General features: G+C 70.3%; 54 protein-coding genes and 1 CRISPR repeat array (2 of these 55 cut by a window edge). Of the genes, 26 read left to right on the forward strand and 28 right to left on the reverse strand.

Annotated features, from left to right (window positions below; genetic code table 11):
* From KIK06_RS24420 to KIK06_RS24430, 3 genes are all read left to right on the forward strand, one after another.
* On the forward strand, positions 1–314 hold the final stretch of the coding sequence (locus KIK06_RS24420) for an NAD(P)H-dependent oxidoreductase (RefSeq protein WP_268645257.1). The gene continues 466 nt to the left of window position 1, outside the view; 314 of the gene's 780 nt are visible here — the last part of the coding sequence; its start codon lies beyond the left edge, outside the window; it ends in the stop codon at positions 312–314.
* 649 nt (positions 315–963) lie between these two features.
* Entirely contained in the window at positions 964–1,632 is a 669-nt protein-coding gene (locus KIK06_RS24425) for a response regulator transcription factor (protein ID WP_268645258.1), read from the forward strand.
* Positions 1,633–1,636: 4 nt separating this feature from the next.
* Positions 1,637–3,043, forward strand: coding sequence for a sensor histidine kinase (locus KIK06_RS24430; protein WP_268645259.1), 1,407 nt, complete (start codon positions 1,637–1,639; stop codon positions 3,041–3,043).
* A 41-nt stretch (positions 3,044–3,084) separates the two neighbouring features.
* On the opposite strand, the gene KIK06_RS24435 is transcribed toward KIK06_RS24430, so the two are convergent.
* A complete protein-coding gene (locus KIK06_RS24435) occupies positions 3,085–4,029 on the reverse strand; it encodes a TAXI family TRAP transporter solute-binding subunit (RefSeq protein WP_268645260.1) in 945 nt (314 codons plus the stop codon).
* A 282-nt stretch (positions 4,030–4,311) separates the two neighbouring features.
* On the opposite strand from KIK06_RS24435, the gene KIK06_RS24440 reads away from it, so the two are divergent.
* Together KIK06_RS24440 and KIK06_RS24445 are read left to right on the forward strand one after the other, a co-directional pair.
* Positions 4,312–5,913, forward strand: coding sequence for an SLC13 family permease (locus tag KIK06_RS24440; RefSeq protein ID WP_268645261.1), 1,602 nt, complete (start codon positions 4,312–4,314; stop codon positions 5,911–5,913).
* A gap of 301 nt (positions 5,914–6,214) precedes the next feature.
* Positions 6,215–6,979, forward strand: coding sequence for a hypothetical protein (locus tag KIK06_RS24445; RefSeq protein ID WP_268645262.1), 765 nt, complete (start codon positions 6,215–6,217; stop codon positions 6,977–6,979).
* A 40-nt stretch (positions 6,980–7,019) separates the two neighbouring features.
* On the opposite strand, the gene KIK06_RS24450 is transcribed toward KIK06_RS24445, so the two are convergent.
* Positions 7,020–7,262 (reverse strand): hypothetical protein, encoded by a 243-nt coding sequence (locus tag KIK06_RS24450; protein ID WP_268645263.1) that lies wholly within the window; start codon positions 7,260–7,262, stop codon positions 7,020–7,022.
* Positions 7,263–7,359: 97 nt separating this feature from the next.
* A CRISPR array of direct repeats spans positions 7,360–7,754; the repeat unit is 29 nt; unit sequence CTGCTCCCCGCGCACGCGGGGATGGTCCC.
* Between the two features lie 231 nt (positions 7,755–7,985).
* Here KIK06_RS24450 and KIK06_RS24455 point away from each other — a divergent pair.
* Genes KIK06_RS24455 through atzF form a run of 3 tightly spaced genes read left to right on the forward strand, consistent with a single transcriptional unit; the run spans position 7,986 to position 14,165 of the window.
* Positions 7,986–8,711 (forward strand): GntR family transcriptional regulator, encoded by a 726-nt coding sequence (locus KIK06_RS24455; RefSeq protein WP_026127931.1) that lies wholly within the window; start codon positions 7,986–7,988, stop codon positions 8,709–8,711.
* Positions 8,712–8,763: 52 nt separating this feature from the next.
* Positions 8,764–12,468, forward strand: a complete 3,705-nt coding sequence (uca, locus tag KIK06_RS24460) for an urea carboxylase (protein WP_268645264.1) — start codon at positions 8,764–8,766, stop codon at positions 12,466–12,468.
* Positions 12,468–14,165: an allophanate hydrolase gene (gene atzF / locus KIK06_RS24465; RefSeq protein WP_268645265.1), complete on the forward strand. Its 1,698-nt coding sequence runs from the start codon at positions 12,468–12,470 to the stop codon at positions 14,163–14,165. The genes uca and atzF overlap by 1 nt, the downstream gene beginning before the upstream one ends.
* Positions 14,166–14,207: 42 nt before the next feature.
* Here atzF and KIK06_RS24470 read toward each other — a convergent pair whose 3' ends face one another.
* Positions 14,208–14,468: a Txe/YoeB family addiction module toxin gene (locus KIK06_RS24470; protein WP_268645266.1), complete on the reverse strand. Its 261-nt coding sequence runs from the start codon at positions 14,466–14,468 to the stop codon at positions 14,208–14,210.
* On the reverse strand, positions 14,465–14,716 hold the full coding sequence (locus KIK06_RS24475) for a type II toxin-antitoxin system Phd/YefM family antitoxin (protein ID WP_268645267.1): 252 nt from the start codon (positions 14,714–14,716) through the stop codon (positions 14,465–14,467). Before KIK06_RS24475 ends, KIK06_RS24470 begins: the two co-directional genes overlap by 4 nt.
* 512 nt (positions 14,717–15,228) lie before the next feature.
* On the opposite strand from KIK06_RS24475, the gene KIK06_RS24480 reads away from it, so the two are divergent.
* The 3 genes from KIK06_RS24480 to KIK06_RS24490 all read left to right on the forward strand — a co-directional run bounded on the left by KIK06_RS24480 (position 15,229) and on the right by KIK06_RS24490 (position 17,639).
* Positions 15,229–15,639, forward strand: a complete 411-nt coding sequence (locus tag KIK06_RS24480) for a hypothetical protein (RefSeq protein ID WP_268645268.1) — start codon at positions 15,229–15,231, stop codon at positions 15,637–15,639.
* A complete protein-coding gene (locus KIK06_RS24485; RefSeq protein WP_268645269.1) occupies positions 15,636–16,079 on the forward strand; it encodes an ATP-binding protein in 444 nt (147 codons plus the stop codon). Before KIK06_RS24480 ends, KIK06_RS24485 begins: the two co-directional genes overlap by 4 nt.
* An 84-nt stretch (positions 16,080–16,163) precedes the next feature.
* Positions 16,164–17,639 (forward strand): AAA family ATPase, encoded by a 1,476-nt coding sequence (locus KIK06_RS24490; RefSeq protein WP_268645270.1) that lies wholly within the window; start codon positions 16,164–16,166, stop codon positions 17,637–17,639.
* A 64-nt stretch (positions 17,640–17,703) separates the two neighbouring features.
* Here the strand turns inward: KIK06_RS24490 and KIK06_RS24495 are convergent, their stop codons facing one another.
* Positions 17,704–17,865: a DUF397 domain-containing protein gene (locus KIK06_RS24495; protein WP_268645271.1), complete on the reverse strand. Its 162-nt coding sequence runs from the start codon at positions 17,863–17,865 to the stop codon at positions 17,704–17,706.
* Positions 17,866–17,867: 2 nt separating this feature from the next.
* Positions 17,868–18,638 carry a Scr1 family TA system antitoxin-like transcriptional regulator gene (locus KIK06_RS24500; protein ID WP_268645272.1) on the reverse strand — a complete coding sequence of 257 codons (771 nt, stop codon included), beginning with the start codon at positions 18,636–18,638 and terminating at the stop codon, positions 17,868–17,870.
* A gap of 77 nt (positions 18,639–18,715) precedes the next feature.
* Between KIK06_RS24500 and KIK06_RS24505 the strand changes: the two genes are divergently transcribed.
* The 5 genes from KIK06_RS24505 (at position 18,716) to tgmC (ending at position 21,888) form a co-directional block, all read left to right on the forward strand.
* Positions 18,716–18,928, forward strand: coding sequence for a hypothetical protein (locus KIK06_RS24505; RefSeq protein WP_268645273.1), 213 nt, complete (start codon positions 18,716–18,718; stop codon positions 18,926–18,928).
* Entirely contained in the window at positions 18,925–19,131 is a 207-nt protein-coding gene (locus KIK06_RS24510) for a hypothetical protein (protein WP_268645275.1), read from the forward strand. Before KIK06_RS24505 ends, KIK06_RS24510 begins: the two co-directional genes overlap by 4 nt.
* Positions 19,132–19,382: 251 nt before the next feature.
* A complete protein-coding gene (tgmA, locus tag KIK06_RS24515; RefSeq protein ID WP_268645276.1) occupies positions 19,383–19,745 on the forward strand; it encodes a putative ATP-grasp-modified RiPP in 363 nt (120 codons plus the stop codon).
* Positions 19,745–20,725 carry an ATP-grasp ribosomal peptide maturase gene (gene tgmB, locus KIK06_RS24520; protein ID WP_268645277.1) on the forward strand — a complete coding sequence of 327 codons (981 nt, stop codon included), beginning with the start codon at positions 19,745–19,747 and terminating at the stop codon, positions 20,723–20,725. The genes tgmA and tgmB overlap by 1 nt, the downstream gene beginning before the upstream one ends.
* On the forward strand, positions 20,722–21,888 hold the full coding sequence (tgmC, locus tag KIK06_RS24525; RefSeq protein WP_268645278.1) for an ATP-grasp peptide maturase system methyltransferase: 1,167 nt from the start codon (positions 20,722–20,724) through the stop codon (positions 21,886–21,888). The genes tgmB and tgmC overlap by 4 nt, the downstream gene beginning before the upstream one ends.
* An 88-nt stretch (positions 21,889–21,976) precedes the next feature.
* Here the strand turns inward: tgmC and KIK06_RS24530 are convergent, their stop codons facing one another.
* Positions 21,977–22,576 (reverse strand): TetR/AcrR family transcriptional regulator, encoded by a 600-nt coding sequence (locus KIK06_RS24530; RefSeq protein ID WP_268645279.1) that lies wholly within the window; start codon positions 22,574–22,576, stop codon positions 21,977–21,979.
* A 50-nt stretch (positions 22,577–22,626) separates the two neighbouring features.
* On the opposite strand from KIK06_RS24530, the gene KIK06_RS24535 reads away from it, so the two are divergent.
* Entirely contained in the window at positions 22,627–23,178 is a 552-nt protein-coding gene (locus KIK06_RS24535) for a GNAT family N-acetyltransferase (RefSeq protein WP_268645281.1), read from the forward strand.
* A 178-nt stretch (positions 23,179–23,356) separates the two neighbouring features.
* Here KIK06_RS24535 and nhaA read toward each other — a convergent pair whose 3' ends face one another.
* Positions 23,357–24,634 carry a Na+/H+ antiporter NhaA gene (nhaA, locus tag KIK06_RS24540; RefSeq protein WP_017600437.1) on the reverse strand — a complete coding sequence of 426 codons (1,278 nt, stop codon included), beginning with the start codon at positions 24,632–24,634 and terminating at the stop codon, positions 23,357–23,359.
* A gap of 742 nt (positions 24,635–25,376) precedes the next feature.
* Here nhaA and KIK06_RS24545 point away from each other — a divergent pair.
* Positions 25,377–26,255, forward strand: coding sequence for an alpha/beta fold hydrolase (locus tag KIK06_RS24545; protein ID WP_268645283.1), 879 nt, complete (start codon positions 25,377–25,379; stop codon positions 26,253–26,255).
* A gap of 172 nt (positions 26,256–26,427) precedes the next feature.
* Here the strand turns inward: KIK06_RS24545 and KIK06_RS24550 are convergent, their stop codons facing one another.
* Positions 26,428–27,003, reverse strand: a complete 576-nt coding sequence (locus KIK06_RS24550; RefSeq protein WP_268645284.1) for a PadR family transcriptional regulator — start codon at positions 27,001–27,003, stop codon at positions 26,428–26,430.
* Between the two features lie 105 nt (positions 27,004–27,108).
* On the opposite strand from KIK06_RS24550, the gene KIK06_RS24555 reads away from it, so the two are divergent.
* Positions 27,109–28,332 (forward strand): FAD-dependent monooxygenase, encoded by a 1,224-nt coding sequence (locus tag KIK06_RS24555; RefSeq protein WP_268645285.1) that lies wholly within the window; start codon positions 27,109–27,111, stop codon positions 28,330–28,332.
* A 22-nt stretch (positions 28,333–28,354) separates the two neighbouring features.
* Here KIK06_RS24555 and KIK06_RS24560 read toward each other — a convergent pair whose 3' ends face one another.
* Positions 28,355–28,696 (reverse strand): DUF5713 family protein, encoded by a 342-nt coding sequence (locus KIK06_RS24560; RefSeq protein WP_268645287.1) that lies wholly within the window; start codon positions 28,694–28,696, stop codon positions 28,355–28,357.
* Positions 28,697–28,831: 135 nt separating this feature from the next.
* On the opposite strand from KIK06_RS24560, the gene KIK06_RS24565 reads away from it, so the two are divergent.
* Entirely contained in the window at positions 28,832–30,211 is a 1,380-nt protein-coding gene (locus tag KIK06_RS24565; protein ID WP_268645288.1) for a DUF6177 family protein, read from the forward strand.
* 6 nt (positions 30,212–30,217) lie between these two features.
* Here KIK06_RS24565 and KIK06_RS24570 read toward each other — a convergent pair whose 3' ends face one another.
* From KIK06_RS24570 to KIK06_RS24620, 11 genes are all read right to left on the reverse strand, one after another.
* Positions 30,218–30,679, reverse strand: a complete 462-nt coding sequence (locus KIK06_RS24570) for an immunity protein YezG family protein (protein WP_268645289.1) — start codon at positions 30,677–30,679, stop codon at positions 30,218–30,220.
* 12 nt (positions 30,680–30,691) lie between these two features.
* Entirely contained in the window at positions 30,692–33,514 is a 2,823-nt protein-coding gene (locus KIK06_RS24575) for a DNA/RNA non-specific endonuclease (protein ID WP_268645290.1), read from the reverse strand.
* A gap of 34 nt (positions 33,515–33,548) precedes the next feature.
* Positions 33,549–33,899: a DUF6507 family protein gene (locus KIK06_RS24580; protein ID WP_017600429.1), complete on the reverse strand. Its 351-nt coding sequence runs from the start codon at positions 33,897–33,899 to the stop codon at positions 33,549–33,551.
* A 477-nt stretch (positions 33,900–34,376) separates the two neighbouring features.
* Positions 34,377–35,486, reverse strand: coding sequence for an ABC transporter substrate-binding protein (locus KIK06_RS24585; RefSeq protein ID WP_268645291.1), 1,110 nt, complete (start codon positions 35,484–35,486; stop codon positions 34,377–34,379).
* A 519-nt stretch (positions 35,487–36,005) separates the two neighbouring features.
* The gene (locus tag KIK06_RS24590; protein ID WP_268645292.1) at positions 36,006–37,103 is read right to left on the reverse strand and encodes an LLM class flavin-dependent oxidoreductase; all 1,098 of its coding nucleotides are present in this window, start codon (positions 37,101–37,103) and stop codon (positions 36,006–36,008) included.
* 31 nt (positions 37,104–37,134) lie between these two features.
* Entirely contained in the window at positions 37,135–38,253 is a 1,119-nt protein-coding gene (locus KIK06_RS24595; RefSeq protein ID WP_026127925.1) for an ABC transporter substrate-binding protein, read from the reverse strand.
* Between the two features lie 14 nt (positions 38,254–38,267).
* Positions 38,268–39,113 carry an ABC transporter permease gene (locus tag KIK06_RS24600; protein WP_442789834.1) on the reverse strand — a complete coding sequence of 282 codons (846 nt, stop codon included), beginning with the start codon at positions 39,111–39,113 and terminating at the stop codon, positions 38,268–38,270.
* 41 nt (positions 39,114–39,154) lie between these two features.
* Positions 39,155–39,955 (reverse strand): ABC transporter ATP-binding protein, encoded by an 801-nt coding sequence (locus KIK06_RS24605; RefSeq protein ID WP_017600423.1) that lies wholly within the window; start codon positions 39,953–39,955, stop codon positions 39,155–39,157.
* Positions 39,952–40,464 carry a flavin reductase family protein gene (locus tag KIK06_RS24610; RefSeq protein WP_268645294.1) on the reverse strand — a complete coding sequence of 171 codons (513 nt, stop codon included), beginning with the start codon at positions 40,462–40,464 and terminating at the stop codon, positions 39,952–39,954. The genes KIK06_RS24605 and KIK06_RS24610 overlap by 4 nt, the downstream gene beginning before the upstream one ends.
* 88 nt (positions 40,465–40,552) lie before the next feature.
* On the reverse strand, positions 40,553–41,071 hold the full coding sequence (locus KIK06_RS24615) for an NADPH-dependent FMN reductase (RefSeq protein ID WP_206538958.1): 519 nt from the start codon (positions 41,069–41,071) through the stop codon (positions 40,553–40,555).
* A gap of 165 nt (positions 41,072–41,236) precedes the next feature.
* Positions 41,237–41,638, reverse strand: coding sequence for a hypothetical protein (locus tag KIK06_RS24620; protein ID WP_017600419.1), 402 nt, complete (start codon positions 41,636–41,638; stop codon positions 41,237–41,239).
* A 237-nt stretch (positions 41,639–41,875) separates the two neighbouring features.
* On the opposite strand from KIK06_RS24620, the gene KIK06_RS24625 reads away from it, so the two are divergent.
* The gene (locus tag KIK06_RS24625) at positions 41,876–43,570 is read left to right on the forward strand and encodes an MFS transporter (RefSeq protein ID WP_268645295.1); all 1,695 of its coding nucleotides are present in this window, start codon (positions 41,876–41,878) and stop codon (positions 43,568–43,570) included.
* Between the two features lie 28 nt (positions 43,571–43,598).
* Here the strand turns inward: KIK06_RS24625 and KIK06_RS24630 are convergent, their stop codons facing one another.
* Complete coding sequence (locus tag KIK06_RS24630) at positions 43,599–45,176, reverse strand: FAD-binding oxidoreductase (protein WP_327084663.1); 1,578 nt, start codon at positions 45,174–45,176, stop codon at positions 43,599–43,601.
* A gap of 228 nt (positions 45,177–45,404) precedes the next feature.
* On the opposite strand from KIK06_RS24630, the gene KIK06_RS24635 reads away from it, so the two are divergent.
* On the forward strand, positions 45,405–46,430 hold the full coding sequence (locus tag KIK06_RS24635; RefSeq protein WP_268645297.1) for a hypothetical protein: 1,026 nt from the start codon (positions 45,405–45,407) through the stop codon (positions 46,428–46,430).
* Positions 46,431–46,466: 36 nt separating this feature from the next.
* Here the strand turns inward: KIK06_RS24635 and KIK06_RS24640 are convergent, their stop codons facing one another.
* Positions 46,467–48,125: a serine/threonine-protein kinase gene (locus tag KIK06_RS24640; protein WP_442789798.1), complete on the reverse strand. Its 1,659-nt coding sequence runs from the start codon at positions 48,123–48,125 to the stop codon at positions 46,467–46,469.
* 289 nt (positions 48,126–48,414) lie between these two features.
* Entirely contained in the window at positions 48,415–48,669 is a 255-nt protein-coding gene (locus KIK06_RS24645; protein WP_017600413.1) for a PspC domain-containing protein, read from the reverse strand.
* A gap of 324 nt (positions 48,670–48,993) precedes the next feature.
* Between KIK06_RS24645 and KIK06_RS24650 the strand changes: the two genes are divergently transcribed.
* Positions 48,994–49,368, forward strand: coding sequence for a hypothetical protein (locus tag KIK06_RS24650; RefSeq protein ID WP_152486384.1), 375 nt, complete (start codon positions 48,994–48,996; stop codon positions 49,366–49,368).
* Positions 49,369–49,433: 65 nt separating this feature from the next.
* On the opposite strand, the gene ctaD is transcribed toward KIK06_RS24650, so the two are convergent.
* Complete coding sequence (gene ctaD / locus KIK06_RS24655; protein ID WP_268645298.1) at positions 49,434–51,074, reverse strand: aa3-type cytochrome oxidase subunit I; 1,641 nt, start codon at positions 51,072–51,074, stop codon at positions 49,434–49,436.
* A 163-nt stretch (positions 51,075–51,237) separates the two neighbouring features.
* Here ctaD and KIK06_RS24660 point away from each other — a divergent pair, with 163 nt between their 5' ends.
* Positions 51,238–51,711 carry a MarR family winged helix-turn-helix transcriptional regulator gene (locus KIK06_RS24660; protein ID WP_017602193.1) on the forward strand — a complete coding sequence of 158 codons (474 nt, stop codon included), beginning with the start codon at positions 51,238–51,240 and terminating at the stop codon, positions 51,709–51,711.
* Positions 51,712–51,849: 138 nt separating this feature from the next.
* Here the strand turns inward: KIK06_RS24660 and KIK06_RS24665 are convergent, their stop codons facing one another.
* From KIK06_RS24665 to KIK06_RS24675, 3 genes are all read right to left on the reverse strand, one after another.
* Entirely contained in the window at positions 51,850–53,421 is a 1,572-nt protein-coding gene (locus KIK06_RS24665) for an MDR family MFS transporter (protein ID WP_017602192.1), read from the reverse strand.
* Between the two features lie 59 nt (positions 53,422–53,480).
* Entirely contained in the window at positions 53,481–54,089 is a 609-nt protein-coding gene (locus KIK06_RS24670) for a TetR/AcrR family transcriptional regulator (RefSeq protein ID WP_026128260.1), read from the reverse strand.
* Between the two features lie 125 nt (positions 54,090–54,214).
* On the reverse strand, positions 54,215–54,607 hold the full coding sequence (locus KIK06_RS24675; protein ID WP_017602190.1) for a PPOX class F420-dependent oxidoreductase: 393 nt from the start codon (positions 54,605–54,607) through the stop codon (positions 54,215–54,217).
* Between the two features lie 589 nt (positions 54,608–55,196).
* Here KIK06_RS24675 and KIK06_RS24680 point away from each other — a divergent pair.
* Together KIK06_RS24680 and KIK06_RS24685 are read left to right on the forward strand one after the other, a co-directional pair.
* Positions 55,197–55,664: a hypothetical protein gene (locus KIK06_RS24680; protein WP_268645299.1), complete on the forward strand. Its 468-nt coding sequence runs from the start codon at positions 55,197–55,199 to the stop codon at positions 55,662–55,664.
* A gap of 59 nt (positions 55,665–55,723) precedes the next feature.
* Positions 55,724–56,458, forward strand: the 5' portion of a protein-coding gene (locus KIK06_RS24685) for a DUF7779 domain-containing protein (protein WP_268645300.1). 963 nt of this gene lie beyond the right edge of the window; the window shows 735 of its 1,698 coding nt (coding positions 1–735); the start codon lies at positions 55,724–55,726; the stop codon falls past the right edge of the window.

The following is a 56,458-nucleotide window of genomic DNA, read 5'->3' on the forward strand; positions in this document are numbered from 1 at the left end:
AGTCGCACTACTCCGCTCGCGGGATCAACGGCCCCATCGATGACCTGCTGTTCCCGTTCCAGCACGGCATCCTCCACTACCCGGGCCTCGAGGTGCTGCCGCCGTTCGTGCTGTACGGCACCGATCGGATGACCGCCGAGGAGTACCCGGACGTCGTCAAGGCCTGGGAGCAGCGCCTGCTCACCCTGGAGTCGACCGAGCCGATCGCGTTCCGGCGGCAGAACTTCGGTGACTACGAGATCCCCTCGCTGTGCCTGAAGGAGGGGCTGGAGCCCGAGGGCCGCACCGGTTTCGGGCTGCACGTGCGTGGTTAGTGCCGTGACGACAGGCGGTCTGTGACGCAGACGCGCGCCGAACTCTGGCCAGGGGTGGGAGGGGGTTCCCTCGCCATGCGCGAACCATGGCATGGCGTGTCGCGTCTACGCCACGGTCATGCCACATGTCGCCGCCGAAGCTCCACATCTACGCCGAATCACGTGGCATGACCGGTCGTGGCGGTGCGTGGCGTTCATGCTTCTGGCAGGAGTTCCGATCGAAAGCACCGGTGGAACAGTCGTACCGGTTCGATCCCCTCAAAATCTGATGCGCGGTGATTTCTGCGTATGGGTAGAAGCCCGAAAGTGGGACACAAGGGAGCACGGTGAGCACCGAGGCCCGGCACGTGAGTGATGACCGATCGCAGTATCGCGCCGCCGAGCGACTCCACGCGCGGCGCCACCGGTCGTGGAGGGTCGTGTGGGGTCCCGGAGCGCGTCGGTACTTCGCCTTCCACCAGGGCGACGCCGACGTCGAACCCCTCCAGGCCGCCACACCCGGGGGCTGGACCGGCGGATCCGCCGTGCCCGGTCGGCCGTCTCATCCGCACCCTCCAGGCGCGGCCGGGCCCGTTCGCGAGCCCTTCGGGACACCACGACGCCCCGGGCGTCGGACACCGCGACGCCACCACCGCCTAACATCCAGGACATGCGCATACTCGTGGTGGAGGACGACGACCGGGTCGCGCGCGGACTGGTCACCGCGTTGCGATCGGCCTCCTTCGACGTCCAGCGCGTCGCCACGGCCGAACGCGCCCTGGCCGCCCCGCCCGCCGACGTCGTCCTGCTCGACCTCGGCCTGCCCGACCTCGACGGCATCGACCTCCTGCGCCATCTCCGCGAACGCCCGCAGACGGCGATCATCGCCGTCACCGCCCGGGGCGAGGAGCGCGACCGCGTCCGCGGCCTGCGCGCGGGCGCCGACGACTACGTGGTCAAACCCTTCGGCGTCGCCGAGCTCCTCGCCCGCATCGACGCCGTCCTCCGCCGTACCCGGGCCGCCCGAGCCGAGGCCGACGACACCGAACCGAGGGTGACCGTCGGCCCGCTCACCCTGGATCCCGGCGCCCGCGAAGCCCGTGTGGGGGACCACCCCCTCCAGCTCACCCGCAAGGAGTTCGACCTCCTCGCCCTCCTGGCGGCGCGCTCCCCGTCGGTGGTCGCCCGGGACCAGATCCTCGACCAGGTGTGGGGCGCGGCGTGGGAGGCGTCGTCACGCACCCTCGACACGCACATCGCCTCCCTGCGGGCCAAACTCGGCTCGTCGGTGCGCATCCGCACCGTGCGCGGCGTCGGCTACCTGCTCGACCAGGCGTGACGCCGTGCTCCGCCGCCTGCTCACCATCCTGCTTCCGGCCGCGTTCGTCCTGGTCGCGGCGGTCGCGGTACCGATCGGCGGGGTGGTCGCCCAGCAACGCACCCAGGACGTGTACGTCGACCTCCTCGCCGACGCGGGCAGGTTCGCCGCCCTGGCGCGGACGGCGTTGGAGACCGACCGGACCGACGCCCTCACCCGGGAGATGGCCCGCTACGAGGACCTGTACGGGGTCCCCGCCGCGATCGTCGCCCCTGACGGTCAGGTGGTCGGCGGGTCGGGGAGTACCGAACGGCTGACGGACGTGGTCGCGGGCGTCACCACGCGGTCGGGGATCACCGCCGCCATGGCGGGAGCGCGTCCCGAACCGCCCGCCGCCGTCTGGCCGTGGACCCGTGAACCGCTGGTCATAGCCGAACCCGTCGGCCGCGACAGCGAGGTCGTCGGCGTGGTCGTCCTGGTCGCCCCGACGGATCGGCTGGCCTCTGACGTGCTCACCGCGTGGGGCTGGCTCGCCCTGGCCAGTGTGGTGCCGCTGGCCCTGCTGGTCGCCGCCGCGCTGCCGCTGTCCCGCTGGGTACTGCGTCCGATCCGTCGCCTCGACGCGGCCACCACCGCCGTGGCCTCCGGTGACCTGGAGGTCCACGTGGACGCCGAACGCGGCCCGCCCGAGCTGCGGCGGTTCACCGAGTCGTTCAACACGATGGTGGAGGTCGTGCGGCGGGCCCTGGACCGGCAGCGCACGTTCGTCTCGGAGGCCTCCCACCAGCTGCGCAACCCCCTGGCCAGTCTGCGTCTGGCGGTGGAGAACCTGGCGCCGCACCTCAGCGGTCCCGAGGCGCGGGAGGCGCACGAGATCGCCATCGACGAGGCCACCCACATGCACCGCATGCTGAACTCCCTGCTCGCCGCCACCCGGTTGGAGAGCATCACGGGCACGGAGCCGGTCGAGCTGGCGGAGGTGCTGGGCACGCGCGTCGACCGGTGGCGGGCGCTGTGCGAGGCGCGCGGGTTCGTCCTGGACACGGATGTGCCCGAGGGGCTGTGGGCGCAGGCCCCGGCGGGCGGTCTCGGCAGCATCCTCGACGAGCTGGTCAGCAACGCGTTCCGCCTGTCCGGTGGGACGCGCATCGAGGTGCGCGCGGAGCCGGTCGCGGGCGCCGACCGGGTCCGGATCGGGGTGTTCGACGACGGCGTCGGGTTGCCGGAGGAGGAACGCGGGTCCGCGGTGGACCGGTTCTGGCGCTCGTCCCGGCACCAGAACGTGGAGGGCACCGGGATGGGGCTGGCGATCATCGCCGACCTGGCCCGTGAGTCGGGCGGGCAGCTCCTGCTGGAGGAGGGGCTGCCGGTGGGGGACCGGCCCGGATTCGGAGCGGTGCTGGTGCTTCCCGCGGCCCTGCCCCCGGAGTAGGGCCGCGCGGGGCCGCCCCCGGACTCCCCGCGCTCCCTCCCTCAGATCGGTTTGTTGTCCCGGTACCACCGCACGGCGCCCGGGTGGAGGGGGACGTCCCCGGTGGAGATCCCCGTCCGCACGTTGATCTGGGCCGCCTCCGGCCGGGTGGCCGCCAGCTGGGAGGCGCGGGTGAAGAGGGTGTCGGTGACCAGGTAGGCCAGGTCGTCGTCGAGGTCGTTCCGGCATAGCAGCAGGTTCGGGATGGACAGGGTCCGGGTCGTCGGCACGCCCTCGTAGGTGGTGGCCGGGATGGACGCCGGGAAGTACGTCTCGGGATGGGTCTCGGCCAGGACGTCGGCGGCGTCGCCGAGGTCGATCAGGCGCACGGTCCGGCGCAGCGCCAGGCTCGCGATGGCCGGGGTGGGGATCCCGGTGAGGGAGAGCATGGCGTCGATCTCGCCGCGGCTCAGCAGGTCGGCGGAGTCGGCCTGGTTGAGCAGGACGGTGTCCATGGTCAGCCCGTAGGCGTTGGCGAGCCGCGTGGTCGTGAACTCGGTGCCGGAGTCGGGCGCGCCGAGCGACACGCGCAACCCCTCCAGGTCGGCGAGTTCCCGCACCGGCGAGTCGGCCATGACCAGCAGGTGCAGGAAGCTGTCGTAGACGCGGCCGATCGCGGACAGGTCCTCGTCCTCGGTGACCTCGGCCGCCGTCACCGAATCCAGACTGGCCAGGCCGAGCTGCACCTTCCCGGACGCCAGCAACCGCAGGTTCTCCAGGGACGCGCCGCTCTCCACGGCCCTGACGTCGGTCTCCGGCATCCGCCGACCCAGGACCTCCGCCAGCTCCGCGCCGATCTCCCGGTAGACCGCGCCGGGCGGACCGGTCGCGATCACCAGCTCCGGCAGGTCCGGCACACCGCCGCGTCCACACGCGGTGAGCCCGCCGACCACGGCGGCCGCCGCGCCGAGCAGTACGCTCCGCCGGTCCGGTTCCCTCGCTCGCATATCCGCAGCCTAAACCGAGCGGGAACCGCCCGGAGAGGTCGCGCGCCACGGCCGCTGTCGCCCTGTGTCCACAGAAAGTGACCCGGAGTGGCGCAATGTCAGAGGAATCCCAACTCTTCCCCCCGTGGATTGCCGGTCACATACCAGCGTGAGCACCATCACTACATCAACGTCCGCTTCATATCGGGGAAACCTCCGGGCAACAGCGTCGTCGTCCCTGGTTTCGCCCGGCGGGTGCGCAGCACCGACAGCCACTCCCCCCACCCGCGCAGGAGGAACATCATGGCCACCGACGATCCCGCCGTCAACGCACCCGACAGTGCGTCCGTTCCCCGACAGCCCGTTCCCCAGGACAAGGACCGCGCCAGCGGCAACCGCGAGACCAACCCGCTCCCGCGCAGGATCGGACTGGTCCTCGGACCGGTGCTCGGCCTGTTGGTCTACTTCCTGCTCCCGGACATGCCGCTGCCGCTGCCCGACGGTGAGGGCATGGGCGACCTCGCGGTCAACGGCCGAGCCGTCGCGGGCATCACCGTGTTCATCGCGACGTGGTGGGCGACCGAGGCCATCCCGATCCCCGTCACCTCGCTGGTTCCCCTGGTGGCCTTCCCGATCCTGGTCGACGGGGTGGCCGTGGGCGACGTCGCGCCGTCCTACGGATCGCCGACCATCTTCCTGTTCATGGGCGGCTTCATGCTGGCCCTCGCCATGCAGCGGTGGAACCTGCACAAGCGCATCGCGCTGACCATCGTGTCCAAGGTCGGGTCCAACACCGTCGGCCTCATCGGCGGGTTCATGGTGGCGACCGCGTTCATCTCCATGTGGGTGTCGAACACGGCCACGACCGTGATGATGCTGCCCGTCGGCCTGTCGGTCGTCGCGCTGATCACCCAGTTCCGGGGCGGGCGCACCGACGCCAACTTCGCGACCGCGCTCATGCTCGGCATCGCCTACGCCGCCTCGATCGGCTCCGTGGCCACGCTCATCGGCACCCCGCCCAACGTGCTGATGGTTGCCTACCTGTCCGAGTTCCACGACATCACCATCGGGTTCGGCCAGTGGATGATGGTCGGCCTTCCGATCGCCGTCGCCTTCCTCTTCCTCGCCTGGGTCGTGCTCGCCCGGCTGCTCTTCCGGCCCGGCATCAAGCGGGTGGAGGGCGCCCAGGAGCTGATCCGCGACGAGCTGCGGGAGATGGGGCCGATCTCGCGCCCGGAGAAGCTGGTCCTGGCCGTGTTCGTCACGGCCGCGCTGTCCTGGATCTTCGTGCCGATGCTGGCCGATTCGCAGACCATCGGCGGCGCGCTGCCGTGGCTGGGCGGCATCAGCGATCCCGTCATCGCCATGGCCGTCGCCGTCGCGCTCTTCCTCATCCCGGCCGAGCGCGGCACCGGTACCCGCCTGCTGGACTGGGACACCGCGGTCAAGCTGCCGTGGGGCATCCTGCTGCTGTTCGGCGGCGGTATCGCGATCTCCGGCCAGTTCACCGCCTCCGGCCTGAGCGTCTGGATCGGTGGTCAGGTCTCCGTGCTCGGCGGGGTGCCGATCTGGGTGCTCGTGCTGTGCGTCACCGCGGTCGTGCTGCTGCTCACCGAGCTCACCAGCAACACCGCCACCACGTCCACCTTCCTGCCGGTGCTCGGCGGCGTGGCCACCGGACTCGACGTCGACGTCCTCGTCCTGGTGGTCCCGGCGGTCCTGGCCGCGACGATGGCCTTCATGCTGCCGGTCGCCACGCCGCCCAACGCCATCGCCTTCGGGTCGGGCTACGTCACCATCAACCAGATGATGCGGGGCGGCGTGCTCCTCAACCTCGCGGCGCTGTTCGTCGTCCTGCTCGGGATGTACGCGCTCGCCGGGTGGGCACTCGGGATCCCGCTCTAGACGGGGTCGGGTGCGCGTCCCGCGGTGGCCCGCCCCACCGGACCACCGAGGTCCGCCGGGACGGCCCGACCCGCAGGGCGGACCGGTCCGACGGTGCTCCCGACTCCCTCTCCCGGGCCGTTCGGACCGCCCGCCCCATCCCCCGGGGCCGTGCACGGCGACCACCGTGCACGGCCCCTTCGCGTGCGGCGGCCGTGTGGGCGCGATCACCCGGGGGTCGTGCAACGCGGACGTACGGGATCGCGTCCGAGTGGGAGCCGGGCGGCCCTCCGCCAAGGTTCGCCAATAGGACAATACGGACATGACTCACAGGCTCCTGCGCAACGGTCCCACGACATTCCTCACCCTGGTGGTCGGCCTCTGCGTCGCCACGTTCCCCCTCCTCGCGGTCGTGGCGATCGCGCCGGACGGGACCGCGGACCTGGAGGCCTACCAGGCGGCGGAGCCCTGCCCGGCCGCTCCGGCCGAGCCCTCCGACTGCCTGTGGACGCAGGAGTTCACCGTGTCCGACGTCCACCTGGTGGACCGCGGGCAGAGGCACCAGTCGCATCGCACCACCCTGACGGACGCGGACGGGGGCACGTGGGAGTCGACCTACGGTGAGCGGGGCTCCGTCCTGCACCGACTCGACGGGGGCGACCGGGTCACCGGTACCGTCTGGCGCGGTCAGCTGACCGAGATCGCGTTCGGGGGCGAGGTCCAGGAAACCGACTCCGTCCCGGCCGACGCGCGTACCCGGGTCCTCGTCGGCGCGCTGGTCCTCGTCCCGCCCGGCCTCATCACGGTGGCCGTGTGCTTCTGGCGGCTGGCCCGCCTCCCCGCCCCGGAGCCGACCGACGGGATGGGCGCCACCCTGAGCTTCGCCGTCACGCTGCTCTTCATCGGATTCCTCGCCCCGGTCCTGGTCAGCGGCCTGGGGGAGAAGCTCTGGCCGACGGTGGCCGTCTGGCTGCCGCTGGGCGCGCTCGCGGCCTTCGGGTTCCGGGTGTCCGTGACCCACAAGCGCGCCCAGGCCGCCGCAACCGAGGAGGGAGCCGGTCCGACCGGGGAGTCCAGGGCGGACTGACCGCGGTCAGGAGTCCCAGACGACGAGCGGCCCTCCCGGGTCAGTGCGCCTGGCCCCGGGGCGGTGTGTCGCGCAGCGCGGCCTCCGGGCGGACGACGAGGTCGCGGGCGAAGGCGTCCGTGTCCTGTCGGCGGAAGACGTACAGCCAGACGAACACCGGACCCATGATCAGCGAGTGGGTGAGGGCGACGTCCGGTGAAGCGTCGAGTTCACCTCGCGCGACGTGAGGAGCGGGCGGTTCTCGCTGCCCCGGTGTAGCCTCGCCGCAAGCTGGCTCCGTCACCGCGTGAGGGGAACGGGGAAGGACGCGTGTGGTGTCCGGTTCTCGACAACGTGCGGATTCGAGGGGATCGCACGAGTAAAAGGGCAGGTCAAGAAGCCTGCTCCCCGCGCACGCGGGGATGGTCCGACTTGGGGGACCCGGACACACGCCGCGCCGTCCTGCTCCCCGCGCACGCGGGGATGGTCCCCCAGCGCGCTACCGGGGACTGCCGGGGCATCCCTGCTCCCCGCGCACGCGGGGATGGTCCCAGTCAGCGACAGGTGATGCCAGTACCGTAGATCTGCTCCCCGCGCACGCGGGGATGGTCCCGAGGTGCCATCATCCTCCGATCCACGCCCATCCTGCTCCCCGCGCACGCGGGGATGGTCCCGCCTGGCCGCGGCCGATGCGCACCCCGGCACCCTGCTCCCCGCGCACGAGGGGATGGTCCCCCGGCGATGTACTCCGTAGCCCAGAGGACCCACTGCTCCCCACATGCGCGGGGATGGTCCCACCGAAGTCCTGCACTGGATGGACAGCCCTGGCTGCTCCCCGCGTACAGCGGGGATGATCCGTCGACCGCGGCGCCCACATACGCCCGGGGGCGTACTCACCAACCCCCGGGCGGACCCATGACCGCGCCACTCACGCCCACCAGGCGCGAAACACGCCGTAACACGGGGAAACGCAGGTTTCACGGAGTGACAGGGCCGACGAAACACGCCCTTCCTACCGTCGGGCCCCATGGACACATCGCTGTATACACGGCCCGGCAGGGGGGCTGAGGGCACAGCCACGTCGCGCCGGGACCAGGTCTACGCCCTCATGCGCGAGGAGGTGCTGAGCGGCCGGATCTCCCCCCACACCCGTCTGGGCGAGGTCCGCCTCGCCGAGCACTTCGGCGTCTCGCGGACCCCCGTCCGGGAGGCCCTCGCCCGCCTGCACTCCGACGGCCTCGTCGAGCGGCGCGAGAACGGTTTCTACGTCACCGTCCCCAACCTCGCCGAGCTCCGCGACCTCTACGAACTCCGGGTCACCCTCGAACTGCGCGGCATCGCCCGTGCCATCGAGGACCCCGCGATCACGCACGACCCCGGGATCCTCGCCGACGAACGCGAGCGCTGGGAGAAGCTGCGCGCCGAACCCCCCGAGCCCGACCCCTCCTTCGTCCTGCTCGACGAGGAGTACCACGCGGCCCTGTCCCGCGCCTCCGGCAACCGCGCCCTCACCGAGTCCCTCGTCTCCGTCAACCAGCGCATCCGCCGCGTGCGCATGTACGACTTCCTCACCGAGGACCGGATCACCTCCACCATCACCGAGCACCTCCAGATCGTCGAGCACCTCACGGCCCGCGAACTGGACTCCGCCTACCGCGCCATGCACGACCACGTGGGCGCCTCCATGGAGGTCGTCCTCGAACGCGCCCAGCGCGCCCTGACCCAGATGGCGCTCCACTCCGACGTTCTGTGACCGCGACCCTCCGCCCGGCGCTCTGAACTGGGAAGACAAGGGAGAAACCAGCGTGTTCGACTCCGTGCTCGTCGCCAACCGCGGCGAGATCGCCTGCCGCATCATCCGCTCCGCCCGCGAGCTCGGCCTGCGCACGGTCGCCGTCTACTCCGACGCCGACGCGGGCGCCCCGCACACCCGGCTCGCCGACGAGGCCGTCCGTCTCGGCCCCGCACCCGCCGCCGAGAGCTACCTCGACATCGACCGCGTCCTGGCCGCCGCCACCGCGACCGGGGCCGGAGCCGTCCACCCCGGCTACGGCTTCCTCTCCGAGAGCGCCGCCTTCGCCCGCGCCGTCGAGGACGCGGGGCTCGTCTTCGTCGGCCCCGAGGCGCGCCACCTGGAGGAGTTCGGCGACAAGCACACCGCCCGCAAGGCCGCCGCCGCGGCCGGTCTGCCCATGGTCGCGGGCAGCGACACCCTTCCCGACGCCGACGAGGCGGTCGCCGCCGCCGAGCGGATCGGCTACCCCGTCATCCTCAAGTCGACCTCCGGCGGTGGCGGGATCGGACTGCGCCCCTGCTTCGAGGAGGCCGAGCTGCGTGCCGCCTTCGACCAGGTCAGCCGGATGGCGCAGACCCACTTCGGCGGGGGAGGGGTGTTCGTCGAACGCTTCGTCTCCCGCGCCCGCCACATCGAGGTGCAGGTCTTCGGTGACGGCCACGGCCGCGTCGTCACCCTCGGGGACCGGGACTGCTCCCTCCAGCGCCGCAACCAGAAGGTCGTCGAGGAGGCGCCCGCCCCCGGCCTGTCCGACGCCCTGCGCGCCGAGCTCCACCGCACCGCCCGCGCCCTGTGCGCCGGTGTGTCCTACCGCAGCGCGGGCACGGTGGAGTTCGTCTACGACGTCGAGCGCGGCGAGGCCTCCTTCCTGGAGGTCAACACCCGCCTCCAGGTCGAGCACCCGGTCACCGAGGAGGTCACCGGCGTCGACCTGGTCGCCTGGATGCTGCGCCTGGCCCGGGGCGAGGACGTCCTCGCCGACGTTCCCGCCGAGGGTCCCGCCCGCACCGGCCACGCCGTCGAGGCCCGCGTGTACGCCGAGGACCCCGCGCACGACTTCCGACCCAGCTCCGGCCTGCTCACCCGGGTCGAGTTCCCCGCCGGGACGCGGGTCGACGGCTGGGTGGAGACCGGCCAGCGCGTCACCAGCGACTACGACCCCATGCTCGCCAAGGTCATCGTCCGGGGCGAGGACCGCGCCGACGCCCTCGACCGCCTCGGCCGCGCCCTCGCGCAGGTGCGGATCGACGGCCTCCAGACCAACCTCGGGCTCCTGCGAGCCCTCACCGACCACCCGGACGTCCGCGCCGTCGACCACACCACCGCCACCTGCGGCGGCGTCGGCGACCCGGAGCCGCGCATCGAGGTCGAGCGCGCCGGGACCCTCACCACCGTCCAGGACTGGCCCGGCCGCACCGGGTACTGGCAGGTGGGCGTACCCCCGTCCGGAGCGATGGACGACCTGTCCCTGCGCTCGGGCAACACCGCCCTGGGCAACCCCGAGGGGGCGCCCGGCCTGGAGTGCACGATCGAGGGCCCGGCCCTCCGCTTCAGCGCCGCCGCGACCGTCTGCGTCACCGGAGCCCCCGCCGAGGTCACCGTCGACGGCACGCCCGTTCCGCAGTGGGAGCCGGTGGAGGTCCCGGCGGGCGGCCTGCTCGACGTCGGCGCCGCGCGCGGCCCCGGCATGCGCACGTACGTGCTGGTCCGCGGCGGTCTGGACGTGCCCGGCTACCTTGGCAGCGCGTCCACCTTCACCGCCGGTGAGTACGGCGGCCACAGCGGACGCGCGCTGCGGCTCGGCGACGTGCTCCGGCCGACGGCTCCGGCCGACGATCGCCCCGAGAGCGCGCCGAGCGGGCCCGCCACCACCGAGGCCCCGTCGACTCCCGCACCCGCCTCCACCACTTCGGCCACCCGGTTCGCCGCGCCGCGTCCCGTACCGGAGGAGGACCGCCCCGACTTCGACGCTCCGGCCGAAGCCGGGGAGGGCACCTCCGCCCACTGGGACATCGAGGTCTCCGAGGGGCCGCACGCCGCTCCCGAGTTCCTCACCCGCGAGGGCTTGGCCGACTTCTACGCCACCGCCTGGAAGGTGCACCCCCAGTCCGCCCGCAACGGCGTCCGCCTTTCCGGCCCCAAGCAGACCTGGGCCCGTCCCGACGGCGGCCAGGCCGGCCTGCACCCCTCCAACGTGCACGACACCGCCTACTCGATCGGCGCGGTCAACCTGTCCGGCGACACCCCGGTCCTCCTCGGCCCCGACGGGCCGAGCCTGGGCGGGTTCGTCTGCCCGGTCACCGTGGTCACCGGCTCCCGCTGGAAGGTCGGCCAGCTCCGCCCCGGCGACACCGTCCGCTTCCACCCGGTGACCGAGTCCGCCGCCGAGAAGCTGCACACCGTCCCGACGGCGGCCCCGCTCCTGCGCGCGACGGGCTCCGACGGCGACGACGGCGTGCTCGCCCGACTGCCCGCCACCGACGGCGCCCCCGAGGTGACCTACCGCCGCGGCGGCCACGACAACCTCCTCGTCGAGTACGGGCCGATGGTGCTCGACCTGGGCCTGCGCATGCGCGTCCACGCCCTGATGGCCGCGCTCGACGAGGCCGCCCCGCGCGGGATCGTCGACACCACGCCCGGCGTGCGCTCCCTGCACCTGCACACCGACCCCGAGACGCTGCCGCTGCGCACCCTGCTCGACCTCCTCCAGGAGATCGAGGGCCAACTGCCGCCCACCTCCCGCCTGCGGGTGCCGAGCCGGACCCTGCACCTGCCGATGTCCTTCGACGACCCGTCCATCCACGAGGCGATCAGCCGCTACCAGACCGGTGTGCGCGACGACGCGCCCTGGAATCCCGACAACATCGAGTTCATCCGCCGCATCAACGGCCTCGACTCGGTCGACGACGTCCGCGACACCGTCTTCGACGCCTCCTACCTGGTCCTGGGCCTGGGTGACGTCTACCTCGGCGCGCCCGCCGCCACCCCGCTCGACCCGCGCCACCGGCTGGTCACCACCAAGTACAGCCCGGCGCGCACCTGGACCCCGGAGGCCGGGGTCGGTATCGGCGGCGCCTACCTGTGCGTGTACGGGATGGAGAGTCCCGGCGGCTACCAGCTCATCGGCCGTACGGTGCCGATCTGGTCGGGACTGCGCCAGTACGGCCCGTTCGAGCCCGGCACCCCCTGGCTGCTGCGGTTCTTCGACCGGGTCAGCTGGTACCCGGTCGGCCACGAGGAACTGCTCGACATCCGCGCCGACCTCCTCGCCGGACGGCACGAGCTGGAGATCGCCGACGGGGAGTTCGTCCTCGCCGACCACGAGCGCTTCCTCGCCGACCACGCCGACTCCATCGCCGCCTTCCGCGACCGCCAGGCCGCCGCCTTCGAGGCCGAACGCCAGCGCTGGGAGGCCGCGGGCGAGTTCGACGACCGGCCCGAACCCGAACCCGCCGCCGACCCCGGCCGCACCGAACTTCCGCCCGGCGCGGCCCTGGTCGAGTCCCCGCTGTCCGCCTCCGTCTGGAAGGTCGACGTCCGCCCCGGCGACACCGTCGAGGAGGGGCAGCCCGTCGTCCGGCTGGAGGCGATGAAGCTGGAGGTCGTGGTCCGCGCGCCCCGCGCGGGTACGGTCTCCGACATCCTGGTCGCGCCCGGGCAGCACCTGGACCCCGGCCGCGCCATGGCCGTCATCACGCAAGGAGGAGCCTCCTGATGCCCACTCCCACCGACCGCGTCCACGACGCCTACCGGAGGATCGCCGAGGCCGACCGACCCGAGGTCTGGATCACCCTCCGGCCCGAGCAGGACCTGCTGGTGGAGGCGAAGGCGGTCGAGGATCGGCTCGCGGCGGGGGAGGACCTGCCGCTGGCGGGGACGCTCGTCGCGGTCAAGGACAACATCGACGTGGCCGGGCTGCCCACCACGGCGGCCTGCCCGGAGTTCGCCCACACCCCCGACACCGACGCGACCGCCGTCCGGAGGCTGCTCGACGCGGGCGCGCTCGTGCTCGGCAAGACCAACCTCGACCAGTTCGCCACCGGTCTGGTCGGCACCCGCAGCCCGTACGGGGCGGTCCGCAACGCGTTCGACCCGGAGCGGGTCTCCGGCGGCTCCAGCTCGGGGTCGGCGGTGGCGGTGGCGCTGGAGATCGCGGACGTCTCCCTCGGCACCGACACGGCCGGGTCCGGCCGGGTTCCCGCCGCGCTGCACGGGATCGTCGGGCTCAAGCCGACGGTCGGCCTCGTCCCCGCGACCGGCGTCGTTCCGGCGGCCCAGCCCTACGACTGCGTGACCGTGTTCGCCCGCGACCTGGCCACCGGGACGGCCGCGCTGCGGGTGATGACCGGCCCCGACGCGGGCGACCCCTACAGCCGCGACTGGCCCGCCGACGTGCGTCTCGCGCCACGCGACCCCGCGCGTGTGGCCGTGCCGACCGCCGACGGGCTCGCGGTCCTCAGCGACGACGAACGCGCCGCCTTCCACGCCGCCGCCGACGCCCTGCGCGCGGCCGGGGTCGGGATCGAGGCCGTGGACGTGGCGCCCCTGTTGGAGGCGGCCAGGCTGCTCTACGACGGCGCGCTGGTCGCCGAACGCTACGCCGCCGTGGGCGACTTCCTGTCCGGCGGGCCGGAGTCGGCCGACCCCACGGTGTCCGGGATCATCCTGGCCGCCGCCGACCTGCCCGCGCACGCACTCGCCGCCGACCAGCACCGGCTGGCCGCCTACAGATCGACCGCCCGGGAGCTGCTCGCCGGGTTCGACGCGCTGCTGCTGCCCACGACCGTCGGCCACCCGACGCTGGCGGAGGTCGCGGCCGATCCGGTCGGGGAGAACTCGCGCCTGGGGACGTACACGAACTTCGTCAACCTGCTCGACATGGCGGCGGTCGCCGTGCCCGCCGGGGTCGCGGACGGGCACCGGTTCGGGGTGAGCCTGATCAGCGACGCCTTCGACGACCAGGTGGGCCTGGACCTGGCCGCGCTGCTCATCGGTGACGACCCCGGCGAAGCGTACCCGGAGCCGGGGGCGGAGCTGGCGGTGTTCGGCGCGCACCTGCGCGGGCAGCCGCTCAACCACCAGCTCACCGACCTGGGAGCGCGGTTCGTCGAGGCGACCGAGACCAGTGCGGACTACCGGATGTACGCGCTGGCCACGACCCCGCCCAAGCCGGGGCTCCAGCGGGTGAGCGAGTCGGGGGTCGCGGTGCGCTGCGAGGTCTGGCGGATCTCCCCGGCCGGACTCGGAGCGTTCCTGGCCGCGCTGCCCGCGCCGATGACGCTGGGGTCGGTGACCCTCGCTGACGGCCGGTCGGTGGTGGGGTTCGGCTGCGATCCGTCCGCCGTCGAGGGTGCGGAGGACATCAGTCACCACGGCGGATGGCTGGCCTACCGGGAGTCGCTGGAGGGCTGAGCCGGGCCGTGCGCCCCCGTTCGTCGCGCGACGAACGGGGGCTCATTTCCCGTAGTGATACCTGCACGCGGCGATGCGGATCTCGTCCTCGAGCAGTTTGTACACGAGCCTGTGTTCGTCGGTGATACGGCGTGACCAGTAGCCCTGGAAGCCGTGACGGAGAGGTTCCGGTTTCCCCATGCCCTCATTGCCGTTGCGGGCGATGTCCTTGATCAGAGTGTTGATGCGCTTGAGGATCTTCCGGTCCTGGTTCTGCCACCAGACGTAGTCCTCCCAGGCGCTCTCCGCCCAGACCAGCCTCACTCGCCCAACTCCCTCTCGATCCCGTGGCCGGACTCCAGTTCCTCGATCGCGGTCACGAGGCGTCGGGCGTTCTCCGGGCTGCGGAGGAGGTAGGCGGTTTCTCTGAGCGTCTCGTACTCGGAGAGCGCCACCATGACCACGGGCTCTCGCCCGGCTCTGGTGATGACGACCTCCTCGCGGTCGTCGACCACGGAGTCGAGCGTGGCGGCGTAGTTGGCGCGGGACTCGGAATAGGTCATGGTCTTCATGTCTCAGCCCTTCGCAGCACACCTGAACTCAGGGTCATTGTACAAGAAGTTGTACGTATGGGCTTGGGGTGCTGGAGTGTTGGGTTGCTCTGCGATCCGTCCGCCGTCGAGGGCGCGGAGGACATCAGCCGTCACGGCGGGTGGCTGGCCTACCGGGAGTCGCTGGAGGGCTGAGTCGGGCCGTGCGCCTCCGTTCGTCGCGCGACGAACGGGGGCTTTTCGCTGCACGTCGGGGATATCTCATCAAAGCTATTCATTTCGGGCGAACGGGATTGTTCTGACGAGGTTAGGGTGGGGGTATCGACCTTAATTAACGCCTCCTGAGCTGCGGAGATGCACTCCCGTTCGAACTTTCTCCGAAGAACTTCACACAAAAGTGCGCCACCACTCCTCCCGCCCCTCTATTCTGCTATCGAACGCCCAACTCCATACACGGAAGACCCCGCGACGATTGAACACCGCCCGGGGTCGTGGCCAGCAACTCGAAACCTTTAAAGCAAAGGATTGCCAGCATGCGCGATTATAGCGCGGCCTTCTTCGCCCTGCTCGGGATGTACCTGAAGGCGCTGTTCACCCCCGCGCGCGGCCGTCACGCGGCCCCCGCCGCCCGCCGTCGCCGTTCCAGCCGGGTCCGCCCCTACGCGCCCGCTCCGGTCGAGGCCGCTCCGCCTCCCGTTCCCGCTCCGCGCCGCACGCCACAGCGCACGGCCATCCCCGCCGACCCCGCCCGTGTCCAGTCCGAGGCCACCGCCCGCCTGCACGGCTGGATCCCGAGGCAGGCCGCGCCCGTTCCCCCGGGTGACCTGCTTGCCGCGCCCCTGGAGCCGACACCGGGGGAGTTCGACGAACTCGCCGCCCTGGTCCGCGTCTGGCAACGGCAGCGGGCCGAGCAGGACCAGCGGCGTGTGGCGGTGATGGCGTGAGCACCTTCGACATCACCGTGCCGGGCCTCTACTGGCCCTACCGCTCCTACCCCGACGGGCTGTCCGACCTCGCCCGCGTGCGCACCGACCTCGCCCGCGACCTGGTCGGGTTCGAGCCGGATCTGGTGGACGCCGTCCAACTCGTCACCAGCGAACTCGTGGCCAATTCCGCCAAGTACGCCCGCCCCGGTGGCGAGATCATCCGCACGATGTGCCTGCTGGACGGCCGGACCCTGCGCGTGGCCGTCAGTGACCCGGGCGGACCCACCCGGCCGCGCATCCCCACCGAGCGCACCGCCGACGAGTGGGACCTCGCCGAGGGGCAGCGCGGGCTGCTGTTGGTTCAGAACCTGGCGACCAGTTGGGGCTTCCACGCCTTCCCCGAGTGGTCGGGCTACGCCACCCAGGTCTGGGCGGCGTTCGACCTCGACCCCACCTGACCCCGGACACACCGGTGCCCCGTGGACGGACGTCCGTCCACGGGGCACCGGGGCGTCAGCGAGATACCGACGAGTGGGGTGGCGATGCGCAAGCCCGATGAGATGTTCGAACGCGACCACGAGTGGTCGGCACTGACCCGCTTCATCACCGACGAGCAACCCGGGGCCACTCTCGGTGTCGTCTACGGGCGTCTTCGCCAAGGCAAGACCTTCCTGCTGGACGCCGCCTGCCGGGCTGCCGGGGGCTTCTACTTCGGCGCGACCGAGGCGACGGACGCCGAGTCGCTGCGCCGGATCGGTGCGGCGCTCACGGAGCATGTCCAGCCCGCCGCCCCCTACCACTTCGCGGACTGGTCCGAGGCCGTCGACGTGCTCCTGTCGCTCGGTGCCGAGCGACCGGTACCCGTGGTGATCGACGAGTTCCCCTACCTCGCCAAGGCAAACCCGGAACTGCCGTCCATCATCCAGGAGGCGTTCCGGGCCCTGCGGGACCAGCGCACCACCTCACGCACGCGCATGCTGCTGTGCGGATCGGCGCTGTCCTTCATGGGCAGGCTCCTGTCCGGCAACGCGCCCCTGCGTGGCCGCGCGGGTCTGGAGTTGGTCGTCCGCACCCTCGACCACCAACTCGCCGCCGAGTTCTGGGACATCGCCGATCCCCACCTCGCACTCAGGGTCAACGCGATCGTCGGCGGCACACCCGCGTACCGACGTGAGTTCGCCCGCGGGGACGCACCGGACGGGCCCGACGATTTCGACGACTGGGTCGTCCGTACCGTGCTGAACCCCGAAACCCCGCTCTTTCGCGAGGCCCGCTACCTCCTGGCCGAGGAGCCCGACCTACGCGACACCGCTCTGTACCCCTCGGTCCTGGCGGCGGTCGCCGACGGCAACGCCACGCGCGGCGGTATGGCGGGCTATCTGGAGCGCAGGGCCACGGACATCGCGCATCCCATCAACGTCCTCGAGGACGCCGGGCTGCTGCGCCGTGACGCGGACGCCTTCCGTGACGACCGTCCCACCTACCGCATCTCCGAGCCGCTGTTCGGCTTCTACCACGCGATCATGCGTCCGGTGTGGGGCCAGTTGGAACGCCCCGGCAGCGCCGCCCGGGTATGGCGGGCGAGCCGCCGCCGCTTCGTCAGCAACGTCCTGGGTCCGCACTTCGAGCAGGTCTGCCGTGAGTGGGCCCTGCACCACGCCGACCCCGATCTCGTCGGAGGGCTACCGGCCCGTGTCGGGCACGGCGTTGTGCACGACCCGAAGGCGAGGATCGGCCACGAGGTGGACGTCGCCGTCATCGGGGTCGCCGATGGAAGCCGCAAGCCCCCGCTGCTCGCCATCGGTGAGGCCAAGTGGAACGACGCGATGGGCGCCGCCCATGTCGAGCGCCTGCGGCATATCCGCGAGCTGATCACCCGGGCCGGGCGCTACGACACCACGCACACTCGACTGCTCTGCTTCAGCGGCGGCGGGTTCAACGACAAGGCCCGCGCGGCGGCGTCCGCGTCTTCCGATATCCGCCTGATCGACCCGCCGATGCTGTACGGCCAGGTGTGAGCGGCACGCAGGGGCTCTGCTGGTGCCCCGTGGACGTGTGTCCGTTCACGGGGCACCGAGGGCGTCAGCGGGTGAGGCTGGCGAGCAGTCTGACCCACTGTTCGGTGCCGAAGGCCAGAGACCCCAGGTCGCGGTGCTTGGTGTCGCGCACCTCCGCGCCGGACTCGTGCTCTCTGACCTCAACGCAGTCCGAACCGGAGGGGCTGTAAGTGGACTTGTGCCACATGGTCAGATCATTCCTTCCATCTCTTCGCGGGATTGTTCGGCGGACAGGGCTGATCCGAGTGCCCGCTTGAACTGTGCGCTCATCCGTTCGTGGTCGGTGGTGTTGTCGTGCAGGACCACACCTCGGTTGTGCTCACTGGCCGTCACCACACCGCCATCACGTAGGTGGAAGAGCATCAGGGGAGACACCAGACCGACGACAGCGCCGTCCGAAAGCAGGTGTACCCGGGCGCGTCCGCCGCTGATGATGGACAGTAGCCGTCTCACCTGTCCGCGGCGCACTTGGGCAGGTAGGTGCAACAGCGCTGACAAGGGGAACACCGCGATTACCCACGGATCGGCGGCTTGGCGCAGCGCGTCATACCTTGCGGCCCTGCGCTGTGCGATGTTCAGGATCTGCTGACGTGACCCCGGGTGGATGCCCTCGGCCATCATCAATTCTGCGTACGAGGCACATTGGACGAGGCCAGGGATGACACTGAGCGATGCGAGCTCGATAGTCGCGGACAGCTTCTCCAGTTCGGGGATGGACTTCTCCCACGGCGGTAGGAACGATCCCGTCTCCTCCACCTGCCACGCCCTGACCAGTGCCCCATGGCATCTCAGTTTGCGGTCGAGGATCTCGACATCGGCCCGACTCGGCCTGGAAACACCGCTCTCCCACTTCGAAACGGCGGTCTTGCCCCGGCTGACCCACGCGCCCACCACCGCCTGCGTCAGTCCGGCCGACTTGCGGGCACGGACCAGCACCTCCCGAAAAGGTTGCTCATTCACGCAACTAAGTTTCTGGGAGTTGCTGCTTGTTGTCCCCCACTGGAGACACAGCGTTACCGAGGTGTGAGCTGGGCTACATGACGGAGCCCAACACCCCCGAACAGGCCGCCCTCGCCGCCCTTCGCAGACTCCATCCCGGATGGATGATCAGCCGCGCCGAAGACGGGTTCGTCGCAGTACACACTGACCCCGCCACCGGCCGGTCTGACGACGTCATCCGAGCCGCCCGTGTGGACATTCTCGACGTGCGCCTGGCCTCCGTTGCCCGAGCCGCTGGGGCCGTCCGGTGACCGCGAACTGGCGGGACGTGGCCGTCGGGAAGCTCAAGCGCAACGACATCGTGCTGATGCACGCAGGGCACCTGCGCGTGGTCACCGACATCCGCCCGTCCGAGTTCGGACACGTCCATGTCCGGCTCGGGAGCACCTGGTACCGGCTGCCCGCCGATCGAATGGTGGCCGTGGACCGGAAGGGGCCGAGCGGTGTCCGGTAAGCCGTGGGTGGCCTACGTGGGGCGGTCTGAGTGGCTGGTGGACGGACACCGAGACGGCTGGGCGAACTCCTACCACCGGCTGATCCGTGTCCACGGCCTACGTCACTCGGAATCGGTGCTCCTCCTCGCCGAAGCGGTCCGGTTCGACCGGTCGGAGTGGAATGTGACCGCACCCGGACACAACACGAACTCAATCCAACACAGCGGGTAAGCATCCGTCTACCCGACCCTCCCAAGAAAGGACACGTTCCGTGACCATCACCGACCACCGTCGTCCGCTCCTGGAGTCCCCGGACGGGGAGTCCCGAGCCCAGATCCTCCGCGTGGGTGACGCGTTCCCCCTCGACCCGTCCACGGACATCTTCGAGTACGGCACCGAGACCGGAAGCGGACCGTCCACCCGCCCGTGGGGACTGCGGTACGCCGCCACCCCCCAGCCTCGAACCGAGGTCACCGACGCCGTAGAACGCTGGGTCTACGACCCGCACCAGCAGATGACCGTAGACCGTCTCACCCACGCCCCGCGACTGGGCCGACACACTGGAGGTACCAAGGAGACCACAGGGACCACAGACAACCAGAAGCCCAGCTCCGAGGAGACGGGCAGCGACTGATGGTCTCCCTCGCGATGCGTGACGCGGTGCTCGTCCTCACCCACACTGAGGACGGCACCGCCGACCCCGTCATCCACCATCTGTGTGAACGTGACGTCCCCGTCGTTCGCATGGACTCTGGGGACTTCCCCTCCACCATGACCGTCGAAGCCGACTTCGACGACGGCCGTTGGCGCGGCACCATCCACGACGCCTTCCGGGGCCTGGACCTGGAATCGGTGCGCGGCGTCTACTACCGGCGTCCGTCCCAGTTCACCCTGGCCGAGGGCATGTCCGGTCCCGAACAGCGGTGGGCCTACCGGGAGGCCCGCATGGGGTTCGGCGGTGTCCTGCTCAGCCTGGACTGTCTGTGGATCAACCGGCCCGCACGGATGAGCGCGGCCGAGTACAAGCCCGTCCAGCTCGCCACCGCGGCCAGGTGCGGGCTGCGGGTACCGCGCACAATCATCACCAGCGTCCCCGAGCACGCTGCCGATTGGGCGCGGAGCATCCCCGGCCCCGTCGTGTACAAGCCGCTCGGGGGTGCCTTCCACGTGGAGGGGGGTCGTACACGCATCGTCTATGCCAACCGGATCACCGACATCGAAGAGCTACGTGACAGCGCGCTCTCCCTGACCGCGCACTGCTTCCAGCAGTGGGTGGACAAGGACCACGAGGTTCGCGTCACGGTCGTCGGGACGCGGCTGTTCGCCGTGGCCATCCACGCCACCTCCGAGGCCGCCTACGTCGACTGGCGCACCGACTACGCCTCTCACCGCTACGAGGTCGTCGAAGTCCCCGACGCGGTGCGCGGGGGTCTGGAACGCTACATGCAAGCCTTCGGCCTCACCTACGGGGCGGCCGACTTCATCGTCTCACCGGGCGGGAGCTGGACCCTGCTGGAGGTCAACCCCAACGGGGAGTGGGGATGGCTCGCCCACCACTGCGGGCTGCCCATCGGGCAGACCATCGCTGACCTACTGGAGAAAGGGCAGGTATGACCGGCGCTGTTCACCCACCCTCGTCCGTGCTCACCGATCAACTCGCGCAGGCGGGCGTGTTCGCGTCCGGCTCGCCATTGGCTGAGGTGTTTCGCCGTGTCGACCGAGGGGCGTTCGTCCCCGCCTTCGCGACCTACGCCAACACCCCCCAGGGCACGCGGTACCGCCTCGTGCGCCGGGATGTGGCCGCCCAGCGCGAGGAGTGGTCGGCCCATGTCTACGCCGACGAGACACTGATCATCGAGGTCGATGGGCGGCCGATCATTGACGCCCTCCCTGACGGCGTGGGGGGCGGTCGGGCCACCAGCTCGTCCACGATGCCGAGCCTCATGGCCCGGATGCTCGACGAACTGGAGGTGGACGACAAGCCCCGAGTCCTGGAGATCGGCGTTGGCTCGGGCTACAACGCCGCGATCCTGAGCGAATACCTGGGCTCCGATCGCGTGACGAGTATCGACATCTCACCGCGCCTGGTCTCCGACGCCACGGAGCGTCTCGCGCGGGCGGGCTATCACCCGGTCGTCGCGGAGTACGACGGCCACAAGGGATACGCGGACCGGGCTCCCCACGATCGGATCATCTCCACCACGGCCTTCACCCACGTCCCCCCGGCGTGGATCGACCAGGTCACACCCGGTGGGCTGGTCCTGGTGAACATCGCGGGCGGTACCGGAGGTGCGATGCTCAAGCTCCGAGTGGGCGACGACGGCAGGGCCCGGGGCCGCTTCCTGCCGGAGTGGGCGGGGTTCATGCCCGCGCGGAGTCACACGCCGCGCACACGCGTGACGGTGGACGACGAGGGCGAGTCCGGTGTGAGTGCGTTGGACCCGTCCCTGGTGAGCGAACCGGCGTTCGCGTTCGTGGCCCAGCTCGCCACGGTCGACGCCCACACGGTGCTCAGGGTCGCCGACGACGGCACCGAGTTCCTCGCCCTGGAGGGCGCGGACGGGGCGTGGGCGGAGGTCGACACCGAACCGGCCGACGGTGGGTTCGCGGTGTCCCAGGGTGGGCCGAGGCGGTTGTGGAGCGTCCTGGAGGCCACCCACGCGTGGTGGGTGGCCAATGGAGAACCGGACTGGTCGCACTTCGGTGTCACGGTGCACGCCGAGGATCAGTGGGTGTGGTTCCAGAACCCGGACGGTCCCCGCTGGCCGCTGACGTGAGGCATGATCCCGCGAGCCGCTCCAGCCCTCTGCCCGGGTTGGTGGGCCGCGCACGGGAGGAACACACCTCCACGCACGGGGCCGTCGGTCACCGCGTGGCGGGTGGGGCCGCCAGTCCGGCCAGGTAGTCGTCGAGCAGTCTGACCTGGAGTTCGGGCGGGAACGCGGCGGGGTCGAACAGGGCCTGGACCACCAGGCCGAGCACGAAGGACTGGGCCCCGGCCGCGATACGCGCCGGGTCCCCGGCGGGCAGGTCGCCGAGCCGCTGAGCCGTGGCGACCAGCTCACGCAGCCTGTCACGGCTGCGCGCGTACCGGCGGGCGTGGTCGCCGCTCAGCCCGGGGTCGGCGAGCGCGGCGTCCCAGGAGGACACCCAGATCCGGTTGCTGTCGGTGGCCTCGGCGGTCAGCGGCAGGATGTCGAGCAGGGCGGCCCTGACGGCGGGCAGGCCCTGCTCGGCCACGGGCCGGGGCCGAGCCTGGGTTCGCCGGTCGAGCAGGTCGAGGGCGTACGTCACCAGGTCGCGCTTGGTGGGGAAGTAGTGGGTGAGCAGGCCGGTGGTCGCGTCGAGCTCGGTGGCGACGGCGCGCAGGGTCAGCCCGCCGAAGCCGTGCGCGGCCAACACCCGCCAGACCGCCTCGGAGACGTCGCGACGACGGGCCTCGTGGTCCCCCTTGGTGCGTGGCATGCTGCTACGGTACATAAACCTAACGCCCGTTATGTGAATGTGGGGTCGTCATGTTCTCCCTCCCCCTCCGGGCCAACGCCCGGCTCCGCCCCCTGGAGCCGTGGCGCGCCGAGGAGTTCGCCGCCCACATGGACCGGGCGCGCGAGCACATCCGGCCGTGGGTCGGACCGACGTTCGTCACCGACGACCTCGACGGGGCGCGGGCCACGCTGCGCCGGTACGCCGAGAACCAGGCCGCGGACGGCGCCCGGCTCTTCGGCATCTGGCTCGACGGCGTACTGGTCGGCGGCGTGCTGTTCGCGGAGTTCGACGCGGCCTCGGGCTCATGTGAGGTCGGCTGCTGGCTGGAACCGGCCGCCGAGGGCCACGGCCTGGTCACGCAGGCGTGCCGCGCCCTGCTGGACTGGGCGTTCGGAACCCGGGGGATGCACCGCGCCGAGTGGTGCTGCCGGGCGGACAACAAGCGGAGTTCCGCGGTGGCCGAACGGCTCGGCATGACGCTCGAGGGTGTGCGGCGCGAGTGCTGGTCCTACGGCGGCATCCGCCACGACGAACAGATCTGGGGGGTCCTCGCCCGCGAGTGGCGGGCCCGGAGCCGGTGAGGCCGCCCGTGTGACGGGCCGGTCGCAGGACGCCGCCCCGCCCGCCGGATCCCGTCCCTTCCCGAGGCGGACGGCGGACGCCGACACCCGCCGGAACGGCGCCGCCCGTGCGCGAGAACGACGGCGGCCCCGCCACCCGGACCGGGTGGCGGGGCCGCCGTGACGTCGCGGGACCGGGTCAGGAACTCTTGCCCGCCCCCTCCGGCGGGGAGACCGCGGCCTGCCCGCGGTAGTGCCGGTTGCGGGCGCCCAGGATGACCACGGCCAGAACGGTCGCGATCAGCGACGCGATGAGCACACCCGACTTGGCGTGGGTGAGGTGCTCGGGCGAGTCGGTGAAGGACAGTTCGGTGATCAGCAGGGAGACGGTGAAGCCGATCCCCGCGAGCTGCGACATGCCGACGAGGTCGATCCACTTGAGGCTGGGGTTCAGCTCGGCGGCGGTCAGCTTGGTCATCACCCACGAGCCGCCGACGATGCCGACGACCTTGCCGACCACGAGGCCGAGGATGATGCCGAGCCCGGCGCGGTCGGTGAACACGGCGCCCATGCTGTCGAAGACCACACCGGCGGAGAAGAAGGCGAAGATCGGCAGCGCCAGACCGGCGGACCAGGGACGCAGCATCTGCTCGACGCCGTGGCTCGGGTCGTGGTGCTCACCCTCGTGCTTGGTGGTGCGCATGAGCAGACCCATGGCCACACCGGCGATGGTGGCGTGCACGCCGCTCTCGTGGACGAGGACCCAGATGACCACGGCCAGCGGGATGTACACGATCCAGTTGGGGATGAACGAGGCGTTCAGCTTGGCGGCCAGGCCCTTGCCGCGCTGGAGGTAGCCGAAGACGGCGAGGCCGACCGCGGCCAGGCCCAGGGAGACGAAGTCGATGCCGGAGGTGTAGAAGACGGCGATGACGATGACGGCGCCCAGGTCGTCCACGATCGCCAGGGTCAGCAGGAAGGTGCGCAGGGCGGTCGGGAGCCAGCGGCCGACGACGGCGAGGATCGCCACGGCGAAGGCGATGTCGGTGGCCATCGGGATACCCCAGCCCGACATGGTCTCCGGGGTGGAGAAGTTGACCGCGGCGTAGATCCCGGCGGGGATGACCATGCCGCAGATGGCGGCGACGATCGGTAGCGCGGCGCGCCGTGGATTGCGTAGCTCGCCGTTGACGAACTCCTGCTTGAGCTCGTTGCCGACGACGAAGAAGAAGATGGCGAGGAGGCCGTCGGCCGCCCAGGTCTCCAGGGTCAGGTTCAGGTGGAGCGACTCGGGTCCGAACCGGATCTCACGGAGGTGCTCGTAGGCCTCGCCGAAGGGCGAGTTGATCCACAGGAGGGCCAGGAGGGCCGCGCCGATGAGGATGAAGCCGCCGACGCTGTCGCTGCGCAGGGTGTCGGCGAAGCGGCTGAGCAGTGGGCTCGAGGGAGTGGGGTGCTCGATCGGGTCGATGCTCATGTGCGACTCTCCAGGACGTGACTCGACAGGGACTCGCCGACCAGTCTTCCCGGCACACCTGAGGCGCTCGGCGCCCCGCCCATGTTCACGGACCCTTGTGGAGATGTCCAGCCCAGAGGGCATGTGTTCGCGCCGGATCCGATTCTGTCGGTGGGCACGCGGGCAGCCGCGTCGGCATCGGGGAACGGGGTGGACGGCGGCGGTGGGGATCACCGCCCGTGACTATGACCAACGGGTTGGTTGGTTGCTGGTCCAGCCGCGTCCCTGTTCTCCCCCCGGTGTCTACACGGCGGACATCAGGTTCTGTGATAACAGGCACCACGCATCATATGTCAAGGAATCGGGCTTACCGCCCGAGGCTTCCCCGGTGATGTCCACCACTGCGTGCGCTCCCGTGGGCGTGTCGGATCGGATTGACCGACGGCTGCGGGACTCCTACCCGAAAAGTACGGCTTTGATGTTCGTGTTCCGGGCACGGAAAATGTGACGCACGTCCCACTGGGGGTCTGTGTGTCGGGATCGGCTGCGGGGCGGAATGGTGCCCGACGGTCACCCGGGGTTCACGATTACCATGAGTCGCCGGAGTCGTGCTGTGATCCGTCTTCGGGGCCGACGCGTTCGAGCTGGTGGGGCCGGACGGGACGGGTATGGCGTGACGCGCGTCACCCGCGTACAGTCCGAAGGTGGAGTGCCGGGAAGACTGGTCGGCGTTGAACACCCTTATCTGGAAACCAGGCGGCTGATGCTCGACTCCCACGTGCGTGGTGCGCACGTCTACCGATCCGAATCCGGTGCGCGGACCGTGCGCGACTGGTGCGAGGAGGAGATCGCCCGGTGGCCCGGGCTCGTTTCGCTTCCCACCGTCTCCTCCGAGCTCGGCAGTACGCGGGCCTTCCGGGCGTCAGGGGGCACGGGCACCCCGGTGGTGGTCCTCAACGGCACCAACTTCAACACCGCCAGCTCCGTCGAGCCGTTGCGCGTGCTGTCGCGCGACCGGACGGTGATCTCGGTCGACGTCCCGGGCCAGCCCGGACTCAGCTGCGGTGTCCGACCCAAGGCGCCGCGCACCGCCGCCTACGGAGCCTGGCTCGACGAGATCCTGCCGCAGCTCACCGAAGAGCCGGTCATCGTGCTGGGGCACTCGCTCGGCGCCGCGATCGCCCTGGCCGCCAAACCCTCCCCGTTGACCCGGGCCCTGATGCTCGTCTGCCCGGCGGGGCTCACGGCGGCGGGGCTGACCCCCGAGGTGATGCGCACGGTCCTGCCGTGGATGATCGGGCCCCGCGACAGCAAGAGCACCCGGTTGCTCAACGCCATGAGCGGGCCGGAGTACGTCAGCGCGGGGATCCACCCGCTCGCCCCGTGGATGACCCTGGTCGGTCGGCACTGCCGGACCAGCCTCGCGCCGGGACCGCTGACCATGGAGTGCCTGCGTCCGTGGTCGGACACCCCGAGGACAGTGGCCACCGGGTCCGACGACACCTTCTTCTCCCCCGCTCGGCTGCACGGCCCCGCCCGCCGTCTGCTGGACACCGACGTGCGCGTCCTGGAGGGCGCCGGCCACATCGCCCTCCACGAGCAGCCCGAACGCGTCGCCGAACTCCTGCGCGAGTTCGACTGACGCGTCCGGGTCCACTGGCGGAGGGGCCGGGTCAGGAACGCTCCTCCAGCCGGGACTCCTCCTCCTGCCTCCGGCGGAGAACCGGACGAAGAAGTGACGGGGCCGATCCTCGGTCCAGGGCCGGAGGCTGATCGCGGCCAGGAGGCGCTGGTCGGGGTCACCGAGTCGGCGGTCACCGGTGCCAGGTGAGGCGGCCCTCGCCGAGGTCGGCGATGACCGCCATCACCCAGGCGAGCTCGGCCTCCACCATCGCGCGGCGGTACTCGTCCTCGATGGTGAAGACGCGGTGCAGTCCCATCCCGTCGGTCAGCCGTTTCTCGTCGTCCATCCGGGCGAGCGTGCGCCGCAGCTTCGCCACCCGCCCGTCGAGCAGCTCCCGCACGCTCTCCGGGGTCAGCGCGGGCAGTGACGCGAGCGCGGCGGGGAACTCCGGGAACTCCCGCGCCGGTGTGGAGAGCATGGTGCGCAGCCAGGACAGGAGCGTCTCGCGGCCCTCGTCGGTGATCCGGTAGGTGGTGCTGCGCGGCCGGTTCCCGGTCTGTTCGGTCTCGTGCACCTCGATCAGTCCGTCGCGCAGCAGCCGGTCCAGGGTCTGGTAGACGCTGTTGCGCTGCGCGATGTTGACGACCGTGTCCTTGTGCCGCTCCCTGATCAGCTGCTGCATCCGGTACGCGTGCATCGGCTCCTCCAACAGCAACAGGAGCAACTGGACCGCCAGCGGCGAACGCTTGTGGGTGCGCGGGGGCATCGAACGGACCTCTCAGAGCAAGGAAGCGGGGCTTGAATCCATGGTCATTCTATGTATAGTCATATTATGACTAATAAGCAGTACTGACCCGAAGGGAGCACGGGGATGCGGAAGGCACTGGTCATCGGAGGAGGAGTGGCGGGGCCGGTCGCCGCCGTCGCGCTGCGCGAGGTCGGCATCGAGGCCGTCGTGTACGAGGCCCACTCCGGCCCGGGGGACGGCCTCGGCTCCTTCCTCACCCTGGCTCCCAACGGGCTGGCCGCGCTGGAGGTGCTCGGACTCCTGGAGCCGGTCCGCGCGGTGGCCGCCGACTCCACGTGCCGCATCGAACTCGTCAACGCCTCCGGGCGCCGACTCGGCCTGGTCGGGGACGGGTCGGAGAAGGGTCCGGACCGCCTGCGCACCGTCACCGTCCGCCGGGACGCCCTCCAGCGGGCCCTGGCCGAGGCCGCCCGCGACCACGGGGCGCGGATCGAGTACGGCAAGCGGTTCACCGGCTACACCGAGACCCCGGCCGGGGTCGTCGCGGAGTTCGCCGACGGCACGACCGCCGAGGGGGACGTGCTGATCGGCGCCGACGGGATCCGCTCCCGGGTGCGGGGCCTCATGGACCCGGGGGCTCCCCGCGCGGAGTACACCGGCCTGCTGAACATCGGGGGGCACACGCCCCCGGTCGAGGTGGCCCCGACGCCGGACGCGACCATGCGCATGGTGTTCGGCCGGAGGGCCTTCTTCGGCTACCAGGCCGTGCCCGGCGAGGAGGTCCTGTGGTTCGTCAACGTCGCGCACGAGGAGATGACGCGGGAGCGGATCGCCGCCCGGTCCGACGACGAGTGGAAGCGGTTCACGCTCGACCTGTTCTCCGGGGACCTCTCCGACATCACGACGATCCTGGCCGCCGCCGACCCCGCGTGCTTCCGCCCGCTGGGGATCGACGACGTGCCCTCCCTGCCGCGCTGGCACCGGGGAAGGGCGGTCCTGCTGGGCGACGCCGCGCACGCGGTGTCCAGCTCCAGCGGGCAGGGGGCCTCCCTCGCCGCGGAGGACGCGCTGGTCCTCGCCAAGTGCCTACGCGACGTCGACGGTCTCCCCGAGGCGCTGGGAGGGTACGAGTCGCTGCGCCGTGACCGCGTGGAGCGGATCGCCGCCGAGGGCAGGAAGCAGGGCAGCCGCAAGGGCGGTTCCCCGAACCCGGTGGCGCTCGCGGTGCGCGACCTCGTGCTCAGGGTGGTGTTCGCGATCGCCGGGCGGTCCGGCGGACGGGGGTGGATGCACGACTACCGGGTCGACCTGCGAGAACCGCTGGAGGTCGACGGCATCGGCACCTGAGCGCGAAGGCCCGGGGCGGACGTCACCACTCCCGGGTGGCGATCAGCTTCTCCACGTCGGCGTCCGCGAACCCGTAGGCCGACGCCACGATCCAGAACTCCTCGGCGATGGCCTCGCGCGCCACGGTCTCGATCTCACTGCCCGCCTCCTCGAACTCCGGCTCCAGGGCGTTGAACTCGTTCGTCGCGCCGTGCGTGAGCCGGTACAGCGCCGCCAGGTCCGCGGGCCGCTGCGCCTCGATCCGTTCGCACAGGCTCACCAGGACCTCCCTCCCCTTGTCCACCACGTGGTCCGGGTAGTAGCCGTCCGCGTACATCGCCCGCAGGAACGGGTGCTCCGCCAGTCGCTCGTTCGTGATCGCCACGGTGCTTCCTCGCCTTCGTCGGGACCTGCGAAGGTCCACTCTGGCGCACGGCTCCGACAGGACGGTTCGCGGCGGCGTCGTGCGCCCCGTCTATGCTTCCCCGGGACGTGCACGACCGGCCCGGAGAGAGAACCGTTGACCTACGACGTGGTGGCGTTGCTGGCGAAGGACCCCGACATGCGGGCGATCTCGCGTGCCCTGAACGACGCGGGCCCCGGCCTGTGGGTCCGCCCCCTGCACGACGGCGGGATTCTCCAGATCCGCGACGCGGACCGCCGACTCCTGGCCTCGGTCGAGCGCTCGCAGCGCGTGGAGGCGCGGGACGAGGTCGTCCGCCTGCTCGGCGCGGACGCGGCGGTCGGCATGCCGGATCCGTGCTGGTGGGTGGAGGTGCGGGCCCGCCCGGACGAGGCCGGACGGGAGACCGCGCACCGCGTGGCCGACGCCCTGGCGCTGCGGTCGGGAGGCACCGTGTGGACCTCGGGACCGGGTGACCCCTCGGAGTGGGAGGAGACCGACCACCCCGCCGTCGAACGCGCCGCGGCCGAGGCGATCGTGATCGCCCAGGACCGCGAGGTCGTCCCACTGTCCTCGTGGATCTCCGACGCGATGCCCGCCGGTCGGGGCGCGGTCGCGCAGATCCTCACCCCGAGGGGCGCGCGGCTCACCCACGCCCTGCGCACGCTCGTCACGTCGCCGAGGGCCAGGTGGGTCGTGCGCGCCGAGGACGGTTCGCACTTCGACGGGGTCAGCGGGTATCCCCTGCGGTGGGACGCGGAGCACGCGTACGTGCCCCTTCCAGGGGAGGACGCGGCGGTCCCGCCGGAGGGGTTCCTCGACGACGCGCCCCTGGGAGCGCAGCTCGTCCTGGACCTGTCCGTGAGACACCGCGAGCCGTTCGCGCCGCCCCTGGGACGGGCGGTCGAGGCGGTCACCGAGCACCTGGCCGGATGCGTTCCCGTGGGCTGGGGGCCGCACGAGCCCGCGCTCGCGGCGTGGGAGCCGGAGCGGTTGGTCCGCCTGGCCCGGCACCGCGTGCCCAGGCCCACGGTGACGCACTTCTCCGGACCCCGGGGCGTCGGGCACCCGTTCTCCGGGAGCGTCCGCGTGACGTGGAACGGCGAGCGGGCCGCCGAGCGGATCACCATGGCGGTCGGTTTCGAGGACGGGGTCGACCTGCCGACCGACGCGCTGCCCGGACTGGTCGGGACGCTCGCCGCCCGGGACCTGTTGGACGTGCTCCACGTCCGTTGGATCCGGGGGCGCGCCGACGTCACGTACGAGCCCCGCTGGCACGGGCTGGCCGTCCCGCTGGGGATGGCCGTCGGGCCGGACGGGGTGCGCCGGGTCGGTGGGAGGAAGGCGGTCGCCGGTCCGCTGGGCGGGACGGTCCTGGGTGAGGGCGGGCGTCAGGCGGCCTGGTACCCGGTCCCGGAGGGGGCTGGGAACACGCAGCGGGCGATGGCCGCCATCCGGGCGCAGTTGACGTACCTGGGGGCGGCGGCTGGGGGGTGACGGCCCTCAGGCCTGACCATCCGCCTCCTCACGAAGCTTCTCATGTAGCCAGTCGGGGATGTGCTCTTCGTCTCGAGGGAAGTATTTCAGGTCGTTGGTGAAACCCTGAGCGGTGGGAAAGACGATGTGGGGGTCGTCGTCGTAGTTGTATTCGACTGTGAATTTCCCCGGTCGGGTGATGGTGTAGCTGAGGGAGAACCAGGTTCCTTTTCCCTCTTTGTACATCCCAGCGCGAAGCTCCTTGACGAGCAGACTGAGTCCCTCCGGCGTCCACTCGTCCACGCTGTCGCCGTTGGCGAACTCAATGAGTAGAGATTCGGTCGAGTGGTCAATCACGCATTCGGTTGAATAGATCATGCGGTCCCACTCTGCAGGAGCTTCGGCGATGATCTTCTTTCCGATTTTCTGCAGGATCTCTTGCTGGCCCGACTGGTCCAGGTGGCCTCGCTTGAAGAATGGGCTTACCAATTTAGTATCCTCTCATTCCAGGGGCGGTAGGTTGTTGTAAGTCTGGGTTTTCTTGATTTTTCTGCCGTTGATGGACCATCGAACCTGTACTTCAACGGGAGGGGAAGGAACTATTCTCCCCGTTTTTGGGTCCTTGATTGGAGGGAGGTTTGGGTCGTAGATGTTCGTGATTTTAACATCGATCTTCGGGTTCTTTGGGTTGAGGGCGAGAGCTGCCTTCCAGGATCCGTCGTTGAAGTTTGAATTGTTGAAGAGGTGCCATTTTTCCTTTTGGGTCAAGATTCCTCGCCAGGCGCGCTCCACATTATAGAAGGCGCCATCGATGCCCCCTAGGGCATTGGGGTCCTTGTCGCCGAGTGCTGTGGCGGTCCGGTTCTGGTTGACGTCAAACCTCATGGGGACCATGTTCAACGGGTCCCCGATGCCATAATACTGGGAGCCGATGAGGTGACCCCCATCGTATTGGATGTCCTGATACTGGGGGACTTCGCCTGGTTCTGGCTCACGCTTCTCGACTTCGATGAAGTCCTTCCTGATCTGTTCGTTCAGGAGTTGGAAGTACCTTCGCCCCTGGCCTCCGACCGCTGTCTGCCTGTGATCGTTTCTTTCGTTGGTTTGCTGGCTCAACGTTCCTTCGGCGGAGACAGTCCTGCCTTGATCATCGGTGCGGAACGTGTACTGGTCGACCACGTAGGTCATGTCTCTTCGTGGATTGAGAAATTCCGGATGCTTGGTGTTCCACCCCTTGGATGCGGCGCGGATCTCGGTGATTTTACCGTTGCTGTCGGTGATGTAGTCGGTCCAGCGCCCGTCCGTTTCCCACACCCTGTAGCGGGTGTCGGGATCCAGAGAGACACCTTCGCCGAAGCGTTGACCTTCTTCCGGAATTAGTTTCGTGACCTCGGAATCGGTGCTGTTCCGGTCAAGGGGGCGGAACTGCGGAGGCCTATTCGTGCCTCCGGAGTTGTTCTGGGAGGCAGATTCGCTCGCGTCTTCTCTGTGTCGGAGATTGTCGGATCCTGGTCCCTGGCCTTCACCCGGCCCGCTGAGCGTTGAACGGGGATCGTCTCCACCGTGACCGTTGCCTCCCCGCGGGCCGCCGGAGTCCACCAGGGTGGTGCCTCCCGTGTTCCCTTGGTTTCCGGAGCCTCCGGTGAACTCTCGGGCACCGCCGCCGTCACCGGCGCTGTTGGTGACGGTCATGTCGGTACGGGCGCCGACGTCCATCCGGGCACCGGCTCCGACCAAGGCGGGCTGGTTCTCCCGGAGATACTCCTCTACCTCGGTGACGAGCTCCTGCGCCTGCCGGTCGACCACCTCGTCGTCCTCGCCCCGACCCGAGGACGAATCCGCGCTGTCGCCACGATCCGGTGCCGCCGTGACCGGGGCCGGGGAGGAGGCGTCCCGGTCCGGTGCGCCGGCGGGCGCGTCGCCGCTCCGGCCCCCTCCGGTGCCGGTGAGATCCCCGAGCCGGGCCTCGAAGTCCGCGCTCAGTCTCCGCAGGAGCCGGTCGATCGAGGAGGTCGCCCCCGAGTGGCCCTCCCCGTCGCGTGACAGGTGCTCCGGCAGGTCGAAGTCGGCCAGGCTGGCCGTCCCGTTCTCCCAGTGGGTGGGCATGTCTCCCGGAGACACGTCGTCGGGCAGGCGGCCACCCGCGCCGTCGAGGAGGTCCCCGTTGCTCAGCCGGGCCAGGATCGTTCCTCCCCGAACCGGAAAGGCCACCGCGGTCAACGCGACGTTGCCCGCGCCCGTGTACACCACGTACGCCGGGCGGTCGTCCCACTCCCGCCACGGGACGAAGTCATGGCCGACCTCGGTCCAGGAGGAGCTGACGTTGTCCCACCACGTGTCACCCTCCCAGTTCCACGCGTCCGGACCGGAGAACGGGTTCATCCACTCGTCCTCGCCGTAGAACCCGGCCAGGGCGGCCAGCCCCTCGACCTTCTCCTCCTGGTGCTGGAGCGCGTTGTCCCACACCTCACCCGGGGTATCGGCCCAGCCGCGCCCCTCGCGCCACATCCCCGTCGAGGCGACCGCGGACACCGCCGTGTCCCAGACCATCCCGCCGCCGAAGTTGTCCCAGTTCGCGTAGTAGGCGTCGACGGTCCAGTCCAGGGGCCAGGGCTTGGCGGAGTTGCGCGCGATGTAGTCCGCGTCCTCCCACAGCCGCTGCCAGTCGTCGAACGAGGTCAGGTCGTACGCGGTCTCGGGGACGTCGTCCGGGTCGATGCCGTGGACGATCTCGTTGGCCCCCGGCTCGCCCGCGCTCGCCGCCGTGTAGGTCGTGTCGCCGCCGTGCACGGCCACGAGCCGGTTGGCGCACTCGCGCTCGGCCTCCTGGAAGGTGGCCCACGCCCGGTTGACCGCGAGCTTGAGGCCCCTGTTCTGCCCGACCTTCCACGGGTTGAGGGCCCAGTGCTCCTCGTCCTTGTTCTCCTCGTAGAAGTCCCAGGCCTGATCTTTGAGGCTCCTCAGGGTCCTCTTGGCCTCCGCGGCGGCCTCGGCGAAGTCCTCCAGGGCGCCGACCGCGTCCGCCAGGTCGTCCTGGATCGTGTCGCCCTTCTGGGCGACGAGGTTCATGACGGAGAACAGGTCCTCGGCCTCCGGGGCGCTGTAGTGCGGCTGCAGCCCCTCCCAAGAGGTCTTGACGTCGTTCGCGCCCCGCGAGACCTCCGAGGCCGCGGTGCCGATGGCGCCGGCGGCGGCCTGGAGGGAGTCCGGCGCGGTCCCGGGGACGGGGATCGCCGGGGGGTAGAGGAGGGTCAGCGGATCGGGGTCGACGGGCTGCTGGAACCTGGTGTCGGGGGCGGGCCGGCTGACGTCGACTGGGGGCATGGGGGCTCCGTGGTGGTGGGGGAGGAGGGCGGGGTCACACGTTCGGCGGGATGTCCGGTTCGTCGATCACCCCGGCGTTGCGCTGGGCCTCCTCGGCCATCTCGTAGTTGCCGACGAGATAGGCGTCCACCGCGTCGGCGCAGCCCTCCAACGCCGATCCGGCACGGCCGAACATCTCCTCGGACAGCGCGCCCACGTGTTCGAGGAGGTTGAAGAGCTCCGCTTCCACGGGTGCGCTGACGGCGCTGGTGGCGGCGTCGAGGATGCCCTCCTGGGCATCGCGGACGGAGCCGTCCAGTCCGCTGCCCTCGCCGTCACCGAGCTGGGTGATGACCGTGTTGATGACCCCGCCGACTCCGGGGGCGTCGATGTTCCATCCGCTCATGGGGACTCCTGGGGTGCGGCGGGGGACGTGCGAGGGGCGAACCGGTCCGGGCGGAAGCCGTCCGGGGGGTCGTCGTGTGTTGGACCGGTTTCGGCCCGTTCGCGTTCCACCCGGGCGATGCGGGCGTTCATCCGGTTCAGGGAGGGCTGGATCGACGCTATGACCCGCGCGATCGTTCGCGTGTGGTCGCTCGAGCGGTCACGCATCCGGGCCAGGGACGTGACGGGAACCACGTTCGCCGGGGCGGGAGGCACGCCGCTCGGAGGCGTGGGCTGCCGGGGTTCGTGCGGTGGCTCGGGGGGATCTACCAGCTCGAACTTCATCCGTCGCTTCCCGTGTCGGCACTCTTCGCGCGGTCTCGTCGAGTGCATTATCCCGACATGGGGGACAAAAGGAGTGAGTACGCGTACACAGAGAGATCCGCCGCCACCCTCTCGGGCGACGACGGATCGGAGGCGTCGGCTTCCTCGCGGTGTGTCACTTCCCGCGCGGCCAGCTCACCTCGCCCGCCGGGTGGACCGACTCCAGGTACTCCGGCGCGAACAACGGCTCCAGGTCGGGGATCTCCTCCAACTGGCTGTTCTCCAACAGCACGGTCGCCTCGTCCTGTGTGCGGATGAGGTCGATGCTCCCGAGCGGGTCGCCCTCCGTCGTGTAGGTGGTGACCAGCTCGTACTCGGCCTCCCAGATGCGCTGGTTGTGCTCGACGTCGTAGTCCTGCTCCTCCTCCAGCTCCGACGCGAACTCGACGCAGCCGCGGACGTCGCCCTGGCAGTACTCGAAGGCGTAGGACAGCGCCCGCAGGAAGTCCTCGACGACGGTCGGGTTCTTCTCGGCGTACTCCGGGCCGGCCGCCATCACACCGAACGACCCCACTACGCCGTACTGTCCCGGCAGCCACTCGATGAACCGCGCGTCCATGGCGTCCAGCAGGAACGGCTCGTTGGAGCGGTAGGCGGTCAGCGCGTCCACCTCACCCTCGGGCAGGATGGACGGGTCGTAACCGACCTGCACCAGGTCGAGCGACTCCAGGTCCACGCCCTCCGACACCAGCATGGCCGCGATCGGCGGCGGCAGGGCGCCCTTGTGGCCGACCGTGACGCCCTCCAGGTCGCTGAGATCCTCCACGTCCGGGCCGGTCAGCAACGTGGCGATCGGCACGTGGCCGTAGGTGGCGACTCCGATGACGTCGGTGCCCTGTTCGTGGGCCTGGAGGATCTCCCCCTCGTTGCCCATCGAGGTGAACTCCGCGTCGCCGTCGGCGACCGTCGCGGCGTTGCCGAAGGTGTCACCGGTTCCAGGCACGATCTTGACGTCGAGGCAGACCGCGTCGAAGTAGCCGAGGGCGTCGGCGGCGATGGCCTCCAGGATGCTGACCGAGGCCTGGTAGCGGTAGCCGGTGATGTAGGTGACCGTCCCGGCGGCCCGGTTGGTCGCGCATCGCTCGTCGTCGATGACGGTGGCCGATTCCGGGGTCTCGGGCTCCTCCGCGCCGCCGCAGGCCGTGGTCAGGAAGAGGGCGGACACCGCGGCCGCGGACGTGAGGCTCGACCGTCGCCGCGGGGCTCGGGGGGTAGGGGTGGGCATGGCCGGAAACTCCTTCGTGTCGGGGGGAGGGCGCCCCCGGGGACGGAGGCGTTCGCGGTACACGGCGAGCTCGGTGATGCGGATGGTCGTGGCTGGAGGGTGCTGGTTTGGTCGCTCGGAGTAGTCGTCTCGGGCTCGCGTCGACCCGGGTCGCGGGGTTTCGCTGGCGGAGCCGAAACGGCGGAAGTGGGGGGTGGTCGGGTCGGTGTCCAGAATGTGTACGGAAAGTAACGAAAAGGGGCTGTGGGGGTCGGATCAGCCGAGGATTCGCACCCGATCGGGGGTCGGTATGTGCCGCATAAACTGGACCCTAGTGGACCGAAACCCCAATGGCATCGGCCTTGTGGGCCGCTGCTCACTGTGGGCGAGGGTGACCTGGGGGTTCTCTCTCGGTCGTCACCCAGGGTTGTGTGGTGCTCGTCACGTGGCGTGTGTTCTCGCCGAGGGTCGACCGGGACCGCCGCAGGGTGACGGCGGCCCCGGTCCCTCACCGCTGGACGGAGGCGGTGAAGTCTGTGGTCATCGGCCCGTCGCCGTGGCCGGCGTCGCGACGGTGTCCGGCCGCAGGCGCTGCATGACCGTCTCACCGAAGGCCGCGAGGTCCGCGTGGTAGTCCGGGAAGATCAGCATCAGCCCGTCCAGCTCAGCGAACTCGACGACCTCCTGGATCCGCTCCGTCACCGTCTCTGGTGAGCCGACGACGAACGGAGTCTGGAACGCCTCGTCCTCCGGCTTCTCGGCGGTCAGGGACAGCGCCTTGTCGGCGGGCAGGCCCCACGAACGCTTCATGTTGACGATCGCGTCGATGTCCGCGCCCCGGCCGTACTCCAGACGGCGGGCCTCGGCGGCCGCGTCGGTCTCGTCCATCACGACGGTCAGCATCGAGTACGTCCTGATCCGCCGCCCCAGCTTCTCCGCCCGCCCGCGGACGTCGCGGCTGGCGTCGCGCAGACCCTCCAGGGTCGACGCGGTCAGGAAGGAGCCGTCGCAGTGCCGGGCCTGGAAGTTCAGCCCGGCCTCGGAACGGCCCGCGCTGATCAGCGTCGGCATCGGGTCGGGGTGCGGACGCGACCGGCAGTCGTCCAGACGGTGGAAGTCACCGTCGAAGGTCACCGAGTCCTCGGTCCACAGCCGCTTGACCAGCGTGGTCCACTCCTCGGTGAACCGGTACCGGTCGGCGTGCGACAGCTCCTCACGCCAGAGCCCCATCTGCGCGAACTCGTCCACGTAGGACCCGACCACGATGTTCAGCCCGGCCCTGCCGCCACTGATCTCCTGGAGGGTGGTGAACATCTTCGCGGTCAGGGCGGGGTGGAACAGGTTGGTGTGGACCGTGGACCACACCTTCACCCGCTCCGTGGCCTCCGCGAGTCCCGACATCATGGTCATGGACTCCAGGGTGCGCCCCCAGTGGTCCGTGGCGCCGTCGTAGCCGCGCCACTTGCCCATCGACATGATGAAGTCGAAACCGTGCTCCTCGGCCAGGACGGCGGCGCGCCGGTTGTACTCGTAACTCGCCTCGGGGTGCGGGGCGGTCTCGGAGATGATCCATCCGCCGTTGCCGATCGGCAGGAAGAGGCCGTACTCCGTGGGCGCCGACACGCCTGCTTCAGACATTCCTTCAGACTCCTTGGTCACTTCCGTGCTCTCACTGACCCTCGGCGGGCCAGGTCACTTCTCCGTTGGTGTGGACGCCCTCCAGGTAGCTGGGGTCGAACAGGGGCGCCAGGTTCGGCAGCTCGTCGAGCTGGCCGGCGGCCACGAGCGTCTCGCCCTCGGCCTCGGTGGAGTCCAGGTCGATGAAGCCGACCGGGGAGCCCTCCCGGGTCGTACCGGCGGCCAGGGAGCTCTCGGCCTGCCAGACGTTCAGGTTGTGGTCGACGTCGTACTCGGTCCCGTCCAGCTCGGCGGCGAACTCGACGCACTCCCTGCCGTTCTCCTCCTGCGCGCAGTAGTCGAAGGCCCGCGACAGCGCCCGCAGGAAGTCCTCGACGACGGTCGGGTTCTCCTCGGCGAACTCCGGGCTGGTCGCCATGACGCCGAAGGAGCCGACCACGCCGTAGTCCTCGGGCAGCCACTCCCGGTACTCCTCGCCCATGCCCTCCAGGAGGAAGGGCTCGTTGGAGCGGAAGCCGGTGAGCGCCTGGACCTGGTCGCGCGGCAGGACGCTGGGGTCGTAGCCGACCTCCACCTGCTCGATCTCGTCCAGGTCCACCCCGTCGGCGACCAGCATGGCCTCCAGGGGAGCGGGCAGCATGCCCTTGTGGCCGAGGGTGCTGCCCTCCAGGTCGCTGAGCTCCTCGACGTCCGGGCCGGTCATCAGCGTCGCGATCGGCACGTGGCCGTAGGTGGCGATGCCGATGACGCCGATGTCGTTGGTGTTGGCCTGGAGGATCTCCGCCTCGTTGCCCAGGGAGGTGAACTGGGCGGTGCCCCCGGCGACGAACTGGGCGTTGCCGACCGTGTCGCCGGTGCCGGGCTGGATCTCGACGTCGAGGCAGACCGCGTCGAAGTAGCCGAGGGCGTCGGCGGCGATGGCCTCCAGGATGCTGACCGAGGCCTGGTACTGGTAGCCGGTGACGTAGGTGATCGTCCCGGCGTCCTGGTTGGTCGCGCAGCGCTCGTCGTCGACGATGGCCGCGGCCTGCGGTGCTGCGTCGTCCTCCTGCCCCCCGCACGCCGAGACCATCAGGACGGCCGACGCCGTCACTGCCGAGGCCGCTGCGCGTAGGTACCGGGGCCGGGGTGGGGAGAAGGGGGTGGACATGCGGACAGCTCCGATCATGAGGGATTTCTCTGCTGCGACTCGTGCCAGAACAGGAGTCGCCGTTCGAGGAGGGTGGTCAGGGCGAGCATGAGCACGCCCATCGTCGCCAGGCACGCGACGGCGGCGTACACGTGCGGCAGCTGGGCGTTGGCGGCCGCGTTGCGGATCATCGTGCCGAGCCCGCTGGAGGACCCGGCCGCGACGAACTCCGCGACCACGGCGCCGACGATCGACAGGGGCAGGACCACGCGCAACGCGGCCAGGGCGTAGGGGAGGCTGGTGGGCAGGCGCAGCTTCAACAGCACCTCCGTCCGCGAGGCGTGCAGGGTCCGGAACACGTGCAGGACCGGGCCCGAGACCGACCGCAGGCCGGTGGTCACGTTGATCAGCACCGGGAAGAACGTGACGATCGCGGTGACGACGACCTTCGGGGTCATCCCGAAACCGAAGGCCACCACCAGCGCCGGGGCGAGGGCGACCACGGGGGTGACGTTCAGGACCACGGCGAGCGGCATGACCGCCCGCCGCAGGACGGGGATCTCCGACATCAGCAGGGCCAGGACGAAGGCCGTCCCCGCGCCCCAGGCCACGCCCAGCAGCGCGATCTGGAGGGTGGACCAGGCGTTCTCCACGAACAGCGTCGGGTCGGAGACCAGCGTTCGGCCGACCTCGCCCAGTTCGGGCAGGATGTAGGGGTTCCCGGAGGCGACCCACGACCACGCGGCGCCGACCAGCGCGACCGCGATGACGGTGGGCAGCCACACGCGCGGGGACAGCGCGGACAGCGGGGAACGGCCTCCGCGGCCTCTCCTCCGCCGCCTCCGGGACGGCGGGCTCTGGTATCGGGTCCGGGGGTCCACACCCGCCGCTTTGCTGACGGTGGCCACGTTCTCTCCTCCCGTCACAGCGGGATCAGGTCGTCGGGGGCGGCGCCGCTCTCCCAGGCGCCGCGCAGGGAGGCGCGGACGCGGTCCTCCAGGGCGCGTCCGCGGGGGCCGGTCACCTCGTCGCCGCGCGGTCGGCGCAGATCGACGGGGATCACCTCGTGCACGCGTCCGGGGCGGGCGGACATCACCACGATCTCGTCGGAGAGCGTGACCGCTTCTCGGACCGAGTGGGTGACGAACAGGACGGTCGTCGACATCCGCTCCCACAGCCCCAACAGGTGCCATTGGAGCGCCTCGCGGGTGAACTCGTCCAGGGCGGAGAAGGGCTCGTCCATGAGCAGCAGGTCGGGGCGCGTGCCGAAGGCGCGCGCGATGGCGACCCGCTGCCGCATGCCGCCGGACAGCTCGTGCGGGTACTTGCGGGCGGCGTCGTCGAGCCCGACCATGCGCAGCAGGGCGTCGGGGTTCTCGCTCCCCTTGCCCGACCGGCGGTTGACGCGGGCGGGGAGGGTGATGTTGCGCCGCACGTTCAGCCAGGGCAGCAGCGCGGGCGACTGCGGAACGAACCCGACCGCCTTGGCCGCGCACATCTGGCGGGGTGTGGAGTCGAAGATCCGCACCGAACCCTCGTCGTAGTCCTCCAGCCCGGCGACCACCCGGATGAGGGTGGACTTGCCGCAACCGCTGGGGCCGATGAGGCTGACGAAGTGTCCGCGCGGGACGTCGAGGTCGATGCGGTCCAGGGTGGGCCGGTGCGGGTCGCCACCCTCGTAGGTCTTGGTGAGTCCACGGACCTCGATGCGTTCACGGCTCACGCGGCGACCAGCCTTCGGAAGCGGCGGCCCTGGTAGATGAGGGGTGCGGAGTCGCCGCGGCGGACGCGTGCGACGTCGACGAGGATCATCGTGTGGTCCCCGGCGGCGTGCCGGGAGTGGACGCTGCCCTCCAGCGTGACGGCGGCGTCCGGCAGGATCGGGGCGCCCAGGCCGCCGCGGACGAAGCCGGTCGAGCCGAACTTGTCCGCTCCCCGGGTGGCGAAGAGCGTGGACAGGTGCTCCTGGCCGTCGGCGAGGACGTTCACGGCGAGCGTCCTGGCGTGGGCGAAGGCGGCGTGGCACTCGGCGGTGGTGGCCAGGAAGACACCGATCAGCGGCGGGTCGGCCGACACGGACACGACGCTGTTGGCGGTGAAGCCGTGGCGACCGGTCGCGACCTCCGTGGTGATCACGCTGACGGACGTGGCCATGCGGGCGAGGCCGTCGCGCAGGGCGGTCGGCTCGCTGCGGACGTCGGTGGCGTGTGGGGTGGGATCGTGGGGCGTCATTCCTGCTCCTCAGGGGACGGACACGTGCGCTCGGCCGCCGCTGAACGGGGTGCGACGGCCGAGTCGGGGGACGGTGGGGTCTCGCGGATCACGTGCGTACCGGGAGTGAGTCGATGACCGAGGAGAGCGTTCGCGCGTGGCGGTCGTACCAGCGCAGCGCGGGGTCCGTGTCGCTGCCCAGCTCCGCGAGCACCGCTTCCTGGAGGTACAGGGCGGGCGTGGGGCAGATGGCGGCGAGCTCGACCATGACCGGGCGCAGGGCCGCCTCGGGGGCGGAGGAGTGCGCGTCGGAGGCGCCGACCATGAGGGGGACGCAGACGGTGCCGCGCAGTGCCTCGGGCGGCATCCGGTCGAGGAAGGACTTGAGCAGGCCCGTGAACGTGCCCTTGTAGACGGGGCTGGCCACGACCAGCAGATCAGCCGACCGCACGGTCTCGACGGCGGAGTCGACGTCGGCGGCGCGGGGGTCGAGCACCGCCGGGCCGTAGTCCGACAGGTCGACGGTGGTGACCGGCGCGTCGGACCGGATCGCGGACGACAGCAACCGGGCGAGGTGCTCCGCGGCGCGGGCGGTGCGCGAGCCCGAGCGTGGGTTACCTACCAGCACGACCACATGGGAAGAGCCCACGGGACACCCTCCAGACAAGACTCCTCCGGTACGGAACCGGAGACTTCGACGGAGAGCGGGCGGAAGCAGGATCGTCGACGGCCCGCGGAGATCGTTGACCCGTCAAAGGTAGGGACAAAAAATGGACTTCGTGTGAAGAACCGGTCACGGAAGGGTCTCCAATCGCTGGACATTGTGGTCCTGGTCCAGCAGGAGGACGTCGATCCGGTGTGCGGCGAGGGCCTCGGGCAGCCAGGCGCCGCGGCCGAGCAGTCTGGTGAACGGTGTGCTCAGGGCCAGGACGGCCCGTGCGTCGGGGAAGGCCGCGCCCCGGAGCCAGGCGAGCTTGAAGGCGTCGGCGATGACCTTGTTGCGCTGGTTCGACTTGATCTGTCCCCAGTGGAGGCAGCACTGTCCGACGATGGTCGTAGGATCGGCGTCCGCGCAGTCCACCCCCACTCTGACGCCGTTCGGGAGGGTGAACTCCCGGGGGGTCAGCGCGGCTCCGAAGTACGCGGACAGTGTCGCGTGGGGTTCGGGGGAACCGGTACGGTCCCTGGTGTCCATCAGCGCGTGTCTCGGTGTGTGCCCCATGTGACGAGACGATAATGCACGGGAAGTGGCCTGGGACAGGGCTTGTGCCCTTGTGCTCACTCTCGGCGAGATTTTCCCGATACTTCGTCTCGTGTCGTCGCGCAGAGTCGCGAGGCACTCATCACAAGACCTTCTTCCACCTTGATCTCAACAAAAGTTGAGGTTTTACGGTCGAAGCTGTCCGAGACCGTTCGAGCCTGGGAGAACGACGTGGCCACCAGCAACCCCCGAACCGCGACCTGGAGAGAGTGGCTGGGCCTCGCGGTTCTGACGCTGCCGCTGCTGATGTCCGCCACGGACATGACCGTCCTTTTCCTGGCGCTGCCCTCGATCGCCGCCGACCTCGCCCCCAGCAGCACACAACTGCTGTGGATCCTGCACGTGGCGTCGTTCCTCCAGGTCGGCGTGGTGCTCACCATGGGCTGGCTGGGGCCGCGGATGGGCCACCGGCGCCTGCTCACGGCCGGGGTCACCGTGTACGGGGTGTCCTCCCTGGTCGCGGCGTTCTCCGTCGACCCGCTCATGCTCATCGCCACCCGTGCCGTGATGGGCATGGCCGCGGCGTCGCTGCTGCCCAGCATCACCTCCCTGCTGCGCGTGATGTTCACCGACACCCGGCAGTTCTCCGCGGCCATCGCCGTGGTGATGAGTTCGTTCTCCGCGGGGATGGCGATCGGGCCGCCCCTGGGCGGTGCGCTCCTGGAGTACTTCTCCTGGGGCTCGGTCTTCCTCATCAACGTGCCCGTGGCGGTGCTCCTGCTGCTGTTCACGCCGTTGCTGCCCCGGGTGGACGGGGTACGGGCCCAGCGCCTGGACCTGCTGGGCGTGGCGTTCTCCGTGCTGGCGGTCATCGCGGTGATCTTCGGGCTCCAGGAGCTCGCCGACGACATGGCCAGCGGGTCCGAGGCCCCGATGTGGCCCTACCTGGTGTGCGTCGCGGCGGGCCTCGCGCTGGGCGCGCTGTTCGTCCGGCGGCAGCTCCGCGCACCGGAGCCGCTCCTCGACCTGCGGCTCTTCTCCACGCCCGCGTTCTCCGTCTCCCTTGTGGCCATGCTGTTGATGCTGCTCGGCGTGGGCGGATCGGACATGCTCCTGGCCCAGTACCTCCAGGCGGTGGAGGGGATGTCCCCGGGGCGGGCGGGTCTGCTGCTGATCGCGCCCGCGCTGGGTTCGATCGTGGGCGGCCTGCTGCCGACCGTCCTGAACCGGTGGGCGCGGCCGGGGTTCGTCATGGGGGTCGCGCTCCTGGTCGCGGGAGCCGGGGCCGTCGCGATGGTGTGGTTCGTCGGTGAAGGGACGCTACCGGGGATCGTCGTGGCCGCGGTGGTGATCCAGCTGGCGATCGGCCCTCTGTTCACGTTGAGCTACAACCTCATCATCGCGTCGGCGCCGATGAGGAAGGCCGGTTCGGCCGCCGCCATGGGCGACGTGGCGGGCGGTTTCGGCAACGCGCTCAGTCTGGCCTTCCTGGGCAGCCTCGCGGCGGTGGTCTACCGCCGCCTGCTGGACGACGCGGATCTGGGGGCCGTTCCGGCCGGTGCCGTGGAGTCGGCGGGGGAGAGCGTCGGCGGTGCGACGGCGGTGGCGCGGACACTGCCCGGACCGATCGCGACCGAGCTGTTGGAGGCGGCGCGGTCGGCGTTCACGACCGCCGTGCAGACGGGGTACGGGTTCACCGCGGCGGTACTGGTCCCGGTGGGCCTGGTCGTCCTGTGGGCACTGCGGAGGGTACGCCTGGAGAACCTCGGCGGGGACGGCGAGCCCGAGGCGGCGGACGGGACTCCCGGGCCCGGCGCCCCCGACCCGGCGGACGGGGCCTCCGGATCCCTCGAGAAGGACACCGACGCGACGGTTTCCGGATGTGATGACGAGGGCGCCGGGGAACGGGAGCCGCAGGGGGCGTAGGCGCGGTGCCCGGCGCGCCCGTACGGGCCTACGACCCCGTCCCCTCCACCCTGGCCTTGGGCAGCCGCACCGACTGCTGGTGCCGGAACACGTCGAGCGGGTCCCAGCACCTCTTGACCTGCTGCAACCGCGGGTAGGCGGCCTTGTAGTAGAGCGTGTACCACTTGTCGCCGGAGGTGTTCCACTCGCCGCTGTCGAGGTCGCCGTCGGGGTAGTTGATGTAGCAGCCGTCGGTGAGGTCGTTGATGGCGGGGACCCCGCCGCTCGTGGCGAACGTCTTGCGGTAGATGTCGCGGATCCACTTGATGTGCCGGTCGATCGCGGAGGCGGTCTCGGTCCGCTTCCAGTACACCTGGAACTGCATCTTCATGATGGAGTCGCGCTGGGGGACCGCGGTGTCGTGGGGCGGATGGTTGATCGCGGCGCCGTAGGAGTCGACCTGGATGAGCGCCTCCTTGTTGACGTAGTCCTTGTAACGGACGTTGCCCAGGTAGGCCCACATCTCGTCGATCTGGGCGGGGGTGAAGGGCTTGCGCATGTAGGCCGACTTGTACTTGCCGCACCGGTTCTCACCCGAGCTGTTGAGCGCCTGCGTGGCGGTGAGCCAGGGCAGGACGCGGGGGGTGCGCATGTCCCGCACGGGCGGGTGCTCACCCATGGGGGCGCTCATCTGGCCCGACTCGGGCTTGATCGCGCCGTCGACGGTGGCGAGGAAGTCGGCCAGGGCGTCCTTGCCGTTCGGATCGTCGTCGTCGATCTGGGCGACCAGGCCGATCTCCCCGTTGCTCACGTGGTTGAGCTTGAGCATCGCGAACAGCTTCCCCGACGCCTCGTCGGGGTCCTGGTGGTCGCGGAAGTACCCTCCGAAGGCCGTGACGAGCTTGCCGAACTCGGCCTTGTCGAACTCCGACCACTTCCAGGCCAGGGCGGCGAGGCGGACGTTCCTCGGAGGTTCGGGCAGGTCCCGGAACCAGAACCGGGTGACCAGGCCGAAGTTCCCGCCGCCGCCCCCGGTGTGCGCCCACAGCAGGTCGCGGAGGTTGGTCCCGGGGTCGTCGCGGGTGGCGACGACGAGGTCGACCGTGCGGTTGGGGCGGACGACGGCGACCTCCACGGCGTAGAGGTAGTCGACGGTGAGACCGTGCTGGCGGGACAGGAGGCCGAAGCCGCCGCCGGTGACGTGCCCGCCGGTGCCCACGGAGTAACAGGATCCGCCCGGCAGGGCCCGGCCGCTGAGCGGATAGAGGTGGCTGTAGACGTGCCAGTTGCTCGCGCCGGCCTCGACGCAGTACGCCTCGAGGCCGGGGTCGTAGTAGACGCCGCACATGGGGCTGACGTCGAGGATGACGCGGACGTCGTCGCCGCAGACGAAGTCCTCGTAGCAGTGCCCTCCGGAGCGCACGGTGATCCGGGTGCGGTCGGGGTCGGTGGGGTGCTGGTTGACCGCTTCGGAGAGCGCACGGACGGCTCCGGCGGGGGAGCCCACCAGCCGGACGTACTCGGGGCTCGCGATCCAGCGTTGGTTGAAGCCGCGTGAGAGCGCGGGGTAGCGCTTGTCCCCGGGGCCGATGGTCGTCATGGGAGGGAAGGCGTGTCCGTGGGTCATTGAGCCGCCCGAGTCGAGACGAGTACCAAGACGCGGCGGGTATACCCCACCCCCGACCGCACGAAAAGTAGTCGCGCGGAGGCTGTGGGTTACGGGCGGTGGGGGCGTCCGCAACGGGAGGGAGCCGGGCGCACCGAAACCGGCACGCGGTTCGGCGGAGGGGCCGGAACCACGAGCCGGTAGGTGCCGTCAGAGCGGGGAACACCGACCGGACGAAGGGATGCGGGGATGGAACCGGGAGAGCTCCGGCCGAGGAACCTGGGCGGATGGCGGGTGCGGACGCTGTCGGGGGGTGAGGGGGTCGAGGCCTACACGTTCCCCGACCCGCCGGGCGCGGAGGGGCGGGAAGTCGACCCGACCCACGTGTTCCCCGTGGCGGAGCGGCCCGTCCGGTGGGGTGAGGCGGTGGCGCCCGACCTCGGGCGGGCCGTGTACACGACCAGTGACGGGGCCCTGGTGTGCGTCGACCGGGCGGGCACGGAACTGTGGCGGTTCGCCCTCGGCGCCACCGGCCCGGCCGTGTGCGACTTCTCCCTCGACGCGGCCCTGGTCTGGCTGTGCCGACTGGCCGAGACGGCGTCCGACCTCGCCACCGACCAGTGGGTGGTGCTCGACGCGGCCACCGGCGCGGTCCTGGCCAGCGCCGACCTGGGGACCAGGGGAGTCTGCGCCACCCACTTCGCGCACCCGGCGGGCGCGGAGATGGTCCTGGACGTGGGGTATCCGGAGATGAGCGGCCGCCTGTTCCGGGGCCGCCCGGACGGTGGACGGATCGTCGTGGACGAGGTCCCGCTGGGCGCGGGAGCGGGGATGACCGGGGACGCGATGGTGGACCTGTCCCCGGACGGCACCCGGTTCCTGACCATGGACCAGGAACTCACCGTCCGCTCCTACCCCGACGGCGAGGTGGTCGCCACCGTGACCGGGGAGGACCTCGGCGACCCGGAGGCGGATCCGGGAGGGGAGCGGTCGGTGTCCCTCACCCCGATGCCGGGCGGCTACCTCGACGCCGGGACCGCGATCGTCGCGGCACACGTCGACTACGACGAGGAACCCGAGGACGAGGACACGGACCCCGACGAGGGCCCGCCGTACGAGTGGTACGAGACGCACCTCGTCGACACCCGCACCGGCGCGGTCCTCGGCCGGTTCGGCGAACCCGCCGCCGACGCGCCCGCGCTGATCCCCCTGGGCGACGGCTCCTGGGTCGTCCTGGACGACGAGCGGGGGCGCTGGGTGCGCCACGGCCGGTGAGCGGGGCCGTTCCGGCCCGTCACCGGCTCCGATCCCTCAGACCTCGTGCGACGCGCAGGTGCGGACCCCGCCCGCGTCGCGGGTGCGCGCCCCGGGCAGCCAGCCCGTCACGCCCTCCGCCGTGGTGACCTTGTACCAGCGGGTGGTGCTGTAGCCGCTCTCGTCGCTGATCGTCTGGCCGTCCCCGACCACGCACGCGGCGTCCAGCCGGTCGTCGTGCCACACGGCCCCGGCGCGGTTGCCCGGGTCGGCGTAGGCGGCGTACGGGTTGTTCGCCAACCGCAGCGAACACTCCGAAGTCCGCGGGGCCTGGCACGGTCCCTCGGCGTTGTAGACGGTGATCGGCACGGTGACGGGTGTCTCGGGCTCGGGGGCGGGCTCGGCGGTCTCCTCGGGCTCGGCCGTCTCGGAGGGCTCGGGGGACGGCTCCTCCGGCTCCTCCGACTCCTCCGGCTCGGACGGTTCGGGGGACGGCGACGGCTCCTCGGAGGGCTCCTCGCTCGGTTCCCGCCCGACCGGGCCGGGGCGGCGCGCCTCGTCCTCGGTCGCCTCGGTCTCCGGAACGGGGCCGGCCTCCTCGGTGGACGCCAACCAGGCGGCCATCGGCAGCGAGTCCCAGTTCCGGGCGAGCGCCACCCCGCCGAAGGCGAGCCCGGCCAGGAGCACCAGCGCTCCGACACCGGCCCCGACGAGCGTGAGGGCGCGCCTCGCCACGCCGCCGGAGGCCGCCGGGGGCTCCACGGCCCGCTCCGCGCCCGCCCGCACGCCCCGCCAGTCGCGGTCGAGCAGCGCGGCCACGGCGTCGGCCGCCGTACCGGTGTCCCGGATCGGCGCGATCGCCCGGTCGGGCACACCCGCCTGGATCACCCCCGAGACCAGCTCCAGCGCGGTCGGCCGGTCGGCGGCGTGCTTGGCCAGGGCGCGGCGGGCCAGGTCGGCCAGCGGTCCCTCGAAACCCGCCAGGTCCGGCTCGTCGCTCATCACGCGGTGCGCGACCACCGCGGGGTTCCCGGCGCCGAACGGAGGCCGCCCGGTGGCCGCGTACGCGACCAGGGCACCCCAGGCGAACACGTCGTCACCGGTGCAGACCTGTTCGCCCCGGTACTGGTCGGGGCTGATCCACCCCGGAGAACCGGCCACCGTGCCCGTCCGCGTCAGCGCGGTCTGGTCGATCGCCCGAGCCACCCCGAAATCGAGGACCCTCGGCCCGTCCGGCGCGAGGATGATGTTGGTCGGCTTGAGGTCGCGGTGGGCGATGCCGCAGGCGTGGATCTGCGCCAGGGCCTCGGCGACGCCGGCGGCGAGGCCGCGTAGCAGGGGCTCGTCGAGTGGTCCGTTCTTGCGGATGCGGGCGCCCAGCGTCGCACCGCGCACCAGGGGTGTGGCCAGCCACGGGCGGTCGGCCCCGGTGTCGGCGGCCAGGAGCGGGACCGCGCAGGCCCCGCCGACCCGGCCCAGCAGGTCGACCTCGCGGGCGAAGCGGGCCCGGAACTCCTCGTCGGCGGAGTACTCGGTGTGGATCAGTTTGACCGCCACCGGCCGCGCCTCCGGTTCGGCCGGCACCGCCGCGTACACGATGCCCATGCCGCCCGCGCCGAGCCGGGCGAGCGTTCGGTACGGGCCGATCCTGGCCGGGTCGGCCGGGGTCAGGTCCATGGCGGAGGCCGGCAGGGCGACGGAGGAGGGTGCGCTCACGGTGAGGGAGACCTTGATCGTCGGGGAGGTGCGTGCTCACATGCGGACGTCCCGGGCGGGTCCAGGCATTCCGGGGATGCTCGGATGGTAACGCGCCCCGGGGTCACGCGGGTCACTCGCACTCGAAGGTCCCAGGTGGGGACGGCGGGGCCGACGACGCCGTGGAGGGTCCCTCAGCGCTCGGCCGTGTTCGCGGCGGCGGGCTCGCGGTTCTCCTCGGCCTCCCGCTCCTCACGCGGGGCGCACAGTTCGCGGCGCTGCCAGCCCGGCTGGGCTCGAAGGGTCCACATCAGGTCTCACTCGGCTTTCCCTGGAAGTTACGGATGATCTGCTCCAGCAAGGAGTGGCGCTCGCCCTCGGCGGGCATCAGCAGCCAGGCGAGGATGTACACGAACACACCGCCGCCCAGGAGCGCGAAGACCACGAAGGCGATCCGAACGATGGTGGCGTCGATACCGAGGAAGGCGGCCATGCCGCCGCACACACCGGTCAGGAGACGGTTGGAGTCACTGCGGACGAGTCGTCCTTGGAGTTTCCCGTTCATGTCTCCAGCCTGCCTGTCACCAACGACGATTCCCATCGGGGAGAGCCCTGGGCCTCCCCTGACATCCCCCGGACCCCCCGAGAGGGGGAGGGGGCGGGGGAACGCCGACGCGCCCCGCACCTGCTTGGACGGGGGCGGGGCGTGTGTCGTTCCTGAGGCGTGGGACACGTTCGCGGCCGGAGGCTCCGCGGGACCCCGGGGGCACCTCCGAGTATTTAGTTAGTACGCTAATAGTTAGTACACAAACTAAAATCGGGCGGTGCGGGCCGCGCGTCACCGAGCACGTGACGACCGTCCCGTGGAGCCGCTCGACCAGGAGGAGACATGCGTCGGATGGAACGGACCGGGTTCCGACCGAGCGGACGCGGCCCCACCGCGTCGACGGTGTTCGCCCTGATGGCCGCTGGCGCCCTCGCGGCGTTCGCCGTCAGTCTGGGCGGGTATCCGGGGGTCGGTGCACTGGTCGGCGGGGTCGCGGTGCTCTGCGCCTGGGCGGTCGCCCTCCTTCCGTTCGGCCGCACGGCTCCGGAGGGCGTGGTGGAGCTGCGCGGTGGCCCTCTCGACGGTCACCGGGTGAGCGGGCGGCGGCTGCGCGACGCGGGCCGGCGGAACGGGATCGAGTTCGCCCACCGGAACGGTCGCGCGCGGTACGCCCCGGACGCGGACGGGCACCTGCGCCACGTGAACGACGCGGTCTGACACGGCGGAGGGGCCGTGGTCCGGTCCTCCCGGAACCACGGCCCGTGCCGTCGGCCGGTGGGCCGTCAGCCCGCGGCGTGCGGGTGGTTCAGGTCGAACGCGGGGCGCTCGGAGCGGATCCGCGGCAGCGACGTGAAGTTGTGCCGCGGCGGCGGGCAGGAGGTCGTCCACTCCAGGGAGCAGCCGTGGCCCCACGGGTCGTCGACGGTCACCACCGGCGCCCGCCTGGCGGTGACGTAGATGTTCCAGAAGAAGATCAGCGTCGAGGCGCCCAGCACGAACGACGAGATCGACGAGATCTGGTTCAGCGCGGTGAAGCCGTCCGTGGGCAGGTAGTCGGCGTAGCGGCGGGGGAAACCGGCCGCGCCGAGCCAGTGCTGCACCAGGAACGTGCCGTGGAAGCCCAGGAACAGCAGCCAGAAGTGGACCTTGCCGAGCCTCTCGTCGAGCATCCGCCCGGTGAACTTGGGCCACCAGAAGTAGAAGCCCGCGAACATGCCGAACACGACCGTGCCGAAGAGCACGTAGTGGAAGTGCGCGACCACGAAGTAGGAGTCGTGGACGTGGAAGTCGATCGGCGGTGAGGCCAGGATGACGCCGGTGAGGCCGCCGAAGAGGAAGGTCGACAGGAAGCCGATGGTGAACAGCATCGGCGTCTCGAAGCTGAGCTGTCCGCGCCACATCGTGCCGATCCAGTTGAAGAACTTCACACCGGTCGGGACCGCGATGAGGAAGGTCATGAACGAGAAGAACGGCAGCAGCACCGCGCCGGTCGGGAACATGTGGTGCGCCCACACGGTCACCGACAGGCCGGTGATCGCGATCGTCGCGCCCACCAGGCTCTTGTAGCCGAAGATCGGCTTGCGGCTGAACACCGGCAGGATCTCCGAGGCCACCCCGAAGAACGGCAGGGCCAGGATGTAGACCTCCGGGTGGCCGAAGAACCAGAACAGGTGCTGCCAGAGGATGGCGCCGCCGTGCTCGGGGGCGAACACGGACGTACCCAGCATGCGGTCGGCGCCCAGGGCGATCAGGGCCGCCGCCAGGACCGGGAAGGCGATGAGCACCAGGACGCTGGTGAGCACCACGTTCCAGGTGAACAGGGGGAGGCGGAACATCGTCATGCCGGGGGCGCGCATGCACACCACGGTGGTGATGAAGTTGACCGCGCCGAGGATCGACGCCATGCCGCTGAGGACGAGACCGAGGATCCACAGGTCGCCGCCCAGGCCCGGGGAGCGGACCGCGTCGGACAGCGGGGTGTAGGCGAACCACCCGAAACTGGCCGCGCCGCCGGGGGTGAGGAAGCCGCCCAGGGTGATCAGGCTGCCGAAGACGAACATGTAGAAGGCCAGCAGGTTGAGGCGCGGGAACGCCACGTCGGGCGCGCCGATCTGGAGGGGCACGAGGACGTTCCCGAACCCCGCGAACAGCGGGGTCGCGAACGAGAACAGCATGATCGTGCCGTGCATGGTGAACAGCTGGTTGAACTGCTCGTTGGACATGTACTGGAGGTTCGGGAACAGCAGCTCCGCGCGCATGAGCAGCGCCATGACGCCGCCCACGAGGAAGAAGGTGAACGCGGCGATCAGGTACATGTACCCGATGACCTTGTGGTCGGTCGACGTCAGCCACCGGACGGCGAGGGCGCCCCGGGGTCTGTCCCCCCGGTGGGCGCCGGTGGCTGGGTCGGCTGTGACGGTCATGGGTGACCCTCCCTGCTGGTGTCGGATGCCGGGCGGTGCTCCCCGCCGGTGAGGCACGCGCCCCGAAGATCAACTCACTAATAATTAGCGCACTAAGTATTAGGGCGCTAAGGAACAGTAGGATCATCGCATACGGTCAGACGCCGACACATCGAGGTGCCCCATGGTCGAGAAGAACCCCGACCTCCAGAACCCGTTGGCCCTCGAACACCAGGTCTGCTTCTCCCTCGCGGTCGCCTCGCGCACGGTGATCGCGCTCTACCGGCCGGTGCTCGCGCCCCTGGGCCTCACCCATCCCCAGTACCTGGTGATGCTCGCGCTGTGGCAGTTCGCCCCGCTGTCCGTCCGGGAACTGGCCGAGCTGCTCGAACTCGACTCCGCGACGCTGTCCCCGCTGCTCAAGCGATTGGAGGCGGCGGGTCTGATCCTGCGGGAGCGGCTCCCCGAGGACGAACGGCGGCTGACCGTCGGCCTGACGCGGGCGGGACGGGACCTGCGCGCGCGGGCCGAGGCCATTCCCATGCACATGATGGAGAAGCTCGGGTTGTCCCTCGAGGAACTCCAGGAGCTCAACGCCACACTCGGCCGGGTGACCAGCAAGGCCACACTCGCCCTGGCCCAGGAGGAGCGGACCTGACCGACCCGGCTTCCGCTCGGCCCCTACCGGTACACACACGCGCCCCCGCACCGGCGCCGGTACGGGGGCGTGTGTCGTTCCTCAGGCGTGGAACCCCCAGAGGGGCGGTCGAGGGCGGCCGGGCGGGTGGGCCCGAGGTCAGGCGGCCGGGACGGCCTCCTTCTCCGGGTCCGCCTGGCCCTGGTCCCCGACGCTGGTGGCCAGGGGCATCTCCTTGACGAACCAGGTGAGCGCGAAGCCGACCAGCACGATGGGCACGGCGTAGAGGAAGATCGGCGGGAGCGCCCCGGCGAACGCCTCCACGATGAACTCGCGCACCGGGCCGGGCAGGCTCTGGAGCATCTCCGGGGTCATCGAACTGATCCCGGCCTCGCCGCCCTCGAACTCCAGGCCGCCGCCCGGGAGCTCGGCCATGCGCTCGTTGAGACGGGAGACGAAGATCGAACCGAACACGGCGATACCGAAGGACGCGCCGATCTGGCGGAAGTAGTTGTTCGCCGAGGTCGCCGAGCCCAGGTCGCGCCGGGGCGCCGTGTTCTGCACGATCAGCACGAGGTTCTGCATGACCATGCCGACCCCCAGGCCCAGGACGAGCATGCCGAGGCCGTTGTAGAGGTAGGGCGTGTCCGCGTCCATCCGGGAGAGCAGCACCAGGCCCACCGCGATGACGGCGGTGCCGATGATCGGCCAGTGCTTGTAGCGGCCGGTCGCGCTGATCAGCCGTCCGGTCGTGATGGTGCTGGTGAGCATGCCGAACACCATGGGCAGCATGAGCAGCCCCGACTCCGTGGCGGAGGCGCCATTGACCATCTGGAGGAACGTGGGCAGGTAGGAGACCGTGGAGAACATCGCGATGCCCACGGTGATGCCGATGAGGGACGTGAGGACGAAGTTGCGGTCGCTGAAGAGCCGTAGCGGGACGATCGGCTCGGCCGCGCGCCGCTCCACCACGACGAACAGGACCGCGGCGGCCAGCGCGCCCACGCCGAGGCCGATGATCTGCGGGCTGCCCCAGTCGTAGGTGTGCCCCGCCCAGCTGGTGAGCAGCACCAGGCAGACGCTGGTCGCGGCCAGGAGGACGGTCCCCAGGTAGTCGAGTTTGGGGCGAGGCCCGGTCGGCTGCGGCAGGCGGATCATCGTGGCGGCCGTGACCAGCGCGATCGCGCCCAACGGCAGGTTGATGTAGAAGATCCAGCGCCAGTCCAGGTGGTCGGTGAAGAAGCCGCCCAGCAGGGGGCCCGCGATCGAGGACACGCCGAACACGGCGCCGATGATCCCCATGTACTTGCCGCGCTCGCGCGGGGAGACCACGTCGGCGATGATCGCCTGCGCGCTGATCATGAGCCCGCCGCCGCCGATGCCCTGGAGGGCGCGGAAGGCGATGAGCTGGGGCATGTTCTGGGCGAGCCCGGACAGGACGGACCCCAGCAGGAACACGACGATGGCGAAGATGTACACGTGGCGGCGGCCGAAGAGGTCACCGGCCTTGCCGTAGATCGGCATGCCCACCGTGGCCGCGAGCATGTACGCGGTCACCACCCAGGACAGGTGCTCCAGGCCGTTGAGCTCGCCGACGATCGTGGGCAGCGCCGTGGCCACGATCGTCTGGTCCAGGGAGGCCAGGAGGATGGTCAGGATGATCGCGAGGAAGATCCAGCGCAGTCTGCTGCGGCTGACGCCCTCCTCGGAGCGTTCGTGTGTGGATGGCATGGAACTCCGTTCGCCTGGAGAACGACCCCCGGGAACCCCCAGGGCGGTACGACTCCCCGTCAGTCGTCGGATGGTGCGTAGGCCTCGCCGACGTGGCGGAACGCGCTGCGCAGCACGGCGCGCACGTCCGCGACGCTCTCCCCCTCCTTGAGGTGGAGACACTTCACGGTGTGCCGCGTCACCGCCATGGCGGTCGCGGCGACCAGCTGCGGGCGTTCGTCCTCCGGGGAGGTGCCCGTCCGCTCGGCGATCGCCCGGGACAGCTCCTGCTCCACGTTGTGGAAGCGGCCGAGCATGCCGGGCACCAGCTGGGGCTCGCGTTCCATGAGCCGCTTGCGCAGGAGCATGGCCTCGCGGTGGGCGGCGAGCCCCTCCGAACTGATGAGGGAGGCGGTCAGCACGGTGATGAGGTCGTCGACGAATCCGCCGGTGGGGCCGCCCTCGACGAACACCCTCCGAACCTCTTCGTCGGGGGCCGCCGGAACGTCACCCAGGAGGGCGTCCTCCTTGGTGGCGAAGTAGTTGAAGAACGTGCGGGGGGAGACGTCGGCCTCGGCCGCGATCTCCTCCACGGTGACGTGCTCCAGACCGCGCTCCAGCGTCAGCCTGACGGCCGCCTCCTGGAGAGCGCGGCGCGTGGCCTGCTTCTTGCGTTCGCGCAGCCCCATGGTGTCCTTCCCGTGCATGCTCAATAGTTGCATGTCATGCAAGATTTCTCAATGTGTATTGTTTCACTCCGCGCAAAGGGAACGGCTCCGCCCGAGAGCGGAGCCGTCGATCCGTGCCCGGCTGACTACATCTTCGTCGTGTGCAGGGGGCGGACGTACACGACCACCCTCTCGTCCTCGGGCCGGTGCCACGGGTAGGCGTCCTTGTCGAGGTACTTCTTGGCCAGCGCGTTGATGAAGGCCAGGTCGGTGTCGTCCTCGACCCGGTCCACGACCCCGCGCACCTCCACGTACCGGTAGGGGTTGTCGGGGTCGACGGCGGAGATCGCGATGCGGTTGTCGCGGTTCAGGTTGCGCAGCTTCTGCCGGGTCCTGGTCTGGCTGAACTTCAGGAACTCCCCGTCCCAGTCGATCCAGACCGGGCTCGACTGGGGTTCTCCCTGTGGGCCGATGGTGGCCACGTGCCCGAACGCGCGCTTGGTGAGGATGTCCTGACGGTCCTCGGGAACGGCTGCCATGGTTGTGCTCCTCGTCGTCGGCTGAGCTGACGGTTCCGAGTACACCAACCGGCCGGGGAGGCACCAAGAAGGCGGAGGCGTCGGCGCGCCCTCAGGGTCGCCACGGGGTGTGAATCCACTGCACTGCACCGGCTGTGGTATCCGGTAGGATGTTGGCTTGGTGGCGTACCCCCAGGTCAACTGGGGTGGGTCACGGGGCCTTAGCTCAATTGGCAGAGCAGCGGACTTTTAATAAGCGTGGTTGCGCCGTTTGGCCGCGATGAATTCGCAGGTCAGGGCGGGTGTGCTGGACAATCCGGGCAGCCGTTCCACCTCGGTCTCGCTCGATGTGCGCTCTTCAGCCTCGCCCGTGCTTCGAGGTCCGCGAGAACCTCGTGAAGGTGCGCTCCGCGTGCGGCCGTGACGGCCCCGCCGTTGGCATCCACCGCACGGCCGCCAACGCCCACAGCCGCACTGAACCCTGGTCTTGTGGCCGGGTGCGGCCATTATGGGCTTGGTTCCCCGGAATCCCCTATCGCACCATGCGTACTGTGCTTTCATGAAGGTCCTCGACGAGTCCGTGTAGCTTCCCTATATCGAAGGATCCGTGATGGTTGACTGGGCTGCCGCTGCTACTGCTGGAGCCACCGCGATCGCCACCGCTGCCGGTACTGGGCTCTGGGAGAATGTCCATGCGGGGTTCCGAGGCTGGTTGTCCAAGCTCGGAGACACGAAGGCCGAAAAGGCTCTCCAGCGGTTGGATGCCACGGTGATCGAGATCGAATCTGCCCCCGAGGACCAGATGGTAAGGGATAAGGTAAAGGTCGCATGGCAGACGCGGTTCGAGGACTTCTTGGAGGAACTCGACGGAGATGAGCGCGATGCCCTCGCCCAGGAGCTACTTGAACTGGCGAGGCGGGCTGAGGAGGAACAAGCTCGGTCTGGGGCTGTGTCCGGGGATCACGGGATGGCAGTCAGGGGCGACGTCAACATCACCGCTCAAGACCAAGGGATCGCGGTCGCTCACAACGTGGGTGGCATCAACTTCGGAAACCCTCCCCGGCCGGGGCAGGAGTAGAAAGCGCAGTCTCCGGCTCCGGGGCAGGTCCCACACCCCAGCCTTCCGGTCTGACGGGAATGGCCGCGATCGCTTCCGGTCAGGGTACTGCGGTCAACTATCTGGCAGGAAACATCTACGCCCCCCGCTACTACGGCCACAGCAAAGTGTCCTGGCCGGTGGTGGTTGGGGTGATCCCTGCCGAGTCCGAACATTACCAGCACCGGCCCGTAGACGACCAGATCGCCGAAGCTGCGCATGACAACTCCACAGCGCTAGTGGGGCAAGTGGTGTCCGGGATGGGCGGGGTCGGTAAAACACAACTGGCCATCCACTACGTCGATATGCTGTTGAGAGACGGTGCTGTGGATCTAGTGGTGTGGATCCCGGCCGATCGACGCGAATCGATTGTGCAGACCTACGCTGAAGCCGCCCACACCGTGCTTACAGGAAGGGTGGATGAGAACTCCGAATGGGCTGCCAAACAGTTCCTCACCTGGTTACAGAACACCGATAAACCGTGGTTGGTTGTACTCGACAACCTTGACGACCCTGATCAGGCCAAGGGGCTATGGCCGCCCACACCCCGGGGAACGGTACTCGAACGACCCAGAAACCGGGTTCTGGGCAGGGCCGTGGTCACCACCCGCCGCTCTGACCTTCGTCCGCCGACCGCAGGATGGATCGTGGTCCCAGTTGACACCTATACGGCTGAGGAGGCTCTTGAGTACGTTAGGAGTGCTTTTGGAAGCATGACCGCGCCTCCCGTGAAGGAGGAACTTAACGAGCTGATCGAAGAGCTCGGTTATCTTCCG

The organism is Nocardiopsis sp. EMB25 (assembly GCF_026797795.1).
In the GTDB taxonomy this organism is placed as follows: domain Bacteria; phylum Actinomycetota; class Actinomycetes; order Streptosporangiales; family Streptosporangiaceae; genus Nocardiopsis; species Nocardiopsis lucentensis.

Excerpts from the sequence above, each read along its gene's own strand:
- KIK06_RS24555 (WP_268645285.1), top strand. The coding sequence starts at position 27,109 with ATGCGGAAGGCACTGGTCATCGGAGGAGGAGTGGCGGGGCCGGTCGCC.
- KIK06_RS24670 (WP_026128260.1), bottom strand. The coding sequence starts at position 54,089 with ATGGGGCTGCGCGAACGCAAGAAGCAGGCCACGCGCCGCGCTCTCCAG.
- KIK06_RS24475 (WP_268645267.1), bottom strand. The coding sequence starts at position 14,716 with ATGAAGACCATGACCTATTCCGAGTCCCGCGCCAACTACGCCGCCACG.
- KIK06_RS24575 (WP_268645290.1), bottom strand. The coding sequence starts at position 33,514 with ATGCCCCCAGTCGACGTCAGCCGGCCCGCCCCCGACACCAGGTTCCAG.
- KIK06_RS24645 (WP_017600413.1), bottom strand. The coding sequence starts at position 48,669 with ATGAACGGGAAACTCCAAGGACGACTCGTCCGCAGTGACTCCAACCGT.
- KIK06_RS24595 (WP_026127925.1), bottom strand. The coding sequence starts at position 38,253 with ATGTCCACCCCCTTCTCCCCACCCCGGCCCCGGTACCTACGCGCAGCG.
- KIK06_RS24530 (WP_268645279.1), bottom strand. The coding sequence starts at position 22,576 with ATGCCACGCACCAAGGGGGACCACGAGGCCCGTCGTCGCGACGTCTCC.
- KIK06_RS24505 (WP_268645273.1), top strand. The coding sequence starts at position 18,716 with ATGACGGAGCCCAACACCCCCGAACAGGCCGCCCTCGCCGCCCTTCGC.
- tgmB (WP_268645277.1), top strand. The coding sequence starts at position 19,745 with ATGGTCTCCCTCGCGATGCGTGACGCGGTGCTCGTCCTCACCCACACT.
- KIK06_RS24545 (WP_268645283.1), top strand. The coding sequence starts at position 25,377 with ATGCTCGACTCCCACGTGCGTGGTGCGCACGTCTACCGATCCGAATCC.
- KIK06_RS24660 (WP_017602193.1), top strand. The coding sequence starts at position 51,238 with ATGGTCGAGAAGAACCCCGACCTCCAGAACCCGTTGGCCCTCGAACAC.
- KIK06_RS24675 (WP_017602190.1), bottom strand. The coding sequence starts at position 54,607 with ATGGCAGCCGTTCCCGAGGACCGTCAGGACATCCTCACCAAGCGCGCG.
- KIK06_RS24495 (WP_268645271.1), bottom strand. The coding sequence starts at position 17,865 with ATGTGGCACAAGTCCACTTACAGCCCCTCCGGTTCGGACTGCGTTGAG.
- KIK06_RS24455 (WP_026127931.1), top strand. The coding sequence starts at position 7,986 with ATGGACACATCGCTGTATACACGGCCCGGCAGGGGGGCTGAGGGCACA.
- KIK06_RS24585 (WP_268645291.1), bottom strand. The coding sequence starts at position 35,486 with ATGCCCACCCCTACCCCCCGAGCCCCGCGGCGACGGTCGAGCCTCACG.
- KIK06_RS24580 (WP_017600429.1), bottom strand. The coding sequence starts at position 33,899 with ATGAGCGGATGGAACATCGACGCCCCCGGAGTCGGCGGGGTCATCAAC.
- KIK06_RS24620 (WP_017600419.1), bottom strand. The coding sequence starts at position 41,638 with ATGGACACCAGGGACCGTACCGGTTCCCCCGAACCCCACGCGACACTG.
- ctaD (WP_268645298.1), bottom strand. The coding sequence starts at position 51,074 with ATGACCGTCACAGCCGACCCAGCCACCGGCGCCCACCGGGGGGACAGA.
- KIK06_RS24665 (WP_017602192.1), bottom strand. The coding sequence starts at position 53,421 with ATGCCATCCACACACGAACGCTCCGAGGAGGGCGTCAGCCGCAGCAGA.
- tgmC (WP_268645278.1), top strand. The coding sequence starts at position 20,722 with ATGACCGGCGCTGTTCACCCACCCTCGTCCGTGCTCACCGATCAACTC.
- KIK06_RS24650 (WP_152486384.1), top strand. The coding sequence starts at position 48,994 with ATGCGTCGGATGGAACGGACCGGGTTCCGACCGAGCGGACGCGGCCCC.
- KIK06_RS24425 (WP_268645258.1), top strand. The coding sequence starts at position 964 with ATGCGCATACTCGTGGTGGAGGACGACGACCGGGTCGCGCGCGGACTG.
- KIK06_RS24635 (WP_268645297.1), top strand. The coding sequence starts at position 45,405 with ATGGAACCGGGAGAGCTCCGGCCGAGGAACCTGGGCGGATGGCGGGTG.
- atzF (WP_268645265.1), top strand. The coding sequence starts at position 12,468 with ATGCCCACTCCCACCGACCGCGTCCACGACGCCTACCGGAGGATCGCC.
- KIK06_RS24550 (WP_268645284.1), bottom strand. The coding sequence starts at position 27,003 with ATGCCCCCGCGCACCCACAAGCGTTCGCCGCTGGCGGTCCAGTTGCTC.
- KIK06_RS24480 (WP_268645268.1), top strand. The coding sequence starts at position 15,229 with ATGCGCGATTATAGCGCGGCCTTCTTCGCCCTGCTCGGGATGTACCTG.
- KIK06_RS24590 (WP_268645292.1), bottom strand. The coding sequence starts at position 37,103 with ATGTCTGAAGCAGGCGTGTCGGCGCCCACGGAGTACGGCCTCTTCCTG.
- KIK06_RS24490 (WP_268645270.1), top strand. The coding sequence starts at position 16,164 with ATGCGCAAGCCCGATGAGATGTTCGAACGCGACCACGAGTGGTCGGCA.
- KIK06_RS24445 (WP_268645262.1), top strand. The coding sequence starts at position 6,215 with ATGACTCACAGGCTCCTGCGCAACGGTCCCACGACATTCCTCACCCTG.
- KIK06_RS24610 (WP_268645294.1), bottom strand. The coding sequence starts at position 40,464 with ATGACGCCCCACGATCCCACCCCACACGCCACCGACGTCCGCAGCGAG.
- KIK06_RS24440 (WP_268645261.1), top strand. The coding sequence starts at position 4,312 with ATGGCCACCGACGATCCCGCCGTCAACGCACCCGACAGTGCGTCCGTT.
- KIK06_RS24535 (WP_268645281.1), top strand. The coding sequence starts at position 22,627 with ATGTTCTCCCTCCCCCTCCGGGCCAACGCCCGGCTCCGCCCCCTGGAG.
- nhaA (WP_017600437.1), bottom strand. The coding sequence starts at position 24,634 with ATGAGCATCGACCCGATCGAGCACCCCACTCCCTCGAGCCCACTGCTC.
- KIK06_RS24435 (WP_268645260.1), bottom strand. The coding sequence starts at position 4,029 with ATGCGAGCGAGGGAACCGGACCGGCGGAGCGTACTGCTCGGCGCGGCG.
- KIK06_RS24680 (WP_268645299.1), top strand. The coding sequence starts at position 55,197 with ATGGTTGACTGGGCTGCCGCTGCTACTGCTGGAGCCACCGCGATCGCC.
- KIK06_RS24630 (WP_327084663.1), bottom strand. The coding sequence starts at position 45,176 with ATGACCCACGGACACGCCTTCCCTCCCATGACGACCATCGGCCCCGGG.